This window comes from Peribacillus sp. NPDC060253, from assembly GCF_042727425.1.
Classification (GTDB): Bacteria; Bacillota; Bacilli; order Bacillales; family DSM-1321; genus Peribacillus.
Genome location: NZ_JBHXAS010000016.1, coordinates 1 through 57,671, shown reverse-complemented (window position 1 = coordinate 57,671; position 57,671 = coordinate 1). Strand labels below are relative to the sequence as shown.

At 41.1% G+C, this 57,671-nt stretch carries 49 protein-coding genes and 1 pseudogene (1 of these 50 running past the window's edge); 34 read left to right on the top strand and 16 right to left on the bottom strand.

Annotated features, from left to right (window positions below; genetic code table 11):
- The 10 genes from ACFWE9_RS06655 to ACFWE9_RS06610 form a co-directional block, all read left to right on the top strand.
- Positions 1 to 2,037 carry the 3' portion of a heavy metal translocating P-type ATPase gene (locus tag ACFWE9_RS06655; RefSeq protein WP_230161238.1) on the top strand. The gene continues 87 nt to the left of window position 1, outside the view, so the window shows 2,037 of its 2,124 coding nt (coding positions 88-2,124); its start codon lies off the left edge, out of view; its stop codon occupies positions 2,035 to 2,037.
- A gap of 192 nt (positions 2,038 to 2,229) precedes the next feature.
- Entirely contained in the window at positions 2,230 to 2,793 is a 564-nt protein-coding gene (locus ACFWE9_RS06650; protein ID WP_230161236.1) for an RNA polymerase sigma factor, read from the top strand.
- Positions 2,786 to 3,514 (top strand): anti-sigma factor, encoded by a 729-nt coding sequence (locus ACFWE9_RS06645; RefSeq protein ID WP_230161234.1) that lies wholly within the window; start codon positions 2,786 to 2,788, stop codon positions 3,512 to 3,514. Before ACFWE9_RS06650 ends, ACFWE9_RS06645 begins: the two co-directional genes overlap by 8 nt.
- A gap of 271 nt (positions 3,515 to 3,785) precedes the next feature.
- Entirely contained in the window at positions 3,786 to 5,048 is a 1,263-nt protein-coding gene (gene hflX, locus ACFWE9_RS06640) for a GTPase HflX (RefSeq protein WP_230161232.1), read from the top strand.
- A 702-nt stretch (positions 5,049 to 5,750) separates the two neighbouring features.
- Positions 5,751 to 7,109, top strand: a complete 1,359-nt coding sequence (locus ACFWE9_RS06635) for an NAD(P)-dependent oxidoreductase (protein WP_377356140.1) — start codon at positions 5,751 to 5,753, stop codon at positions 7,107 to 7,109.
- A gap of 26 nt (positions 7,110 to 7,135) precedes the next feature.
- Positions 7,136 to 8,422, top strand: a complete 1,287-nt coding sequence (gene preA / locus ACFWE9_RS06630) for an NAD-dependent dihydropyrimidine dehydrogenase subunit PreA (RefSeq protein WP_230161230.1) — start codon at positions 7,136 to 7,138, stop codon at positions 8,420 to 8,422.
- 14 nt (positions 8,423 to 8,436) lie between these two features.
- Positions 8,437 to 9,855 (top strand): dihydropyrimidinase, encoded by a 1,419-nt coding sequence (gene hydA, locus ACFWE9_RS06625; RefSeq protein WP_230161228.1) that lies wholly within the window; start codon positions 8,437 to 8,439, stop codon positions 9,853 to 9,855.
- A gap of 44 nt (positions 9,856 to 9,899) precedes the next feature.
- On the top strand, positions 9,900 to 11,384 hold the full coding sequence (locus ACFWE9_RS06620; RefSeq protein WP_377356128.1) for an NCS1 family transporter: 1,485 nt from the start codon (positions 9,900 to 9,902) through the stop codon (positions 11,382 to 11,384).
- A 17-nt stretch (positions 11,385 to 11,401) separates the two neighbouring features.
- Positions 11,402 to 11,617, top strand: a complete 216-nt coding sequence (locus ACFWE9_RS06615) for a hypothetical protein (protein ID WP_230161224.1) — start codon at positions 11,402 to 11,404, stop codon at positions 11,615 to 11,617.
- A 261-nt stretch (positions 11,618 to 11,878) separates the two neighbouring features.
- Positions 11,879 to 13,513, top strand: a complete 1,635-nt coding sequence (locus tag ACFWE9_RS06610) for a PucR family transcriptional regulator (protein ID WP_230161221.1) — start codon at positions 11,879 to 11,881, stop codon at positions 13,511 to 13,513.
- A gap of 139 nt (positions 13,514 to 13,652) precedes the next feature.
- Here the strand turns inward: ACFWE9_RS06610 and yhfH (ACFWE9_RS06605) are convergent, their stop codons facing one another.
- From yhfH (ACFWE9_RS06605) to yhfH (ACFWE9_RS06590), 4 genes are read right to left on the bottom strand one after another with little or no spacing between them, the layout of a single operon-like run.
- Positions 13,653 to 13,793, bottom strand: coding sequence for a protein YhfH (gene yhfH, locus ACFWE9_RS06605; RefSeq protein WP_230161219.1), 141 nt, complete (start codon positions 13,791 to 13,793; stop codon positions 13,653 to 13,655).
- A gap of 28 nt (positions 13,794 to 13,821) precedes the next feature.
- A complete protein-coding gene (gene yhfH / locus ACFWE9_RS06600; protein ID WP_377356125.1) occupies positions 13,822 to 13,959 on the bottom strand; it encodes a protein YhfH in 138 nt (45 codons plus the stop codon).
- A 28-nt stretch (positions 13,960 to 13,987) separates the two neighbouring features.
- Positions 13,988 to 14,125, bottom strand: coding sequence for a protein YhfH (yhfH, locus tag ACFWE9_RS06595; RefSeq protein WP_230161216.1), 138 nt, complete (start codon positions 14,123 to 14,125; stop codon positions 13,988 to 13,990).
- Positions 14,126 to 14,153: 28 nt separating this feature from the next.
- The gene (yhfH, locus tag ACFWE9_RS06590) at positions 14,154 to 14,291 is read right to left on the bottom strand and encodes a protein YhfH (RefSeq protein ID WP_098372156.1); all 138 of its coding nucleotides are present in this window, start codon (positions 14,289 to 14,291) and stop codon (positions 14,154 to 14,156) included.
- Between the two features lie 660 nt (positions 14,292 to 14,951).
- Between yhfH (ACFWE9_RS06590) and ACFWE9_RS06585 the strand changes: the two genes are divergently transcribed.
- From ACFWE9_RS06585 to ACFWE9_RS06545, 9 genes are all read left to right on the top strand, one after another.
- Complete coding sequence (locus ACFWE9_RS06585; RefSeq protein ID WP_377356122.1) at positions 14,952 to 15,842, top strand: diacylglycerol/lipid kinase family protein; 891 nt, start codon at positions 14,952 to 14,954, stop codon at positions 15,840 to 15,842.
- A 366-nt stretch (positions 15,843 to 16,208) separates the two neighbouring features.
- The gene (locus ACFWE9_RS06580) at positions 16,209 to 18,242 is read left to right on the top strand and encodes a Na+/H+ antiporter (protein WP_377356120.1); all 2,034 of its coding nucleotides are present in this window, start codon (positions 16,209 to 16,211) and stop codon (positions 18,240 to 18,242) included.
- 339 nt (positions 18,243 to 18,581) lie between these two features.
- Entirely contained in the window at positions 18,582 to 19,967 is a 1,386-nt protein-coding gene (locus ACFWE9_RS06575) for a protoporphyrinogen oxidase (RefSeq protein ID WP_377356118.1), read from the top strand.
- Between the two features lie 176 nt (positions 19,968 to 20,143).
- The gene (locus ACFWE9_RS06570; protein ID WP_230161208.1) at positions 20,144 to 20,686 is read left to right on the top strand and encodes a helix-turn-helix domain-containing protein; all 543 of its coding nucleotides are present in this window, start codon (positions 20,144 to 20,146) and stop codon (positions 20,684 to 20,686) included.
- A gap of 72 nt (positions 20,687 to 20,758) precedes the next feature.
- Positions 20,759 to 21,868 carry an ABC transporter ATP-binding protein gene (locus ACFWE9_RS06565; protein ID WP_377356116.1) on the top strand — a complete coding sequence of 370 codons (1,110 nt, stop codon included), beginning with the start codon at positions 20,759 to 20,761 and terminating at the stop codon, positions 21,866 to 21,868.
- A complete protein-coding gene (locus ACFWE9_RS06560) occupies positions 21,858 to 22,661 on the top strand; it encodes an ABC transporter permease (RefSeq protein WP_230161205.1) in 804 nt (267 codons plus the stop codon). The genes ACFWE9_RS06565 and ACFWE9_RS06560 overlap by 11 nt, the downstream gene beginning before the upstream one ends.
- 1 nt (position 22,662) lies before the next feature.
- Complete coding sequence (locus ACFWE9_RS06555; protein WP_377356113.1) at positions 22,663 to 23,466, top strand: ABC transporter permease; 804 nt, start codon at positions 22,663 to 22,665, stop codon at positions 23,464 to 23,466.
- On the top strand, positions 23,463 to 24,536 hold the full coding sequence (locus tag ACFWE9_RS06550) for an ABC transporter substrate-binding protein (protein WP_230161201.1): 1,074 nt from the start codon (positions 23,463 to 23,465) through the stop codon (positions 24,534 to 24,536). Before ACFWE9_RS06555 ends, ACFWE9_RS06550 begins: the two co-directional genes overlap by 4 nt.
- A 303-nt stretch (positions 24,537 to 24,839) precedes the next feature.
- Positions 24,840 to 25,730 carry a foldase protein PrsA gene (locus tag ACFWE9_RS06545; protein ID WP_377356111.1) on the top strand — a complete coding sequence of 297 codons (891 nt, stop codon included), beginning with the start codon at positions 24,840 to 24,842 and terminating at the stop codon, positions 25,728 to 25,730.
- A 1,039-nt stretch (positions 25,731 to 26,769) separates the two neighbouring features.
- Here the strand turns inward: ACFWE9_RS06545 and ACFWE9_RS06540 are convergent.
- A complete protein-coding gene (locus tag ACFWE9_RS06540; RefSeq protein WP_377356109.1) occupies positions 26,770 to 27,294 on the bottom strand; it encodes a YtxH domain-containing protein in 525 nt (174 codons plus the stop codon).
- A 168-nt stretch (positions 27,295 to 27,462) separates the two neighbouring features.
- Here ACFWE9_RS06540 and ACFWE9_RS06535 point away from each other — a divergent pair, with 168 nt between their 5' ends.
- Both ACFWE9_RS06535 and ACFWE9_RS06530 read left to right on the top strand, forming a co-directional pair.
- Positions 27,463 to 27,927 (top strand): MarR family winged helix-turn-helix transcriptional regulator, encoded by a 465-nt coding sequence (locus ACFWE9_RS06535; RefSeq protein ID WP_230161194.1) that lies wholly within the window; start codon positions 27,463 to 27,465, stop codon positions 27,925 to 27,927.
- On the top strand, positions 27,928 to 31,044 hold the full coding sequence (locus tag ACFWE9_RS06530; RefSeq protein WP_377356107.1) for an MMPL family transporter: 3,117 nt from the start codon (positions 27,928 to 27,930) through the stop codon (positions 31,042 to 31,044). It begins immediately after the preceding gene.
- A 117-nt stretch (positions 31,045 to 31,161) separates the two neighbouring features.
- Here the strand turns inward: ACFWE9_RS06530 and ACFWE9_RS06525 are convergent, their stop codons facing one another.
- The 4 genes from ACFWE9_RS06525 to nagA all read right to left on the bottom strand — a co-directional run bounded on the left by ACFWE9_RS06525 (position 31,162) and on the right by nagA (position 34,597).
- Positions 31,162 to 31,884, bottom strand: coding sequence for an SIS domain-containing protein (locus tag ACFWE9_RS06525; RefSeq protein WP_230161190.1), 723 nt, complete (start codon positions 31,882 to 31,884; stop codon positions 31,162 to 31,164).
- Between the two features lie 62 nt (positions 31,885 to 31,946).
- Positions 31,947 to 32,669, bottom strand: a complete 723-nt coding sequence (locus ACFWE9_RS06520) for a GntR family transcriptional regulator (RefSeq protein ID WP_230161188.1) — start codon at positions 32,667 to 32,669, stop codon at positions 31,947 to 31,949.
- 15 nt (positions 32,670 to 32,684) lie between these two features.
- Positions 32,685 to 33,419, bottom strand: a complete 735-nt coding sequence (gene nagB, locus ACFWE9_RS06515; RefSeq protein WP_230161186.1) for a glucosamine-6-phosphate deaminase — start codon at positions 33,417 to 33,419, stop codon at positions 32,685 to 32,687.
- On the bottom strand, positions 33,419 to 34,597 hold the full coding sequence (gene nagA / locus ACFWE9_RS06510) for an N-acetylglucosamine-6-phosphate deacetylase (protein ID WP_230161184.1): 1,179 nt from the start codon (positions 34,595 to 34,597) through the stop codon (positions 33,419 to 33,421). Before nagA ends, nagB begins: the two co-directional genes overlap by 1 nt.
- Before the next feature lie 312 nt (positions 34,598 to 34,909).
- On the opposite strand from nagA, the gene nagE reads away from it, so the two are divergent.
- Entirely contained in the window at positions 34,910 to 36,820 is a 1,911-nt protein-coding gene (nagE, locus tag ACFWE9_RS06505; RefSeq protein WP_230161182.1) for an N-acetylglucosamine-specific PTS transporter subunit IIBC, read from the top strand.
- A gap of 57 nt (positions 36,821 to 36,877) precedes the next feature.
- Here the strand turns inward: nagE and ACFWE9_RS06500 are convergent.
- Positions 36,878 to 37,342 (bottom strand): annotated as a pseudogene (locus ACFWE9_RS06500) (ABC transporter ATP-binding protein); the annotation flags it as partial.
- On the opposite strand from ACFWE9_RS06500, the gene ACFWE9_RS06495 reads away from it, so the two are divergent.
- A complete protein-coding gene (locus tag ACFWE9_RS06495) occupies positions 37,329 to 37,604 on the top strand; it encodes an alpha/beta hydrolase-fold protein (RefSeq protein ID WP_356715050.1) in 276 nt (91 codons plus the stop codon). The pseudogene ACFWE9_RS06500 and the gene ACFWE9_RS06495 sit on opposite strands and share 14 nt — an antisense overlap.
- Positions 37,605 to 37,630: 26 nt before the next feature.
- Positions 37,631 to 37,870, top strand: a complete 240-nt coding sequence (locus ACFWE9_RS06490; protein WP_230161180.1) for an alpha/beta hydrolase — start codon at positions 37,631 to 37,633, stop codon at positions 37,868 to 37,870.
- A gap of 133 nt (positions 37,871 to 38,003) precedes the next feature.
- Here the strand turns inward: ACFWE9_RS06490 and ACFWE9_RS06485 are convergent, their stop codons facing one another.
- Positions 38,004 to 39,728, bottom strand: coding sequence for an AAA family ATPase (locus ACFWE9_RS06485; RefSeq protein ID WP_230161179.1), 1,725 nt, complete (start codon positions 39,726 to 39,728; stop codon positions 38,004 to 38,006).
- A 257-nt stretch (positions 39,729 to 39,985) separates the two neighbouring features.
- Here ACFWE9_RS06485 and def point away from each other — a divergent pair, with 257 nt between their 5' ends.
- The gene (def, locus tag ACFWE9_RS06480; RefSeq protein ID WP_230161177.1) at positions 39,986 to 40,564 is read left to right on the top strand and encodes a peptide deformylase; all 579 of its coding nucleotides are present in this window, start codon (positions 39,986 to 39,988) and stop codon (positions 40,562 to 40,564) included.
- Between the two features lie 35 nt (positions 40,565 to 40,599).
- On the opposite strand, the gene ACFWE9_RS06475 is transcribed toward def, so the two are convergent.
- Together ACFWE9_RS06475 and ACFWE9_RS06470 are read right to left on the bottom strand one after the other, a co-directional pair.
- Positions 40,600 to 41,295 carry an SGNH/GDSL hydrolase family protein gene (locus ACFWE9_RS06475; protein ID WP_230161174.1) on the bottom strand — a complete coding sequence of 232 codons (696 nt, stop codon included), beginning with the start codon at positions 41,293 to 41,295 and terminating at the stop codon, positions 40,600 to 40,602.
- A 135-nt stretch (positions 41,296 to 41,430) separates the two neighbouring features.
- Positions 41,431 to 42,945, bottom strand: coding sequence for an MDR family MFS transporter (locus tag ACFWE9_RS06470; protein ID WP_230161172.1), 1,515 nt, complete (start codon positions 42,943 to 42,945; stop codon positions 41,431 to 41,433).
- A 129-nt stretch (positions 42,946 to 43,074) separates the two neighbouring features.
- Between ACFWE9_RS06470 and ACFWE9_RS06465 the strand changes: the two genes are divergently transcribed.
- The 4 genes from ACFWE9_RS06465 (at position 43,075) to ACFWE9_RS06450 (ending at position 47,701) form a co-directional block, all read left to right on the top strand.
- On the top strand, positions 43,075 to 43,557 hold the full coding sequence (locus ACFWE9_RS06465) for a MarR family winged helix-turn-helix transcriptional regulator (protein WP_230161170.1): 483 nt from the start codon (positions 43,075 to 43,077) through the stop codon (positions 43,555 to 43,557).
- A gap of 174 nt (positions 43,558 to 43,731) precedes the next feature.
- On the top strand, positions 43,732 to 44,577 hold the full coding sequence (efeO, locus tag ACFWE9_RS06460; RefSeq protein ID WP_230161168.1) for an iron uptake system protein EfeO: 846 nt from the start codon (positions 43,732 to 43,734) through the stop codon (positions 44,575 to 44,577).
- Positions 44,578 to 45,864 (top strand): iron uptake transporter deferrochelatase/peroxidase subunit, encoded by a 1,287-nt coding sequence (gene efeB / locus ACFWE9_RS06455; protein ID WP_230161166.1) that lies wholly within the window; start codon positions 44,578 to 44,580, stop codon positions 45,862 to 45,864.
- A gap of 85 nt (positions 45,865 to 45,949) precedes the next feature.
- Positions 45,950 to 47,701 carry an FTR1 family iron permease gene (locus ACFWE9_RS06450; protein ID WP_230161165.1) on the top strand — a complete coding sequence of 584 codons (1,752 nt, stop codon included), beginning with the start codon at positions 45,950 to 45,952 and terminating at the stop codon, positions 47,699 to 47,701.
- A gap of 40 nt (positions 47,702 to 47,741) precedes the next feature.
- Here the strand turns inward: ACFWE9_RS06450 and ACFWE9_RS06445 are convergent, their stop codons facing one another.
- Entirely contained in the window at positions 47,742 to 48,167 is a 426-nt protein-coding gene (locus tag ACFWE9_RS06445) for a DUF4395 domain-containing protein (protein ID WP_377356100.1), read from the bottom strand.
- Positions 48,168 to 48,741: 574 nt separating this feature from the next.
- Between ACFWE9_RS06445 and ACFWE9_RS06440 the strand changes: the two genes are divergently transcribed.
- The 5 genes from ACFWE9_RS06440 (at position 48,742) to ACFWE9_RS06420 (ending at position 56,008) form a co-directional block, all read left to right on the top strand.
- Positions 48,742 to 49,113: a MerR family transcriptional regulator gene (locus ACFWE9_RS06440; protein WP_230161160.1), complete on the top strand. Its 372-nt coding sequence runs from the start codon at positions 48,742 to 48,744 to the stop codon at positions 49,111 to 49,113.
- 189 nt (positions 49,114 to 49,302) lie between these two features.
- Positions 49,303 to 50,601: a hemolysin family protein gene (locus tag ACFWE9_RS06435; RefSeq protein ID WP_230161278.1), complete on the top strand. Its 1,299-nt coding sequence runs from the start codon at positions 49,303 to 49,305 to the stop codon at positions 50,599 to 50,601.
- Between the two features lie 322 nt (positions 50,602 to 50,923).
- Positions 50,924 to 53,725 carry a response regulator gene (locus ACFWE9_RS06430; RefSeq protein WP_230161158.1) on the top strand — a complete coding sequence of 934 codons (2,802 nt, stop codon included), beginning with the start codon at positions 50,924 to 50,926 and terminating at the stop codon, positions 53,723 to 53,725.
- A gap of 32 nt (positions 53,726 to 53,757) precedes the next feature.
- A complete protein-coding gene (locus ACFWE9_RS06425; protein ID WP_230161155.1) occupies positions 53,758 to 54,591 on the top strand; it encodes a CheR family methyltransferase in 834 nt (277 codons plus the stop codon).
- Positions 54,592 to 54,865: 274 nt separating this feature from the next.
- Entirely contained in the window at positions 54,866 to 56,008 is a 1,143-nt protein-coding gene (locus ACFWE9_RS06420; protein ID WP_230161153.1) for a PP2C family protein-serine/threonine phosphatase, read from the top strand.
- A 66-nt stretch (positions 56,009 to 56,074) separates the two neighbouring features.
- Here ACFWE9_RS06420 and ACFWE9_RS06415 read toward each other — a convergent pair whose 3' ends face one another.
- Both ACFWE9_RS06415 and ACFWE9_RS06410 read right to left on the bottom strand, forming a co-directional pair.
- Complete coding sequence (locus ACFWE9_RS06415) at positions 56,075 to 56,245, bottom strand: CsbD family protein (protein WP_230161152.1); 171 nt, start codon at positions 56,243 to 56,245, stop codon at positions 56,075 to 56,077.
- Between the two features lie 79 nt (positions 56,246 to 56,324).
- On the bottom strand, positions 56,325 to 57,083 hold the full coding sequence (locus ACFWE9_RS06410) for an alpha/beta hydrolase (RefSeq protein ID WP_230161150.1): 759 nt from the start codon (positions 57,081 to 57,083) through the stop codon (positions 56,325 to 56,327).
- Positions 57,084 to 57,671: the final 588 nt, after the last annotated feature.

The window sequence follows — 57,671 nt, the reverse complement described above, 5'->3', positions numbered from 1 at the left end:
CTAGACGGTGTGAAGGATGCCAAAATCAACTTTGGGGCTTCGAAGATTTCGGTACAGGGAAGTGCGACAATTGAGGAGATTGAAAAGGCAGGGGCGTTTGATAACCTGAGAATCCGGGATGAACAGGAACAGGTGACACAAAAGGAACCATTTTGGAAGCAAAAAGAAAATATTAAAGTGGTTTTCTCGACTATCCTTCTGTTAATCAGTTGGTTATTGGATAAACAATATGGTGATGAAAGCATCATGCCGATATTCGGTTATGCTGCTGCCATCATAGTTGGAGGATATTCGTTATTCCTCAATGGATTGAAAAATCTTGTCACTCTTCGCTTTGATATGCACACACTGATGACGGTTGCCATCATTGGAGCAGCCGTGCTCGGTGAATGGGGCGAGGGGGCAACTGTCGTCATTTTATTCGCAATCAGTGAAGCACTGGAAAAATACTCGATGGATAAAGCTCGGAATTCTATAGAATCATTAATGAATATCGCGCCAAAAGAAGCCTTGATCCGCAGAGGGCATCACGAAATCATGATTGGTGTCGATGAGATTGAAGTGGGCGACATCATGATTGTTAAACCGGGTCAGAAGCTTGCTATGGATGGAAGAATCCTAAAAGGGGCTTCGACACTTAATCAAGCAGCCATTACCGGCGAATCCGAGCCGATTTTTAAAGCGGTTGATGGTGAAGTATTTGCCGGAACATTAAATGGTGAAGGGTTGCTGGAGGTAGAAGTCACGAAGCGAGTCGAGGATACGACGATAGCAAAAATCATTCACCTTGTTGAAGAAGCACAGGCTGAAAAAGCGCCTTCCCAAGCCTTCGTGGATAAATTTGCAAAATTCTATACGCCCGCGATCATGCTTATTGCCTTGGCCATTGCTATAATACCTCCGCTTGTAATGAACGGGGATTGGAGTGAATGGATTTACCGTGGATTGGCTGTACTCGTTGTCGGCTGCCCTTGTGCTTTGGTCATTTCTACGCCAATCGCCATTGTGACAGCCATCGGGAATGCCGCGAAAAATGGGGTTTTGATTAAAGGCGGGGTCCATCTGGAGGAAGCAGGAGCAATAAATGCGATTGCGTTTGATAAGACGGGTACCTTAACAAAGGGCGTACCTGAAGTGACTGATTTCACAGTGTTGGCTGATGGGTTAAATGAACAGGACGTGCTGGGAATTGCTGCGGCTTTAGAAAGCAGATCACAACATCCCCTTGCCACAGCCATTCTCAAAAGGGCTGAAAAGCATGACGTGGACTATCCTTCTATATTGGTAGATGATTTTACTGCCATCACTGGGAAAGGCATAAAAGGGAAAATCAATCACGAAATCTATTACATTGGTAAACCACATCTCTTTGAAGAAGTGGCGGGTTTAGAGTTTTCTGATGACATCCTCAAACAAATCAGCGGCTTTCAAAAAGAAGGAAAAACGGTGATGGTGCTTGGTGATCAAATAAAGCCCCTGGCAATTATCGCGGTGGCTGATGAAATAAGGGAAAGCAGTAAGGAAGCAATTCGGAAACTGCATGCATTGGGCATTGAAAAAACGATCATGCTGACCGGGGATAATATCGGCACGGCAAATGCGATTGGAGCAGCCGCTGGTGTTCATGAGATTGAGGCGGAGTTATTGCCCCAAGATAAACTGACCATCATCAAACAATGGAAGCAAAAATACAATCGAGTGGCCATGGTAGGCGATGGTGTCAATGATGCCCCGGCCTTGGCAGCTTCCACGGTAGGAATTGCGATGGGAGGGGCGGGTACTGATACGGCCCTTGAAACAGCCGATATTGCCCTAATGGGTGATGACTTATCTAAGTTGCCTTATACAATCCGCTTAAGTCGCAAAACATTAACGATCATTAAGCAAAACATCACGTTTTCCTTGGTGATTAAGATCCTGGCCTTATTATTGATCGCGCCGGGCTGGTTAACACTGTGGATGGCGATTTTTGCCGACATGGGTGCGACTTTATTAGTTACATTGAACAGTCTTCGATTACTGAGAATAAAAGAATAAAAGTATAGTAGCTCCCCCGTGCTTTTATGTGCTGGGGAGCTTGTTTACGCAACTTTCCAATTGTTTCATGTGAAACTTTGAAAAAATGCATCCATTTTTCTTTTGAAAACGTAAATAGATTAGAACACAGAAAATGTTAAGGGTGATTCAGACATTGCTATAATAAGTAATCATGGTAGGAAGGGGACTTAAATGAACGATATAGATGTAGAGCTTTATGAAAAAGTTCATCTGGGGGATAAGCAGGCCCTTGAAAAAATATATGATCGTTATGAAAAGCTCTTATATTCCTTGTCTTATAAAATTACTGGACAGAAGGAATTGGCTGAGGAAGCAGTACAGGAAGTATTCATAAAAATTTGGACGAAAAAGGGGACGTATGATTCATCCAAAGGAAAGTTTTCTAGCTGGATCATGACGATGACAAGGAATGCAAGTATTGATCAGCTAAGAAAAAGAAGAGATATACCCTCCGATTTTGAATATGAACAGATTCCGAGTGAGAGCCCAAGTGTCGAAAATCTCATTGAGTGGAAGGAAGAAGGAACTATGCTGAGGCAGGCCGTATCGGAATTAAGCGAGGAGCAACAAAAAATGATTCACCTATTTTATTTTAAGGGCCTGTCACAACAGAGCATCGCCTCAGAGTTTGAAATTCCTTTGGGTACCGTAAAAGGGAGAGTGCGATTGGCGCTCAAGCATTTAAGAAAGATTATCCCGCAAAAGTTACGTAAAGGGGGAGAGAGTGATGAATAATAATCCATGTGAATGGCTTCTTGATTACTTCAACGGACAATTGGATGAAGTCCCTAGGAGGAAGTTTGAAAACCACTTATCAGACTGCCGTGAATGCCGTGCTGAATTAGATGAATTAGCCATGCTAACGGAAGATTTGCCATATACGGTTACACCAGTGGAACCGCCAAGTGAGATGAAAAAGCGGGTTCTTGGTAATGTGTTTCAATCGGAGAAGGAAGCCGAGCAGCCAAAGCAGCAGATTAAGGAAAAAAGAAGGGAAAATAAATGGATAAAGCCATTATTGGCGGCCGTCTTATTCGCATCTTTGATCGGAAATGCCTATACCTTGCTATCCCAAGATAAAACGGATAATAGCAAAGAGGAAAAACGAGAAACCATTGATAGGCTCCAAACTAGTGTAGCCCTGAAACCGGGTGAAGGAGTTCCGATGAATGGCAGGGCAACGCTGGTGGAGAAAAATGATGAAACGGAAATGATCATTCAAGCCGAAAACCTTGAACCCGTGGAAGGCTCACAGGTGTATCAAGTTTGGCTTCTAGAGGAGGGAAAGCCATACAGGGCTGGAACATTCGTACCGAACAGCGATGGTCTGGGCGCCGTGTCATATCGACTGGATGAAACGGAGGAGCATAAGTGGGATACCGTTGCAATTACGCTTGAGCCCACGGAAAAAAGCAAAGCTCCAAAAGGGGATATAATATTAAGCAGTGAATTATAGCGAAAAGGCAGGGAGAAAACTCTCTGCTTTTTTTTCTAAGAAAAATCATAAGAAAGGTCCAAGGCGATTTATGAGAATCCGAACCTTCAGTTTAATGAGTCCTGTCATTTTTTGTTGAATTATCTTTTTAATTAAAGGAATTCTAATAAGAACATTTCGCTCGGACAAGCAATCGTTATGCATGTGGTGGGTAGTATGCTACAATGTGGCTGACTTTTAGAGCAGCATGCGGTTATAAGGAGTAAGGCATGTAAAGAAGGGATTTGAAAGGATGGAATTACAACAAAGGGCAATCTTGGTTGGAGTTAATCTCAATGGCCAAAAGGATTTTGAGTATTCGATGGAGGAATTGGCAAATTTAACGGAGGCATGTGAGGTAGAGGTTGTAGGGACCATCACACAAAATTTGCAACGGGTGACCTCATCACATTTTATCGGTACTGGAAAGGTTGAGGAAGTAAAAAGTCTCGTTGACTACAAAGAAGCAAACGTTGTCATTTTTAATGATCAGCTTTCCCCTTCGCAACTACGGAATCTGGAGAGGGACATGGATTGCAAGGTGATCGATCGGACAATCTTGATTCTGGACATCTTTGCGCATCGGGCGAAAACGAAGGAAGCGCAGCTTCAGGTGGAAGTGGCAAAGCTTCAGTATATGCTCCCACGTCTCGTCGGTTTAAGGGAATCATTAGGCCGTCAGAGTGGCGGAGTCGGTACAAACAAAGGAGCCGGTGAAAAGCAGCTAGAGCTTGACCGCAGGAGAATCGAAGAAAATATAAGAGTATTGAATAAAGAACTGGAGGACCTTGTTGCACACAGGCAAACGCAGAGGAAGCAGCGGAAGAAGAATGCCATCCCTGTCGTATCCTTAGTCGGTTATACGAATGCAGGGAAATCTTCAATCATGAATGCTTTAATTGAGATGTTTCATCCAACAGCCGAGAAGCGGGTTTTGGAAAAGGATATGCTGTTTGCTACTCTTGAGACATCCGTACGAAACATTCCGCTCCCGGATAAGAAGGAATTCTTATTGACGGATACGGTGGGATTTGTCTCTAAATTGCCGCATCATCTTGTGAAAGCATTTCGATCTACACTGGAAGAAGTGGTAGAAGCGGACCTATTGATCCATGTTGTCGATTTTTCCAATCCCAATCATGAGCAGCAAATAGAGATAACTGAACAGACCTTAGATGATATAGGGATTAAAGGGATTCCAACGATTTTCGCTTATAATAAAGCGGATCTTACTAGTTTGGAAATTCCGCGGGTGAATCGTGAGTCTGTATATATGTCAGCAAAAAACAAAGTGGGCATCGAGGAATTGATCGATCAAATTCGCGTACATATTTTTGTGGACTATATTCGCTGTGAAATGCTGATTCCATTTGATCAAGGACAGTTGGTTTCTTACTTCAATGAAAATGGCCATATAACGGAAACGGAATATGAGGAAAATGGATACCGAATAAGGCTTGAGTGCAAGAAAACAGATTATGAGAAATATCATTCATACGTTATTCACCCAGAATGAAATGCCTGTTGATAAGTTGGTGACGAATTGTTGATAAGTGGGAAAATAAGTTTGTGAATGTGGATAACTTTTAAGTGAATGCTTCTGTCCTGCACAATCACAGAGATTCAAGTCATGTTTTTTGTGTATAAACTGTGGATAAAGATAAAAAGCCCAGAAAAACTCGAATAAAGTTTCTGGGCTTTTACTTATGTGGACAAAGTGTTGATAAGTTGGTTTTCAGGGCAAATCAGGAATGAACATCCTTTAAGTTTGATGAATAGTAAGAGTGGTTGTAGAAAAATGACGATGCTTATCATTTATTGTTAGGAAATATAACATGAATATTACATATTGCATATGTAGCAACTGGTAATACTTTACACTTTGTATAATGTATCTTACTTTTTATCAGTATAAAATAAAGAATACTCATTTATCAGGTTAAATGCCGGAATTTGAGTTTTTAAGAGTAATAGGGGGGCATTAATGACTGGAGGAAGCAAGGACCGAGGCATGGCCAGTGAGAGAATGATAGAAAACAAAAAAGGAATGAGAGGATTTTTAAATCTATCGCCATGATTGTCTGATGAATAAATGTTGAAAAACCATGTAGGCACTGTTTGAATCCTTTGAATATAAGGATGGGAAATGTATTTATGCACAATTCCTCCTTTTTTATTTTTTACAAATGAATGTTTGGAAGGAGAATAGTAGATGAGTATGTCGAGCCCGATAAAAGGTAGCCTTGAAATGAACTTTCATGAAGCGGAGAGGGGTTTGTCCCCAAGGGAAGCTTTGGAAGAGTCGAATCGATGTTTATACTGCTATGATGCCCCATGTATCCAAGCCTGTCCAACTGGGATAGATATTCCAAGTTTTATTAAGAAAATAGCTTCAGACAATATTAAAGGGTCGGCCAAGACGATCATGACGGCCAATCCTGTCGGTGCCAGCTGTGCGCGGGTATGTCCGACTGAAGAGTTATGTGAGGGGGCATGTGTCCTAAATCATTCTACAAAGCCAATCATGATTGGCAATCTCCAGCGTTATTCCACAGATTGGGCCATCCAAAATAAACAAGCTCTATTCAAGGCCGGGAAAAAGAATGGCAAAAAGGTTGCCATTGTAGGAAGCGGTCCAGCGGGCTTATCTGCAGCAAGGGAATTAGCCTTGCTTGGTTACAGTGTAACCATTTTCGAAGCTGAAAAAAATCCAGGCGGTTTAAATACTTACGGAATTGTATCCTTTCGTTTGCCTCAGAGCATTTCTTATTGGGAAGTCGAACAAGTAAAGAGTCTTGATGTTGAAATTAAAACCAATACACGTGTCGGGGTTGATGTTTCTGCAAATCAGCTAACTGCCGACTATGATGCTGTCATTTTAGCAATCGGCATGTCCGATGTTCCCAAGCTTGGAATTGAAGGAGAAGACTTAGCTGAGGTTTATGATGCAATCGAATTCGTCAAGGCAACGAAAACAAAGGCCCTTACTGATAAATTCATCGGGAAGAAGATGGCGGTAATTGGGGCTGGGAATACAGCGATTGATGCCGCGACTTGTTCTGTACGTCTTGGTGCCGAACAAGTGGGGATTATCTATCGTCGTACCCAAAAGGAAATGACAGCTTATGATTTTGAATATGAGTTCGCCAAGCAAGAAGGTGTCGGGTTTCATTGGCTGACTAATCCCTCGAGGATCTTATCGAATGATAGCGGTCAGGTAACGGGCATCGAGTGTGTGAAAATGGTGCTTAGCGAGGCTGGGGAAGATGGGAGGCGCCGTCCAGTCCCGATTTCTGGATCAGAGTTCGTCATACCAGTAGATGGAGTCATCCGTGCCATAGGTCAATCCAGATATGTAGGATTGATTGAGCAGTTTGGCATACAACATGATGATGGCGTCGTTATATTGGAAGGGGATTCCTATAAAACATCGAATGAAAAGGTTTTTGCCTGCGGGGATGTGATTTTTGGAAAAGGCCAAGGTGAGGCAATGGTTGTTTCAGCTGCCCAGCAAGGAAAGAAGACAGCCTATGAAATCGACCTGACTTTAAGGGGCGAAGCGGTGGATATTGCTTAATAATAATGAAAATTAGGAGGCTAATCATGGCTGATTTATCAATTGATCTTGCAGGTATTAAATCTCCCAATCCTTTTTGGCTTGCTTCAGCACCACCTACGAATTCGGGGTATCAAGTACAACGGGCGTTTGAAGCTGGCTGGGGAGGCGCTGTTTGGAAGACATTGGGCGATCCCATCCTGAATGTCTCATCACGTTTTGCGGCTGTTGGTTTTAATGGGCAGAGAGTCGCCGGGTTCAACAATATAGAATTAATTACGGATCGGCCGCTTGAAGTGAATTTGAAAGAAATATATGAAACGAAAAAAAGGTTCCCCGATCATGCAATCATTGCATCCGTAATGGTAGAGCCACGACAGGAAAAGTGGCATGAGATCATCAAGCGGATAGAGGACGTGGGGGTTGATGGTTACGAATTGAACTTTGGCTGCCCGCACGGAATGGCTGAGCGTGGGATGGGGGCCGCTTCGGGACAGGTTCCAGAACTAGTGGAAAAGCAAACATATTGGGCAAAGGAAGCTGCAACAAAACCTGTCATTGTCAAGCTTACCCCCAATATAACAGACATTACGGTTACGGCGGAAGCGGCGGTACGCGGTGGTGCGGATGCAATTAGTATGATCAATACGATTAACAGCTTGGCGGGAGTGGATATCCATTCATGGAACACGATTCCCCATGTAGGCGGCAAGGGGGCTCACGGAGGGTACTGTGGTCCTGCGGTGAAGCCCATCGCTTTAAACATGGTGGCAGAGTGTGCAAGGAACCCAGCGATTAATGTTCCCATTTCCGGAATTGGAGGAATATCAAATTGGCAGGATACAGTGGAGTTTTTGCTGATGGGCTCAACGGGAGTGCAAATTTGTACGGCTGCCATGCATCACGGCTTTAGGATAGTGGAAGATTTGGTTGATGGCCTGTCCAATTACCTGGATGAAAAAGGGATATCCTCTGTGATGGATATTGTCGGTAAGTCTGTACCGCGCTATTCCGATTGGGGGAATTTAGATCTTAATTATAAGGTCGTGGCGCGCATTAATAATGAGGTGTGCATCAATTGCAACAAATGTCATATTGCATGTGAAGATACTTCGCATCAATGTATAGATATGTTAAAGGGCACATCAGGCAGCTCCTTCTTGAGAGTACGTGAAGAAGATTGCGTAGGCTGTAATCTTTGCTCGATCGTATGCCCGGTCGATGGGGCGATCGATATGATCGAATTAACGAATGAATTACCACCTATGACGTGGAATGAACGCCAAGAATTCCTTGGAGGCATAGGTAATGAAAGTGTTGATTTCGTAAAATGATGGAGGGGTCTAATATGAAGAAAATCATTAAAAACGGAACGATCGCAACTGCTGCAGATACGTATCAAGCCGATATATTAATAGAAAATGAGAAGATTGCAATGATTGGCAAGGACCTGCCGGCAGAGGGGGCTGAAGTCATCGATGCAAAAGGTGCTTATATTTTTCCGGGTGGCATTGACCCACATACACATCTCGATATGCCGTTTGGCGGGACAACGACAAAGGATGATTATGAAACGGGTACGATTGCTGCTGCATATGGAGGCACGACAACGGTCATCGACTTTTGTTTGACCGAAAAAGGGGTGCCGTTAAAGAAAGCGATTGAAACATGGCATGAAAAGGCCAATGAAAAAGCCGCCATAGATTATGGTTTTCATTTAATGATCAGTGAGATTAATGATGATGTATTGGCTGAGTTGCCAAGTATCATCGATAATGAAGGGATTTCTTCCTTTAAGGTGTTCATGGCTTACAAGAATGTTTTTCAAGCCGATGATGCCACGCTATATCGCACTTTGCTGCAAGCGAAGGAACTTGGCGCGCTTGTCATGGTTCACGCTGAAAATGGTGATGTCATCGATTATCTTACAAAGCAGGCGCTTGCTGAAGGTAACACCGATCCAATATACCATGCATTAACAAGGCCGCCGGAGCTTGAAGGAGAAGCAACTGGACGGGCAGCTAAACTGACGGAAATGGCAAACGGTCAGCTGTATGTCGTACATGTCACATGTGAAGAGGCAGTAGAAAAGATAATTGAGGCAAGGAATAAAGGCGTTGATATTTGGGGGGAGACTTGTCCGCAATATTTGGTCCTTGATCAGTCCTACCTGGAAAAGCCTCATTTCGAGGGATCTAAATATGTATGGTCCCCTCCATTAAGGGAGAAGAAGAATCAGGAAGTACTATGGAATGCTTTAAAAATGGGACAGCTGCAAACGATAGGATCGGATCAATGCTCTTTTGATTTTAAAGGGCAAAAGGACCTGGGACGTGAAGATTTCACGAAAATACCGAACGGCGGTCCCACGATTGAAGATCGCATGAGTATCCTTTTTTCTGAAGGTGTCTTGAAAGAGCGTATTACCTTGAATCAGTTCGTCGATCTAACTTCTACACGTGCAGCCAAACTTTTTGGATTATTCCCTAAGAAAGGGACGATTGCAGTTGGGTCGGATGCTGATATTGTCATTTTTGACCCGAAGGTGGAAAGGATCATTTCTGCAGATACTCATCATATGGCAGTGGATTATAATGCCTTTGAAGGGATGGAGATTACAGGAGAACCGGTTTCTGTCTTATCTAGAGGGCAATTCGTCATTAAAGATAAACAATTTGTAGGTGATGCTGGAAAAGGGCAATTCTTGAAAAGGGCAAAATACAATACAGCTCAAAAACTGATTGCTGGGAAAAAGCTACCAGTCTGAAACTTTGGTAAGGAATCATGCAAATGAATATAGGGGGATTTGATATGAGTGGGAAGAATGATTATTTAAAGTCTCCCGATTTGCTGCCTATACCTCATAGTGAGAAAAACATAAGTGCAGCCGGATTTGGTTTTATTTGGGTGGGCATGGCCGTAGTATTGGCCGCCTTCGCAATTGGTGGGAACGGTGTTCAAAGTTTATCCTTAGGCTGGGTTGTTCTAGCAACGGTCATTGCCTGTGTGGCTCTTGGCTTTTTGATGACGATGACAGGCGATATAGGAGTTGAGCATGGCATATCTTTCCCTGTCTATATGAGGGCGCCGTTCGGTACGATTGGCACCCATATCCCATCGGTTGTACGGGGGTTTGTAGCTTCATGCTGGTTTGGTCTTAACACCTACTTTGGAGCAACGGCAATGAATGCAATCTTTGCAACCCTCTTTGATTTTGATAATTGGTTTATCTGCTTCCTCATTTTTGCCGTTTTACAATTAGTGAACACGGCAATGGGAATCAAGTCGATAGAACGTTTTGCGGACTTGGCAGCACCCGTTATCATTTTGATTTCTGGCTGGATGTATTTTACCCTTTCCGATCAAGCTGTGGCCCAAGGAAGAGATGTATGGTCCTGGATTGAAAGTCCGGTCACAGGCGGGGCTGCCGCTACGGCTTTCATGGTCGTCATTATGGCAAATATGGGATTCTGGGGCACATTGACGGCAGATATGCCGACACTCTCCCGCTATATAAAGGCACCAAAAAATGAAAAAAATTGGTTCAAGCGCAATAAGGGCCAGATAATTGGGAATATTATCACCTATCCCATCACTCAGACGTTCATGGTCATTATCGGAGCGGTTTCTTATATGGCCGTTTCCAATTACGACCCCGTAGTTGCTATTCAGGGATCCGCAAGTGGAATTGCTCTCGGCGTCCTATTAATCATGATTGTATTTGCTCAATGGTCGACGAATACTACGGCCAATGTCATACCCGCAGCTACCATTTTCTCCAATATCATGGGTCCTAAAATACCGTTTTGGGCGGGGGTCGTTGTAGCGGGGGTCATAGGGATAGTCGTTCAGCCATGGAGCTTGTTCGGTATTATAATAAAGGTTTTATTAATAATAGGTGGAATCCTGGCATCCATTGTCGGCATCCTGGTAGCAGATTATTACTTCCTCCGCAAACGACGAGTCAATGTACTAGCACTCTATGAAAGTGAAGGTCAGTATAAATATTTGAATGGAGTTAATTGGGCAGGAATCATTTCTTGGGCGATTGGAGGAATCGGTGCAACGATTTTTTCAAATTATTCGTTTATTGTTGGTTTTGTTCTGGGCAGTGCAAGTTATTATACATTAGCTAAGTTTTGGTGGTTCAAGAAATATGAGCAAGCTGAAATCATGGATCCCAGTGATGAGAAATATTTGGGTATTACAGTCGGAAGGGATTGGGAAATCAAAAAAGATTTAGAACGCGAAGAAGAGATGGTTATCACGGCTGAAACAGGCCGGGAGAACGTGTGAAAAAAGGGGGAATGGAAATGTCCGAATATCAAGATTATCGCTTAGAAAGGGAACAAATCGATTTTTTACTTGAAAGAGGATATCGAATCACCCGGGTTTCAGAAAATTTAAGCGGGGCTTTTCTCGATTTTGAACTGATTGAAGGGACGAAGCAGGAATGGAAACAGTTGAACATCAAAACCCCGGAAGGAAGAAAATACTTCTCTACGCTGCTTTTCAAGAAGTTGAATTAAAATGAAAAAGGTTTGAAGTGGGCCTATTCCTCAATGAATGGGTCTTTTTTGTACGTGTTTAGACGTTTGCTTTAATAGGGAAATGATACGGATAAAACGTGAATGAACAGATGGATTTGGTTTGCCTGGCAGCAATGTGGATGGAAAAACGCCGAATTTTATGTAGAATTTTGACGTTAGATTTTCTGACAAGTGTCTGGAGGTTTAAGGATTGTCCGTTTATAATAGATTTTAAAGCAGTTTATAAAAGGATGTGGATGGATGAATACGTCGATTACAATCGAGGAAATTCTAACGCGCAAGCATTTCAATCTGACGGATATAATCGCAGGTAGCAGTGGGATAAAGCGTCGAGTGAAGTGGGTCCACTGCATGGAAGTCACCCAAATCAGCCATTTGTTAAATGGAAATGAACTTATTCTGTCCACCGGTTTAGGTTGGAAAGATTGTGATGAAACGCTTCTCTCCTATTTAAAACAGTTAATTGAATGCAATGCGGCTGGGCTCTGTATTGAGATTGGCTCCAACACGATGGCAGTGCCGCAGTGTGCCATTGATCTTGCGAATGAACAACAATTCCCTATCATCCTTTTTCATGAAGAAGTCCCTTTCGTGGAAATCACTCAGGATATTCATTCCCTAATCATTAATAAACAATATCAAATGATCTCCAACTTAGAAAACTACTCCCAGCAGTTAAATAAATATCTCCTCGAAATTGACCATTATGAACCAATTCTAAAATTTCTCCATAGCTACTTAAATGTACAGGTTATTCTTATTTTTAATGAAAATGACATAGCCAGCATTCCAAAAATAAATAAAAAGGTAACCTATCAAATGGTAGCGGACGTATATGAAGAAAAGCGGAATGTGGATAAAACCGTTCTTAGACAGCCGATTCAAGTGCTTGGTGAGAATTATGCGGAACTGCTCATTTGCAGCAACGACAGAGCGTTGACGGACTTTGATTCACTTATTTTGGATCGGACGGCTACCGCTTTGGCACAACATCTATTAAGGGATTTATATATAGAAGAAAAGAAAATGTCGGAAGAGAGTAAATGGCTGACAAATTGGATTGAAGGTGAGTATAGTGATGAAGCAATCCGAGAGAGGCTTTCTTATGTTGATCCGAAAATGCAGTTAGATGGCGGAATCGTCTGCATTTGCAAGCAGCATCCAAGGTTTAATAAAAGTTCTGCAAAATTGGATGGAACTTATTTCAAGATAATGTTTAGGACAGTCTTTGAACAATACGGCTTTCAGATATTTTCTATGGAAGTACACCAGCATCTTGTTTTTATTTTAGGCGATAATCGTTCATCTGAAGATTGGAAATCGAGGGTGACAGGCGCAGTTGATCGTATTATGAAAATGGATGTAAGCGGTCGTAATCGCATGAGTCAGCTTTCTATTGGTTTTGGAAAGCATGTTCAAAGGTTAAGTGAGATTTATAAAAGTTATGAAACGGCACGAGAGACTCTATTGCTTCAGGATACCTTACCAAAGGAGAGCAGAAGCTTTTTTTATCAGGACTTACATATGCACCGCATGATTTCCCTCATAAATAAACATGGTAATCTGGAGGAAACGGTGCACGAATATTTAGGTCCTGTCATTGAATATGACAGGCAAAACAATGGGGAATTAATGCCTACCTTAAAGACCTATCTAGCTTGTAACGGATCTAAACAGGAAACTTCAAAACAACTATTCATTGTTCGGCAAACACTTTATCATAGGCTCGAAAAGTTAGAGAAACTGTTAGGTTCCGATTTTATGCGTTCGGATAAGCGTCTGGGCCTCGAATTCATGATTTTTGCATTGGACTTCTTACAGTATAGCAGCAGGAAGGTCAGTGGAAAGTATGTGGATAAATATATTGGTAAGTAAAAAATAAGTGTGAATCAAGGGTGTCCCAAGGACATCCTTTTTTGAATGGAAGAAGAGGGAATTTAATAAACTGGTGAATACAGGGATAATGCTGACATCAAAATGGCCTTTATAGCTTTTTTGATGTCAGCATCTTTTTTTAATATTCATCTTTTTTCGAAAGGCAGTGATCACATTCCAAAAGGTAAGATTCAGCTTGTTCAGTGATATGAGTGCCGCACTCCGTACATTGTTTAGGTGGCAGGTTCCTGAAGAATTCCAACGGGTTTTTCGTTTGCATAGTGTTTCCTCCTTAAGATTAGGTGTAATTAGTCTTGGCGTTTGGAAAGGCAGTGATCACATTCCAAAAGGTAAGATTCAGCTTGTTCAGTGATAGGAGTGCTACACTCCGTACATTGTTTAGGTGGCAGGTTCCTGAAAAATCCCAATGGGTTTTTCGTTTGCATAATGTTTCCTCCTTAAGATTAGGTGTAATTAGTCTTGGCGTTTGGAAAGGCAGTGATCACATTCCAAAAGGTAGGATTCAGCTTGTTCAGTGATAGGAGTGCCGCACTCCGTACATTGTTTAGGTGGCAGGTTCCTGAAGAATTCCAACGGGTTTTTCGTTTGCATGGTAAGTTCCTCCTTAAGATTTGGTTAATTAGTCTTCGCGTTTGGAAAGGCAGCGGTCACATTCCATTAAGTAAGATTCAGCGTGTTCAATAATATGGTCACCGCACTCGGGGCAATGTTTAGCAGGGATATTGTTGAAAAATTCAATGGATTTTTTCATTTGCATAGTCATTTCCTCCTTTTAAATCGTTAATTAATTCTTGTTTTCTATTTATTCATCACGTTTAGAAAGGCAGCGATCGCATTCCAGCAGATAGGAATCTGAGTGGTCCACATGTGTTTCACCACATTCTGGGCAATGTTTAAATGAATTGATTATTAATGAATCAGATTGATTTATTTGCATGTCTCGCTCCTCCTCTTTATAGTACAGATAAAATTGTTTGTCTGTTGTTATAATACAGTATATACCCGAATTTGGAAATTGTATAGGTATTTTACAGAAAATTTAAAATTTATTTCATGACAAGTCTGAAAACCCTATAGCGATGGGGATTGTCAACTTTTTTTTCTTCTCAATTATTAGATAATTAAAGAAAAATACATGTTGTAAAGGAAAAAAACAAAGAGTGAATGAGATGGATAGGCAATTTTTAATCGATTAAAAAAGAAATTAATGTAACAGATATGGAACAGGTGTTTTTGAAGTTCATGATTACCTGTTTCACATTCCATGTTGCTCAAAAGTCTGAGAAAATCGGCAATCGGCAGCTATTATATGAGAGCTCTTGGCCGATACGAACGACCAAAAAAAGTGTCCGTATGGTTTTAGTACTTCAGGAAAGAGGTAACTTGCTAGTAGAAGTACATTAATGGGAGGTAGAGTATGTCCAAAGTGATGATTATCATTAATCCATCTTCAGGTAAGGAAAAGGCAGCGAAGATTTTGCCGAATGCAAAAAAAGCGCTTGGTGGTATGTTTGATCAAGTGATCGTTCGTGAAACTGAAGGAGAGGGAGATGCTACGAAATTTGCTAATGAAGCTTGTACAGAAAGGTTCGATGCTGTCATTTCCATGGGTGGGGATGGAACGGTGAATGAGGTTGTGAATGGGTTGGGAGAACAGGAACATCGGCCAATTTTCGGAATCGTTCCACTAGGGACCGTTAATGACTTTGCTAGATCTTTGGGTATACCCCTGAATCCTATTGAAGCTATAGAGATAATAAAGGATAGGCAGATTAAGGAATCCGACATAGGGAAGATCAATGATCATTACTTCATGAATGTGTTGGCAGTCGGTGGCATTGCCGAGGCTACCTATAATGTTTCCGTTGAACAAAAGACCCGTCTTGGCTCAATGGCATATATCATCGAAGGAGCAAAAGCAATTATTAAAAAGAATCCGTTTCCTTTAACGGTTGAACATGATCAGGGAAGGTGGCTGGGTGAGGCTCATTTACTGATTGCCACAATGACGAACTCTGTCGGCGGTTTCGAGCAGCTTGCACCAGAGGCAAAAGTGAATGATGGAAAGCTGCATACATTCATTATTAAAGATTTATCCCTTCCACTTGTCGTCAAGATCATTCCGAGTTTAATGAGGGGGGAGATTAAGGGACATGATGAAGTTGAATATATTCAAACTTCCAAGCTCCATTTATCCACATCAGAGGAACTTGCAGTCAATATCGATGGTGATGAAGGGTTCCTTCTTCCTCTACAGGCAAATGTACTGCACAAACACCTTCGTCTATTTGTCCCGGGGGCAAAATGAGTGTTGCAGAAAGATAGCAAGCATAGTGTGTGCAATGAACATAAGCCAACTTGTTTGTGGTTAGTCTAAAAGACCATCCTCATTGAAACAAGTGGGAAAAGCTGATTAGGGCAATGTCGCCTCATCAGTTTTTTTTGTGGAGGTTAACATCATGGAAGAGGGCAGGATTCCACTCATGACTGGCGTGATCAAATCCCCCATCCTTATGACATTCCTTCACACGCTATCATAAAGTTATAAGCGTTTATAAAAGATATCATTATCAGGAGGATTCTAGGCAAGAATAGTTAATACATGAATGGTTGGGTATAAATATGTTACGCTTATAGTTATGTAAATAGATGAGAGAGGATGTTAGATGTTAGTATGGAGTTTTTTCTTGTTATATTAGCCCTTCTAATATTAATTGGAATGTCTAATGTAATTAACCATTTTATACCCTTTATACCTGTACCATTAATACAAATAGCACTGGGTGTTACATTGGCGCTTTTACCTTTTGGTATCCATGTAGAGATGGAGACAGAGCTGTTTTTGCTGTTGTTCATCGCACCCCTTTTATTCAATGATGGGAAAAATGTACCCCGCACAGCACTATGGAAGTTGAGGGCACCTATTCTCATGCTTGCATTAGGCCTGGTATTCATTACGGTTTGGTCAGGCGGGTACTTAATCAATTGGATGATTCCTTCGATTCCATTGCCGGCTGCATTCGCTTTAGCGGCCATTTTGTCACCTACGGATGTAGTGGCAGTTAGCGCTTTGGCGAGTCGAGTTAAGTTACCTAAGAGCATCATGCACCTTCTTGAAGGCGAAGGGCTAATGAATGATGCCTCAGGTCTAGTTGCCTTTAAGTTTGCGGTTGCAGCTACAGTCACTGGTGTTTTCTCCTTAGTGGATGCTACGTTCAGTTTCATATGGATTGCAATTGGCGGGTTTGTAGGTGGAGCAATAATAGCTTTCATCATTATCAGGCTTCGTGTATTTCTTCGCCGCTTAGGGATGGAAGACGTCACGATGCATATGCTGATCCAAATCCTAACTCCCTTTATTATTTTCCTCGCTGTGGAACATTTCCACCTTTCTGGGATTTTAGCGGTTGTGGCTGGGGGAATTGTCCATGCCATTGAACGAGATCGGGAAATATCACCAACAATAGAACTTCAGGTCGTCTCAAAGAGTACATGGTCCGTCATTTTATATGTATTGAATGGACTAGTCTTCGTTTTGCTTGGCTTGCAAATCCCAAGCGTTGCGAAAACGATCTTTCAAGATCCGGCCTTCAATAATGGACAAGTGATCCTTTATATCGTGATCATTACACTTTTCCTCTTCGCTTTACGATTCATTTGGCTTACGGCTGCCTGGTCGATTGGCTGGATCACGAAAAAAGTAGGCGCCCAAAAACCAGACTTCAAAGCAGCCGGAATCATAACCATTTCCGGGGTTCGCGGAGCTGTAACGTTAGCGGGTTCGTTCTCGATTCCGTATGTGTTGGCAGATGGAAGTCCTTTTCCTGAGCGTTCGTTAATCATCTTCATTGCCGCAGGAGTCATATTGCTGACCTTGATTGTTGCGAGTGTATTTCTGCCAATCATAGCACGGTCAGAAGAAGAGGAAGTAATCGATAAGCAGGCTGACAAAACAAAAGCTGCGACTATTCACACACATCAAGCGGCTATTCGGGTAGTTGAGTCCCAAATGACAGATGAAAACCGGGAAGCTGCCTTATCGATCATTTCGAGGTACTATACCAAGATCAATGAATTGTCCTATGTAGAACAAGAGAAAGACCCAGCTGCATTAAGGGAAGAAGAGAAGGTCCTTCGCTTTAAGGCCCTTGAAGCAGAGCAAAGATTCCTGGATAAACTTATTAAGGATGAAAGAGTGGACCGGGAGACGGCGTATATATGCAAGGAATACATCCAGCGTATGGAAGGTGCTGTAACAAATCGATTGAAGTTCCGTTTTTTCAGGTCCGTCACGCTTTTCAGAAGAAGCATGCTGAGGGTTTTTAAATTATTTTTCCCTAATAAAAGTGAAATAAGAAAAATCAATCTTGAGAGATTGGAAAAAGTCAGGGATCTTAAAATCCGGATGTATAAAGCTGCCATCCAAGAGATACAAGCAGGCATTATATCTGAAAATCATGCAACTTCATCGATGATCATTGAAGAGTATAAAGTGCTGATTATAAAATGCAAACGAGAAAATAGAGGCCGTATCCCTAGTAAAATGGCCGAATATGAAAGAGAGCTGTTCTATAAAGCGATCCAGGCGGAAAGGGACGAAGTACAGGATATGTTTGAAAAACGACAAATCCCCCGTGAGGTTGCCAACATACTTCGCCAGCAAATCAATTTGCGGGAAGCACTAACGATCAATGAAAACACCTATTGAACATAATGAAAGAGCGCTGCCGATATATTCGGCGGCGCTTATTAAGGTTAGTGGAGGAATTCTTAGGGGAGGCATCGAATAAATAAGGAGTGTGCTTGGGTGGAATGGGACCAGGAGATCGAGACCATCGCCTTAACGCTTAACCTTGGAATAATGAAATACGGAGTATCATATATGAGGGCATTTAGACTTTTCGATAGGGGGAAGGTCTTTTTCTTTGTCCAATTTGTTACATGTCGCTTTAGGAAACTGGCTGATTTAGAGGGAAGCTTTTAATAATACTGCTGCCTTATGGTACACTTTACTTATGAAAATTACGTTAATCGAGGTGTAGTCCTAATGAAAACGGTCGTAGTCGTTGGCGGAGGCATTACCGGCTTATCAACCATGTATTATTTACAAAAAGCGGCTAAAGCACAGAATCTTTCCGTGCGATTAATATTAATAGAAGGTAATGAGAAATTAGGCGGTAAAATCAGGACGGTTCATGACGGTCCATTTAAAATAGAAGCGGGTGCCGATTCGATCGTCGCCAGAAAACAAAATATAAAACCATTTCTTGAAGAATTGAATCTAGAGGATCAAGTGGTCTATAATGCGACGGGAAAATCATTTATCCATACGGATGGCATGCTGAAGAAAATCCCTGAAGACGCCTTGTTTGGAATTCCAATGAGCATTGAGTCTTTGGCGAACAGCGATCTGGTATCTGCACAAGGAAAGGTAGACGCCTTAAAGGATTTCTATACGAAAAACGAGACGTTTACGAAGAATGACTCAATCGGCTTATTTCTTGAAAGTTTCTTAGGTAAGGAATTGGTGCAAAAACAGATTTCGCCTGTCCTTTCGGGTGTTTATTCAGGGAAATTAAATGAATTGACGATTGCTAAAACACTGCCGGAAATGCTGGATTATAAAAATGAATATGGCAGTATCATACGCGGTCTATCGGAAAATAAGCAGAAATACCAAAGCAAGGGAAATAAGAAGTTCCTTTCGTTTAAAAATGGCTTATCAGCATTGATTGATCGTATTGTGGAAAGCCTTGATATGGTGGAGATTTTAAAGGGTGTCCAGGCGGAAAAAATCACAAAGAATGATAAGGGGTATATCCTTTCATTGGCAAACGGTGAAAAGCTGGAAACGGACTATATCGTATTAAGTACGCCGCATACCAGCGCCCAGAAACTATTGGGTGATCGTGAGTTGGATGAGGACTTTGACGGCTTGATCGATAGTTCCATGATTAGCGTTTACATTGGGTTCGATATACCGGACAGCATGCTTCCTAATGACGGGACAGGTTTCATTGCAGGTGATAATAGTGATTTGATCTGCAATGCCTGTACTTGGACGAGCCGGAAATGGGAGCATACTTCTGAAAACAGTCAGCTTTTAGTAAGGCTTTTTTATAAAAGCTCAAGCCCGGAATATGAACGGTTACGGTCCCTTACAAAACAGGAATTAATGAATGTCGCTTTAGGCGACATTAAAAATAGTTTGAGCATTACTGGAACTCCGATGACGAGTGAAGTGACGAGATGGCATGAAAATATGCCGAACTACCATATAAAGCATCCCCAAATCGTTCAATCCCTGGAGGCTAAAATCTCCGAGAACTATCCGAATGTTTTACTTGCGGGCTGTTCATACAATGGTGTCGGAATACCGGACTGTATTGCAGATGGAGAAAAGAAAGCGCAAGAGATTTGTGCGAAGTTGTAAAAGGGGGACTGCCAGTTGGCAGCCCTCTTTTTTTGTGTTGGATATCCTGGGAATTCGTTTGAAGTTTCCTATATTTCCTGTATAATAATATTCGATAAATTAAACTAAAAGTTTACTTATACAAAACTTTTTTTACTGCATGTTTACTATAAGTAAACAAAATTGAGGGTAATACGATGCAAATAGGAAAGAAAATAAAGAATCTTCGCTTGAAAAAAGGATTGACCCAGGAAGAGTTGGGAGAAAGAACGGATTTAAGCAAAGGATATATTTCACAAATGGAAAGAGACTTAAGCTCCCCATCAATTGAAACGCTTTTCAATATTCTAGAGGTACTCGGCTGCAAGCCGAAGCAGTTTTTCGATGAAGAGGATCAGGTCCAAAAAGTGGTCTACGAAGAAGAAGAACAAACCTTTTTCATCGATGAGGAACGAGGCTATCAAATTCAATGGCTTGTACCTGAATCGAATGAGAAGGAAATGGAACCAATTCGCCTGACTCTTCAGGAAAAAGGGGAGTTCAAACAATTCGAACCATCCTTGTCGGAAACATTCGGTTATGTATTAAAAGGTAGGGTCATTGTAAAACTTGGTATACATACTTATTTCGTCAATGCAGGGGAATCCATTTATTTTCATGCTTCCGATGAACATCAAATCATCAATGATTTTGAAGGTCCATCCGAGTTATTGCTCGTTGTGACGGAATCATACCTATAGAAATTCAAAACAACGGCAACCGTTTGTTTATGGTAAAGATAGATGAAGTAAGGAAAGAGGGAAGTAGCTATTATGGCAAACGAGAATATAATACGCTTCGAACAAGTTACGAAGCACTTTGATGATGATACGGTCGTTCTCGATAACGTTAGTTTTGAAATCGAGAAAGGTAAGTTCTATACGCTCTTGGGTCCTTCCGGCTGTGGGAAGACAACGATCCTTCGTTTGATTGCCGGATTTACGGAAGCATCCAAAGGGGATATTTATTTTGAAGGAAAAAAGATCAATGATGTACCAGCCAATAAAAGGCAAGTTAATACGGTTTTTCAAGATTATGCCCTTTTTCCGCATTTAAATGTGTTTGAAAATGTAGCATTCGGTCTTCGGATCAAGAAAATGAAAAATCCGGAAGTGGAAAAAAAGGTGAAGGAAGCTCTAAGCTTTGTTAATTTGGATGGCTATGAAAAACGGGAGATCAGGGAAATGTCCGGGGGACAACGACAAAGGGTAGCGATTGCCAGGGCAATCGTTAATGAACCGGAGGTCATCCTTCTAGATGAACCACTATCTGCCCTTGATTTGAAATTGCGTACGGAAATGCAATATGAATTGCGGGAACTGCAACAAAGGCTGGGCATAACCTTTATCTTCGTCACTCATGACCAAGAGGAAGCATTAGCGATGTCTGATGAGATTTTTGTTCTTAACAAAGGGAAAATTCAGCAGAGCGGAACTCCAACGGATATATATGATGAACCGCTTAATCGGTTCGTTGCCGATTTCATTGGTGAGTCGAATATCGTTAAAGGAAAAATGATTGAGGATTACCTAGTGGAATTCGTCGGAAGGCAGTTCGAATGTGTTGACCAAGGCTTGAACAGCAATGAAGCTGTTGATATCGTCATCCGTCCGGAAGATTTACAGATTACTTCCACGAATCGCGGTAAGCTGCAAGTTCGGGTGGACTCTCAGCTATTTCGCGGTGTCCATTATGAAATAAGCTGCTATGACCATGATGGAAATGAATGGCTTGTCCAATCAACTAAAAGGGTGTCAGTCGGCGATGAAATAGGACTTTATTTCGATCCTGAATCGATTCATGTCATGCGATTGGGTGAAACGGAAGAAGAATTCGATAAGCGCCTTGAAGCGTATCATGATGGGGAAAGTCATGAAGAATAAATTATCCCGGAATATTTACTTCATACCCTATGTCTTATGGATTGCTCTATTCGTAATTGCACCCATTTTGCTAATCCTTTACTATTCGTTCTTCGATATTGAAGGAAATCCATCTTTGATTAACTATCAAAAGTTCTTTACACCTGTATATTTAAAAATGACTATAAGCTCATTTTGGTATGCTTTTCTGATTACGGGCATATCCCTTTTAGTGGCTTACCCTACTGCTTTTTTGTTAACGAAAACAAAGCATAAGCAGTTGTGGCTTTTACTGATTATCGTACCTTCCTGGATTAATTTACTCTTAAAAGCTTATGCCTTCATTGGCATTTTTGGCACATATGGTGTGGCGAACGGTTTTCTGGAAGCGATGGGAATCGGCAAGCAGCAAATTCTTTTCACGGATTTCAGCTTCATATTCGTTTCGGTTTATATATTCATCCCGTTTATGATCTTACCGATATTCAATGCGCTGGATGAAATGAATCCAACCCTTTTGGATGCGGCCAATGACTTGGGAGCGTCCCGATGGATGACATTCCGCCGCGTCATTTTTCCATTGACGATAGATGGTGTAAAAACGGGATGCCAGGTCGTCTTCATCCCGGCACTTTCATTGTTCATGCTTACGAGGTTGATTGCCGGTAACCGTGTCATTACCCTTGGTACGGCCATCGAACAGCATTTTCTCGTGACACAGGATTGGGGAATGGGTTCCACGATTGCTGTATTTTTGATCATTATAATGTTCCTGATTATGTTTGTAACGGGTAACCGAAAGCAGGGTGTGTAAATTGAGTAATAAATTATCACCACTATCAAAAGCGTTTCTCGTTTTGATATTTCTCATCCTCTATGCACCGATTTTCTTTTTAGTCTTTTACTCGTTTAACAGCGGCGGAACGATGTATGACTTTAAAGGGTTTACCATGGAGTGGTACAAGGAGTTGTTCCAAGATACAAGATTGTTGATCATTGTATTGAATACGCTTGTGATTGCTTTATTATCTGCATTGATCGCCACGATCATTGGGGTGATTGGAGCCATTGGAATTAGATCCTTTACGAGCAGTAAAGCCAAGAATACAGTATTGTCCTTGAATAACGTATTGATTGTCAGCCCAGATGTGATCATAGGTGCTTCTTTCCTGATTCTATTCACAATGGCTGGAATCAAGCTTGGTTTCTACTCAGTATTGTTGTCGCATATTGCCTTCAGCATTCCGATTGTTGTGCTGCTGGTCCTTCCAAAGCTTCAGGAAATGAGCCCTACCTTAATTGATGCGGCTCGAGATTTAGGGGCAAGCCGATGGGATGTATTGACGAAGGTCATCCTTCCTTATATCTTACCAGGTATCCTTGCAGGCTTTTTTATGGCATTGACTTATTCACTTGATGATTTTGCGGTGACGTTCTTTGTGACTGGTAATGGATTTTCCACTCTTTCCGTGGAAATCTATTCATTGGCCCGACGTGGGATTTCCTTGAATATTAATGCGTTATCAACACTGCTGTTCGTTGTGACATTCCTGCTGGTTGTCGTTTATTACTTTATCACTCAACGTGTCAGGCAGACGGGAATGGGGGGAAAACGATGAAGAAGCTTGTCCAAATGTTTTTAGTCATTTCCCTTGTATCCGCGTTGCTGTTATATGCGATTTCAAGATTGAATTCATCGCAGGGGTTTACGAGCAGCAATACGCTTACCATCTATAATTGGGGCGATTACATCGATACGGAATTAATCGACCGCTTTGAGGAAGAAACGGGCATAAAGGTCATATATGAGACGTTCGATTCCAATGAGGCGATGATGACTAAAATCGAACAGGGCGGTACGACTTATGATATTGCCATCCCATCTGAATATATGATCGATAAAATGCGACAAGAAGACTTACTGGTCCCCTTGGATCATTCCAAGCTTCCCAACCTGAAAAATATCGACGAGCGATTCATCGATCTGCCATTCGATCCGGAGAATAAATATTCCGTGCCATATTTCTGGGGGACGGTTGGGATTGTTTACAATTCCAAGATGCTCGGCGGCAAAGTGATAACAGCCTGGGCGGATTTATGGGATAAAGATTTAAAAAATGAAATCCTTTTGACGGATGGGGCCCGAGAAGTGATGGGGATGGGGCTGAACTCTTTGAATTATTCCTTGAATGATACGGATGATGAACATCTCCAAGAGGCGAAGTCCAAGCTTGATGCACTCACTCCGAACATTAAAGCGATCGTTGGAGATGAAAGCCGTATGCTATTGGAAGCCCAGGAGGCGGCGATTGGTCTTGTGTGGTCTGGAGTGGCTTCAGAAATCATGGCTGAAAATGAGGATCTTGAATACGTGGTTCCAAAAGAGGGGTCCAATTTATGGTTTGATAATATGGTCATCCCGAAAACGACCAAAAATGTCGAGGCGGCTCATCAGTTCATTAACTTCATGCTGGACCCGGAAGTGGCGGCACAGAATGCTGATTATGTAAGCTACTCGACACCCAATAAGGAAGCACTGAAATATATGCCGGAAGAAGTGGTGAAGGACGAACGTTTCTATCCATCACCAGAGCTGACCGAGAAGCTGGAAGTGTACGAAAACCTAGGGAAGAAAAACTTGGCCCGTTACAACGAACTCTTCCTTGAATTTAAGATGCATCGTAAATAACACAACAAAAAAAGCATGGTGTAGGAATTACCTCCTTACACCATGCTTTTTCGTTTCTGTGTTTTTGGCACTTTGTTACCTGTATATCAAAAGTCCAAATAACGGTATAATTTCGTTTTTTGTAATGATCAACAAAAATCTCAATGTAAATTGTAGCAGAATGAAATACTCTAAAATATCTGTAGGGATATAAGTATGTTAGTATAATGATTGAGTTAGTACATATTGAAGGTGGAACTAAAATCTTAAGGATTAATTAATATTTCAAAGCTATCATAATAGAAAAATTAAGGGAGAGCATTCATGAAACTATTAAGAAGCACGAAGGCATATATTTGGGCAGGGAGCATTTTAATCATTGCTGGTATCATGGTATTTGCTATGGTTTCGTCCAAGGATAAGACAATGGCGAGTATCGATGGCGAGAAAATCAATAAGGATGAACTATACGACGCGCTTGTTGCGGGGTATGGAACTGATACGTTAGAACTTTTAATTACGAATAAATTGGTTGAATTGGAAGCGGAAAAAGAAGGAATTAAAATAAAGGATGAAGAAATCCAGAAAGAAATCGATACGATGGTTGAATCCTATGGTGATGAAAAAACATTCAAAGAGCAATTGGAAGCAAGCGGCTCTTCCATGGATGCCTTGAAAAAAGACATCGTCGTTTATTTGCAAACGAAAAAGATGATCGAGCCGAGAATTACCGTGACAGATGATGAAATCAGTACGTATTTTGAAGAAAATAAAGATACATTTGATCAAGCGGAACAAGTGGAGGCTAGTCATATTTTAGTCAAAGACGAACAGACAGCTAAAAAAGTTGCGAAAGAAATTGCAGACGGCGGTGACTTCGCTAAATTGGCAGCTGAATATTCCACAGATACAAAAACGGCCGATAACGGTGGAAGCTTAGGGTATTTCGGAAAAGGTGAAATGGTGGACGAGTTTGAAGATGTTGCCTTTGATCTTGGTATAGATAAAGTCAGTGATCCAGTCAAATCCGATTACGGGTACCATATCATAAAAGTAACAGGTAAGAAGGAAGCAAAAAAAGCTAATTTAGAAGACAGTAAAGAAGTCATTAAAGAAACGCTTCTTTCTGAAAGATTACAAGAGGAATATCCCGTTTGGTTAGCAGAAGTAAAAAAAGACCATGAGATAACGAATAAATTAGAGGGTTCTAACTAAGATCATCAAGTGAAATGATATATGGAAAAAACAAAAGCTGGGACATATGCCTCAGCTTTTGTTTTTTTATGGTTTATACAATGGAAGTTGATTTCCGCTCCAGGCACTCGCTTTCCGCGGGCGGTCAGGGAGCCTCCTCGGCATGCGCCTGCGGGGTCTCCCCTAGACGCGCTTTTCCCGCAGGAGTCTTGCACCATCCGCTCCAATCAACTTTGTTATAACATTAAGATAGGAACTATACCTGGAGTTGAAGGTGTTACTACGTGTTCCGAACCCTTTTTGCCTAAAGTTTTTTTATGGTTTATACATTGGAAGTTGATTTCCGCTCCAGGCACTCGCTTTCCGCGGGCGGTCAGGAAGCCTCCTCGGCATGCGCCTGCGGGGTCTCCCCTAGACGCGCTTTTCCCCGCAGGAGTCTCGCACCATCCGCTCCAATCAACTTTGTTATAACATTTAGATAGAAACCATACCTATGGAGTTGAAGGTGTTACTACGTGTTCCGAACCCTTTTTGCCTAAAGTTTTTTTATGGTTTATACAATGGAAGTTGATTTCCGCTCCTGGCACTCGCTTTCCGCGGGCGGTCGGGAAGCCTCCTCGGCATGCGCCTGCGGGGTCTCCCCTAGACGCGCTTTTCCCGCAGGAGTCTCGCACCATCCGCTCCGATCAACTTTGTTATAACATTTAGATAGAAATCATACCTATGGAGTTGAAGGTGTTACTACGTGTTCCGACCCCTTTTTGCCTAAAGTTTTTTTATGGTTTATACAATGGAAGTTGATTTCCGCTCCTGGCACTCGCTTTCCGCGGGCGGTCAGGAAGCCTCCTCGGCATGCGCCTGCGGGGTCTCCCCTAGACGCGCTTTTCCCGCCGCTCCGATCAACTTTGTTATAACATTTAGATAGAAATCATACCTATGGAGTTGAAGGTGTTACTTTGGGTCAATGGGTTCGGGAACTTCATTTGATGAAGGGTGCATTTTCCGGACCCCTTTGTCTACAAACTAAAGCTGAGGCGTAATGCCTCAGCTTTTTTATATATTAAAAGTTGGATGAAATGGATTTTTCATTGGATAATCCTGATTGTGTAACGATTTCATCACTCTCTTTTTCACCTTTTCGATGATCGGAATTCATCGATTGTGCTGGCGTTTCTTTCAGTTGTTTACCGGCAACGACCACTTTTGAGCTGATGTCCTTTATTTCATTTGTTGCTTCCTTAGCTGTACCAAGAGCATTAGTGGAGATATCTTTTACTTCGGATACTTTTCCCACAACGTCTTCATTGACGGTTTCATATAAGGTTCCCACGTCATTGATTGCCTCTTTAATCGTCTCGGTTGCCCCTTTGACTCCAGACACCATCTGTTCCTTCATTTCTCCGGGGTTTTCCTTAACTTGTTCAATCATATTCATGGAGTTGTCTTTTAAAAGGACGGCTGACCGCTTTACTTTATTCCTTGTGTTGGAGTCAAGTAATGTCAAAGCACCGCCAACGAGTCCTCCGATGAGAATTCCTTTTAATAGTTTGCTATTCCTTTGAGTTTCGATAGTCGATTGAGTCATTAATATTTCCTCCTTAAGAATAGTAGATTGTTTGCTTAATATGTTTTTCCCTTATTTACCATAGGTTAAACTGGAAATAATAAACTGTAATGGGATTGACACAATAAATAAAACAGTAGTAAGCTACATATAGTTAAATGACTGAACTAATATTTAAGAGGTGTAACCATGACTAATGAAAAAGTTTCTGGATTGATTGATCGATATATGAAAGTTTCCTTCTATGTTAATAAAATGGGTGAACTTTTAATAAAAGATCAAATTTGTGATGTGCTGACGAACGAACAATACTACACTTTACGGTTTATCGAACAACAACGATTATGTACCTCGACGGAAATCAGTGATGCCTTTTATATAAATAAGAGTGCCGTCACTTCCAACATCAACAGGCTTGAAGGCAAAGGATTGATCGAACGGGAACAGGACCTGGATGACCGGAGGGTCTTTCACTTGAAGCTTTCCAAGGAGGGTGAAGGATTGTTACAGGAAACGGAAAATAAGATTCATAATTTGGTGGAGAGAATCATGACGAAATTTGAATATGAAGAGATTGTTAAATTCCTTGATACATATGAGAAGCTTTCACAAATTTTCATTCAAATGAAGAATGGGGAACAGGAGGAAATATAAATGAGGGGGATCATAAAGGGAAGATGGTTCGTCATTATCCTTTGGGTGGCCATTACAACGGGTTTATTGTTTGCGGCCCCGAATATGGCGGAGCTAGTCCGGGATAAGGGACAGTTGGATGTACCGGCAGAATATTCATCTGGAATGGCCAATGAACTTATGAAGGAGATACAGGATGAGGACGAGTCACAGGTAGCTCTCGTATTTCATGGTAATAAGAAATTATCTTCCTCGGAATTGAAGGAAATAGACCTTGCCATCCAAAAGCTTGAGAAGAATAAAACAGAGCTTGGCATAACTGAGGTCATGACCCACTTTAAAGATCCCTCACTTAAGGATCAGTTGGTCTCGGGAGATGAATCCACGGTCTTGGCATCCATCAAAATGGTAAAGGGTGACCGAGAAGCTAAGGAAGTGATCGATGCCCTTTATAAAGAATTGGAACAAGTGGATGTCGAGCATTATTACACAAGCAGCTGGATGATCGATGAAGATCTTAATACCAATTCCCAAGAAGGCTTGAAAAAAACGGAAGGCATTACGGTTGTCTTCATTTTGGCGGTATTGCTGATAGTTTTCCGTTCAGTGGTGACACCGATCATTCCGTTAATCACGGTCGGTTTCACTTATTTATGTTCACAATCCATCGTCTCATTCCTAGTGGATAGATGGGACTTTCCGATTTCGTCTTACACCCAAATATTCCTGGTTGGTATTTTATTTGGAATCGGTACCGATTATTGCATTCTACTGCTTAGTCGATTCAAAGAGGAACTATCGTCACAGGAATCTTTACTTGAAGCGCTCGTGGAGACATACCGAACTGCTGGTAAAACGGTCTTTTTTAGCGGGCTCACGGTAATGATTGGTTTTGCGGCAATTGGTTTTTCTACTTTTAAACTCTATCAATCTGCTGCAGCCGTTGCCATAGGGGTTTTCATCTTAATGATTGCCCTATATACGATCGTACCATTTTTCATGATGGTTCTTGGCAAAAAGCTATTTTGGCCGGCAAAAGGGAAGCTTGCGCATAGTGAAAGTAAATTATGGGGGAATCTTGGTAATTTCTCCTTGAACCGTCCATTGTTGGCACTAATAATCGTTGCCATCATCTGTGTTCCTTTTTTGTTTATGTATGATGGGGAAATTTCTTATAACTCCCTTGAGGAAGCGGGGGATGATGTTCCTTCCATCATGGCATTCAATATCATTTCCGATGAATTCGGCCCGGGACAATCGATGCCAACACAGATTGTCATAAAAAATGACGAACGTATGGATTCGGAAGAATACGTCGCACTTGCGGAAAAAATCAGCCAGGAAGTCATCAAGGTGGATGAAGTCGATGTAGTTCGATCCATGACCCGCCCGGCAGGTGAGCCCATCAAGGACTTATTTGTCTCCAAACAAGCCGAAACGTTGGAAAAGGGAATCGGGGAAGGAAATGAAGGAATTAAGCAAATCAGTGACGGTTTAAAAACCGCAGGCAGTGAGCTTTCCGATTCTGGACCACGCTTGAAGCAAGCAACGGACGGGATAGGGGGACTCATCTCCGGTACCGATGAATTAAAGAGCGGAGTAGGTCAGGTGGAGAGGGCGTTAACGAGCATAGAAGCAGGAATTCGTGACGGCTCTTCAGGGACAGGTGATATAAAATCCGGGCTGAATGAAGTCAAGGCCAACTTGGAGAAGCTCGCAGCTGGAAGCGGACAGCTCCTCGAAGGCTATCGACAATCGGCTAATGGACTAAATGAACTTACAGGTGGATACAAGGAGATACAAACTAACCTGACGACCGTATCGCAAAGCCTTGCTGGTTTGAATCCATCCTTTGAGCAAATGGAAAGCAATTATCCAGAATTGCAAGCAGATGCTTCCTATCAAACGATCAAGCAAACGGTACAAGGGGCGCAGAGTGGTTTGGAGCCCATGTCAGCAGGTCTTTCCGAGCTCAACAGAAATCTTGGGGTAGTATCCGGCGGTTTGGATACAGCGAACAAAAATATGGCTGACATCGTAAATGGTCAAACCTCTTTAGCAGGAGGGCTGAACCAATTGATTTCAGGTGTAGATACTTTACAAAAAGGTCTAAGCACGATGGCGAATGGTCAGGGTGAAGTCATTAATAATCTGTCAGAATTCAAAGGAGGACTTACGAGCTTAAATAATGGGCAGCAAGAACTCCTAAATGGTTTTTCAAGTCTTGGCGGGCAATTGACTGATTTGACGGATGGCTTGAATCAAAGTGCGGATGGACTGAATGAAGTCCATGATGGCCTCTCGGATGCACAGGGCTATTTATCAGGACTTGCAAAAACGGATAAGACAGTAACTGGTATGTACATTCCCAAAGAAGTAGTGGAAAGTGAAGAATTTGGAGAAGCATTGAACGCGTATTTATCCGAAGACGGTAAAGTCATGACAATGGATGTTGTCTTTAAGGCTAATCCATATTCTAATGAAGCAATCGAGCAAATCGATTCGATTGAGGAAACGGTAGAAAGAGTAACGAAAGATACAAAGCTTGAAAATGCGCAGGTGGCGATAGGTGGAATCACAAGTACACATCATGATTTGAGCATGATGTCTGAGGAGGATTTCTCACGTACTGTCGTATTGATGTTGTCGGGTATCGCAATCATTCTCTTTTTCATGCTGCGATCCCTGGTCATGCCGATTTACCTGATTGTGTCGCTTGTTTTGACATATTATACAGCGGCAGCCATTACAGAGTTGATTTTTGTAAATATTCTCGGTTATGCAGGCATCGGCTGGGCCGTTCCTTTCTTTGCTTTCGTCATCTTGATTGCGCTGGGCATCGACTATAGCATTTTCTTGATGGATCGCTTTAACGAGATGAAAGATAAACCTGTCAAGGAAGCGATGTTACTATCCATGAGAAAAATGGGAACGGTGATCATCTCGGCTGCGGTCATTCTGGGCGGTACCTTTGCTGCCATGATGCCAGCAGGAGTTCTTTCGCTCTTGGAGATTGCCACTTTAATATTGGTGGGGCTTGCTTTATATGCGTTTGTCATATTGCCGGTGTTCATTCCAGTGATGGTTGCAACGTTTGGAAACGCGAATTGGTGGCCATTTTTGAAAAACAAGGAATAAAAGGGAGTACCTCTAAAAGTAAAGAAGGCATCCGAGTGGATGCCTTCTTTACTTTTGCATAATGATTTCCTTATGGGGAATAAAAAACTTTATGTATTCCTTAATGGCAGAAATGATTCACAATTCGGGAATTCTTGTTTTATATTTCGCGATAAGCTGTTGATTATGCTCATCTGCCCCTTCGATATTACTGCTTAGGAATACGGGAGGGGTCACCCCTGTTTCAATAATCGCTTCAATGACTTGTGTGAAAATCATATTAAGGAGGACGGCTCCAGTTACGGTCGATCCAGATCCAAATGATATATTGTTTGATTTCAGCAATGTATCACCTTTAGAAATATGATTGTCTATGACCAAATCAACGACATCGTGGAGATAAAGCTTCTTTTTATGCCGTGAAGGACAACTGTTTGCATACTCCGGTGATGTTAGTCCTATGACAAAGGCGCCCTTTTCTTTTGCGATTATAGCGACATCGATGGGAACGGGATTCACACCAGACGATGAAATGACAATACAGACATCGCCAGGACGGATATCCTCATCAAGCATGAATTTCTCAGATAGGTCATTTTGCCTTTCAAGTTGCGATGACCTTGATGCTCCCTTAAAAAGCATCAAGTCTTCTACGAAAATAGGATGAATGGCCGCTAACCCACCTGACCGGTAGAATACCTCTTCCGTCAAAATATGAGAGTGCCCGCTCCCGAATAGATGGATGACTCCATCCGACAATATTGCTTTTGAGATGTGTTTCACAGCTTCCTTAATAGAATGCTTTTCCTGTTCAACCACAGTTGATAGTAAAGCTTGCACTTCTTCAAAATATGAGTTCATATATGACACCCTCCGATTACCTTTAGCAAGAAAAGATTATAGTGATGGCAAAAATATTCAAGTTATCTGGTTATGGTGATAGTAAACTTATACCTGTCCGCACGATAAGCTGATTTAACATATTCAAGGGGGGTTCCATCTATTAGGAACGTATTCCGTTGAATGAATAATATGGGCGAGTGCTTTGGAATCGCTAAATGGGTGACTTCCAATTCAGAAGCAATCGATGATTCCAAAGTTTGTGTAGCATAGTCCATTTTAAGTTTAACGTAATTCTCTATATATTGGTAAAGGGAAAGGTTAATGATTTCTTCCGTTAATCCTTTAATTAAATTCGCAGACATATACACAGTCTCGAGCGCCATTGGAACATCATCGGCCAACCGAATACGTTTTATTTCATAAACGGGAGCATAAAGGGAAATGTGCAATTCACTGGCAATTTTCTTATTAGCCGGAATGATTTCAAAGCTCAGTAGCTTACTGCTCGGATTTAGACCCCTGGCTTTCATATCCTCTGTAAAGCTGGTCAGTCCATTGAGCTGCTGCTCCAGCTTTTTATCGGCAACAAAGGTTCCCCTTCCTTTTTGACGGTATAAGTAGCCGTCATTAACCAAATTATTTATGGCTTGCCGGACGGTCATCCGGCTAATTTCGAATTGCTCTGCATATTCACGTTCAGATGGAAGGGCATGGTGCGCCTGGAACTCACCGTTTTCTATTTGTCTTTTTATTTGTTCTTCGATTTGAGCATAAATCGGAAGAGGTGAGCTTTTATCAATCATCGACTTTCGCTCCTTTTACGGTATGATCACTCCGGATAACGCTTTTTGGTCTGCGATTATTGTAACATTATTATGTTTTTTTAGGATAGATGCAGGGAAATCCTCTGTAATATCACCGTCCATCAATTTGTTCAAGGTTTCGGCTTTTTCTTCTCCGGATATCAACAGAAGTATCTCTTTACTTTTCATAATGGTGGATATGCCCATTGTAACAGCATGTGTCGGAACTTCGTCTATGGAGTCGAAATAACGTGCATTCGCTTGGCGTGTTGAGTCCTCAAGTGTCACGACATGTGTACCTGAGGCGAAAGAAGTTCCAGGCTCGTTAAACCCAATATGCCCATTTTGTCCAATACCAAGTATCTGAAGGTCGATTCCCCCTGCTGAATCAATCATTTCGTCATAACGTTTGCATTCTCCATTAGTGTCATCAGCTGTGCCATTTGGTAGGTGAGTGCGCTCTTTATTTATATTGATGTGAGTGAATAAGGAGTCATCCATATAATAATGGTAACTGTTTGGATCATTTGGTTTTAAGCCGATATACTCATCGAGATTAAAAGATGTTACATGTTCATAAGAAGTATGATTACGCACGTGGTCTTCAATCAACGTATCGTACATACCTTTAGGCGTACCGCCAGTTGCCAAGCCCAGCTTGATATCCGGATTTCCTTTGACTTTTCCGAGTACTATTTCTGCGGCTGTCCGACTCATTTCCGCGTAGTCCTGTACTTTAATGATATTCATTATGCATTCTCCTTTTTAAAAGCTAAATTTCCTCTGCAGAACGTCATTTCAACGTCCAATCGTTCATTTAAGATAACAAGGTCGGCGTCTTTACCAACTTGGATGCTGCCTTTTCTATCAAAAATACGAAGTTGTTTGGCTGGATTTTCAGCCGTCATTTTTATAATGTCAATCATGGAACAATCGGTATATTGCATGGTGTTCTTAATGGCATCGTTCATTTTCAGAATACTGCCGGCTAGTGTTCCATTTGAAAGCATAGCTGTCGTTTCGTTAACATACACAGGCTGGCCGCCTAAATCATAGGTTCCCTTTTCAAGCCATTTGGCTCGAAGCGAGTCCGTAATCAAAATCATGCGGTCACTGGTAATTTGGTTATAAGCTAACTTCACCATTTCAGGTCGGCAGTGAATGCCATCAGCAATAAGTTCAACAAACAATTCGTCTCTGAGATAAGCTGCGCCCAATACACCAGGCTCGCGGTGATGAAGTCCCCGCATCCCATTATAAAGATGTGTGACGTGTGTAGTTCCAGCCTGGATTGCTTCATCTATTTGGTCATAAGTTGCATCCGAATGTCCAATGGAGGCGACTACGCCAGTTCCCCTTAAGTGAGCGGCAAGGTCTAATCCGTTTGGTTGTTCAGGAGCAAGCGTTACAAGCTTGATTTGGTTTTGGGCCGTTTCCTGCCACCTCTTAAATAGCGTGACATCAGGATCAACGATATGATCTTCAGGCTGTGCTCCTTTACGGACCGGTGAAATGAAAGGACCTTCTAAATGGATCCCAACTATTTCAGCATGTTCTTGAGTCTGATTTTCGATATATTTACCTGCATTAAGAAGAGCTGATTCAATGGCTTCGGTAGATTGAGTCATTGTAGTGGCCAGAAAGCTGGTTGTTCCTTCTTTGGGAAGAGTTTCTGCCATAGTGGATAATGCTTCGTATGTGGCATCCATTGCATCAGCATTGGATGCCCCGTGAATATGAACATCGATGGCACCAGGAATGACCTGATGATCAGGCGATAGATTGATTACTTCAATACCATCTTCATGTTTATACTGGTTAACAGGGCCTACTTCGGCAATTTTTCCATCCACAACTTTAATGTACCCATTTTTGTATGTTTCCGTTTCGCTATAAACTATTAGATCGTTAATAATGAATGTTTTCATACATAATCTCCTTTATGAAGTAAACCTTAATGAATGAGTCATGAATTGGTCTCATATATTTTTGTCCTCATTTTAACGTTTTTATTAGTGGTTGTCTAGACCAGTTGCTGTTAATAAGGTTCATAAATGTCTTATTTCCGCTGTATTTAATGGATATAGTAAATTTTTCTACTGAATTGGTATAGACATCTATATGTTTTCTATGCTAGTATAATCCAAAGAAAAGTTATTATATTAATAAAATGAAAACGCTTTATACTTCTCATTCAACAGAATCAATAGAAGAAGTTAGGAACAAGGGAGATGAGTTCGATGTTGAATTTTTTACAAAAAATTGGTAAAGCTCTTATGCTACCAATTGCTGTTTTGCCAGCAGCGGCTATATTGCTTCGCTTAGGTCAGCCAGATTTACTTGATATAGCATTTATGGCGGCCGCGGGAAAAGCGATTTTTGATAATCTTGCCTTACTATTCGCTTTAGGTATTGCAATAGGATTATCTAAAGACGGTAGCGGTGCAGCGGCATTAGCTGGTCTTGTTGGTTACTTTGTTTTAACGAATGGAACACAAGCAATTAATAAAGATATCGATATGGCTGTTTTAGGCGGTATTATATCAGGTATAGTTGCAGCTCTTTTATATAATAGATACTCCGACATAAGACTCCCTGAATGGCTTGGATTCTTTTCAGGCAAAAGATTCGTCCCGATTATCACTTCGCTTGCGATGATTATACTTGCGGGAATATTCGGCTTTGTCTGGCCGCCGATTCAGGATGTAATCAATAGTGTTGGAGACTGGATTACAGGTGCAGGGGCATTGGGTGCCGGCGTATTCGGCGTATTGAATCGCTTATTGCTTCCAGTAGGATTGCATCATGTCCTGAATAGTATGGTTTGGTTCGTTTTTGGTGAATTTAATGGTGCGACAGGTGATATAAATCGTTTCTTCGCAGGAGACCCGACAGCTGGGCCCTTCATGACTGGCTTTTTCCCAATCATGATGTTCGGCCTTCCAGCTGCAGCATTAGCGATGATTGCAGCTGCTAAGAAGGAGAAACGTAAATTGGTAACGGGGATGCTTGTTGGGTTAGCTTTCACTTCTTTCTTAACAGGAATCACAGAACCGATTGAATTTCTATTCATGTTCATCGCCCCAGTATTATATGTAATACATGCCCTTTTAACCGGGGTGTCTATGGCACTCGCTGTTATGTTGGATATCCATCATGGTTTTGGATTCTCCGCAGGGGCCATTGATTATTTCTTGAACTTCGGCATTGCGCAAAAACCGCTATGGTTAATACCGATTGGATTGGTATACGGGGTCGTTTACTTCGTGATTTTCTATTTTGTCATCAAAATCATGGATTTAAAAACACCAGGCCGTGAAGACGATGAGGAAAATGTGGAAGAAGAAACGATTGTGAAAACCGGGGATAAATATACCGATATGGGATCGCTTTTCCTTCAAGATCTTGGCGGTAAAGAGAATATAAAGATAATTGATAACTGTGCAACACGCTTACGTTTAGAAGTGGCCGATTCAGGAAATGTGAATGAAGCAGCCTTAAAAAGGCATGGTGCGCGGGGAGTCATGAAATTAAATAAATCGAGTGTGCAAGTCATTGTTGGAACGAATGTAGAATTCGTTGCAAATGCAATGAAACAACTTGTCAAAAATGACGTCAATCCAATCCAAGTGAAAATGGATCCAACTGCACAAGTAGTTGAGGATGGGGTGGAAGAAAACCAAGCTATCGACGCCAATGATTTTGTCCTTCCAATTGAAGGAGCCGTTTTACCGATCGAACAAGTACCTGATCAAGTGTTTGCGATGAAAATGATGGGCGACGGCTTTGCTATCGAGCCAGTCAACGGGAAACTAGTATCACCAATCGATGGCGAGGTACTTAGTATCTTCCCGACAAACCATGCATTGGGTTTGAAAATGAATAATGGTCTGGAAATTCTGATCCATGTTGGATTAGATACAGTTAAATTAAATGGAGAAGGCTTTACACCTCATGTGCATGAAGGCCAAAAGATAACAAAAGGTACGCCTCTTCTGGATATTGATTTAGATTTCATAAAACGGAATGCTCCATCAACGGTCACTCCTATCATATTCACTAACTTACCTGAAGGAACGGCAGTGAAATTGCAGAAGACAGGGTTACAGAAACAAAATACAGCAGGTATCATCCAGTTGGAAAAACTATAAAACGTGTAAAAAAAGGGATGTCGACAATGTCGACATCCCTTTTACATGCTGCACCTTTTAATTGGATAAAACGGCTTCTTTATATTCTTCTTGTTGTGATAAATTGTCATAACCAAAACAAACGGGAGCCCAATTGGCAGGATCTATCATGACCCTTGCATGAATACGAAAGACTTCTTCTAAAACGGCAGGTGTAATGATTTCGCCCGGTGTACCGATTTTAATAATTTCTCCTTCCTTCATCGTTATGATTTCATGTGAAAACCGAGACGCATGGTTGATATCATGCAGTACCATCACAATGTTTTTTTTTTGTTCTCTGTTAAGTCTTTCAACAATTTGCAAGACCTCCAGTTGATGAGCCATATCAAGGTAGGTGGTAGGTTCATCTAGTAATAAAATCTCCGTTTGCTGTGCTAAAGCCATTGCTAGCCAAACCTTTTGTCGTTGGCCACCGGATAAATTTGCGATCTGCCGGTTTCGAAATGAAAGGGTTTCTGTGATATCCATGGCCCCATTCAATGGAAGTCCATGGCCTTCACATGAAGGAGCGGAAAACTTTCTGAAATTCATAGAAGAGGATTTAAATCCGGAAATTGATAAAAGATTTAAGGTCGATCAGAATAGCCAAACGCTCTTCGGGCATTCCCTAGGTGGCCTTTTCGCTATATATGTTCTTTTTGAAAATCCGTATGCTTTTCAAACTTATATAGCTGGAAGCCCATCTCTCATTGGAATAAAAAGTGGTTCCGTGAGAAGGAGGATAGGTTTATTTCTCGATTAAATCAAGGAGAAGGTGATATTTCCTTATTGCTAGGAGTGGGAGAGCTGGAGGGTCCCCATAAAAGCGGCATGAACGAAAATGCTTTAGAATTATCAAAACGATTATCCTTGAAGGATAGTGGAGTGAATGTTCAATTCAAGGAGTTTGAAGGGGAAGGGCATCTTTCAGTTTTGCCACCTTTGATTAACAGGGCCTTACGTTTTGCTTTGAAACGTGCAAAGGAACATCTCGTTTTGACTGAGGATGAGTTATTTCCATCTGGTTAATTTACCCGCATTCATTTCTGCTTTGCGGCTTGCTTCCATATATGATCAAAAAAAAAAGAGCCTGTTCGATTGGAAACAGGCTCTACATATTTCATTAGGTCTTAAGACCTAATGAAAAAGAGTATTACGCATTTTAGCATACACTGGTTATTTCTGAAGCATCAACGATACGCTGAACTTCTGATCCTTCGAGTGTCTCTTTTTTCAATAGCTCCTCAACGAGCACTTCATACTGTGGACGATTCGAGCCAATCAACATTTCCGTTTCAGAAATCGCCTTCGTGAATAATTCCTGCATCTTTTGCTCCTTCTCACCTTTATTAAAGGTGAGGGTAAATCCATCTTGAAGCATTCCGGTATCGACCATTTGTTCAAGCAGGTGTTTCGCCTGCTGTACATCTCCGCCTACACCGATGCTATGTTCTCCTAAATACATTCTTTCCGCCACGCCACCTGCTAAAATCATTTTGACTTGATCAAGCAATTCACTGGCTGTTGCCAGATGGAGTTCTTTTGGTATCGGCGCTACATATCCAAGGGCTTCCCCACGCGGAATGATGGTCGCCTTTCGAACGGAACCAGGCTTTGTCAAAGCTGCAATCAGGGCATGTCCACTTTCATGAATAGCCACGCGCCGCTTCGTATCCACATCATTCAAGGTACGTGATGTCGCTCCAAGTATCGTACGGTCAATGGCGTAATCAAGATCCTGTTTACGAATCATATCCTGTTCATTCCTAAGGGCATGTCGTGAGGCAGTATCGAACAGGGAGCTTAAGTCAGCACCAGAGAAACCGGATGTACTTTCCGCCAACTCATCCAGAGAAGCAAGGACATCTGTAGCTAGATGCTTTCCTTTCGTATGGATATCGATGATTTCCTTTCTTCCTTGTGTATCTGGAAGTGGAACTTGGAAAGAGAAATCGATCCTGCCCGGACGTAGAAATGCCTCATCGAGCATATCTTTCCGGTTGGTCGCTGCAATGAATAAAATGCCTTCATTTGGATGGCCTCCATCCAATTGCACAAGCAGTTCAGTTAACGTTTTTTCGCCTTCTTCCCCGCCATGAGCTTTCCTTTTACCAGCCAACGCGTCCACTTCATCGATGAAAATGACAGCTGGCGATTGCTTACGTGCATTTTGGAAAAGGCTGCGCACCCGGGCTGCGCCGACTCCAACAAACATTTCGTTGAAGGCTGAACCGCTCGTTGAGAAGAAGTTTGCACCAAGCTCTTTTGCGATTGCCTGTGCTAGCAGGGTTTTCCCCGTTCCAGGGGGGCCATATAATAAAATGCCTTGAGGCGGTTTAATTCCAATCTTTTCTGAACGCTCAGGTTCCTTTAATGTAGTAAGAGTCTGTAGGATTTCTTGTTTGATTTCGGTTTGCAAACCGCCTACATCATCCAATGTTATCTCTGGCAAGGGCTTTGGGGTGGAAAGGCTTTGTTTTTTACTGCCGATCCGCAAACCGCCCTTTGATTTTTTCTGTATAATGACAGCTGTTGTAACGAGAGCCGCCAATAATCCGCCTAAAATCCATAACGCAGATTTATTAGTTGATGAAAAAGAATATTGAACGTTATAAGTTTCGACAAGCTTATTGATCATTTGACTGTTGGGAGGAATATTAGAAACATATTCTCCATCTGGTGTGGTGATGTGAAGAGTGCCATTTCTTTTTTCTTCAATAGAGACAAGGGCTCCATTTTGGGCTTTAATCGTCTTTTCTACCGAAGAAAATGGGATGACCGTATCCTTTGACTGAGTTACAACATACCAACTGATTCCGCCAATTATCACAATGAAAGCCGTTAAGAACGGCAGCAACTTCGAAACTAATTTAGAGTTCGAGTTCAACTTTTCATCTCCTTTAAGGAATATATATTCAGTATAGAATTTTTAAACATGTAATCTATAGGTCTTTATGCTCTAAAATGAAGGTAAATAATGTTAAAGTCAAGAAAATATCATTTCTATTATGAAAAAGTTAAGAATGGTGTCCGGAATTTTGAAATATTTAATCCAACCTGCGTATTAGACTTTTTAAATACGAAATGCTAAAGTGAAAAGGTCTAAGTCATGAAAAATAAAATGGTAGAAGAGTGTGAATTTTTATGAGTAAATTTATAAAAGACTATATAATTACGATGAAGGATATTGTTAGAGAAGGAGATCCAATTCTGCGTCAGGTAACGGATGAAGTCAGCCTGCCGATTTCAGATGAAGATCGTGAAACGTTGGAATGCATGATGCAATATCTGAAAAACAGCCAGGACCCAAAACTCCAAAAGAAATACAACTTACGTGAAGGTGTCGGGTTGTCTGCAAATCAGATAGGCTTGAATAAACGCATGTTCGTCTTATATTTTCCAGATGAAAAAGGGAAGCTGTATGAATATGCCCTTGTGAATCCGAAAATTATTAGTCATTCCGCTACGATGATTTATTTACCGCAAAGTGAAGGCTGCCTCTCAGTCGACCGTGATATTAAAGGCTATGTACCGCGTTATGAACGGGTTAAAATTAAAGCGGTGGATAGTAATGGTAAGGAAATAGAGATGCGCCTGAAGGGCTTTGCTTCAATCGTGTTCCAACATGAGTTAGATCATTTAAATGGGATGATGTTTTATGACCGGATCAATACCGAGAACCCTTTCAAGCTTCCGGAAAATGTGGAAGCGAAAAGTCTGTAAAACGAAAAAAGGCAAAGCGCCATGCTTTGCCTTTTTTATTTGCTTTTTCTCTCAGCCATATACTTCTGCAAATAACTGAATATGGCCATGCTCATTTGCTTGTATCCTTCGGAAGTGAGGTGGATGCCATCATCGCTAATCAAGCGATCCAATTCGCCAGAGGATTTAATGTAGGAACGGACATCAATCAAAGGCACCTTTAGTTCTTCAGCGAGGCTTTTCAATTGGCGGTTATACATCCCATGCCAATGTTCGATACCCCCGACATGGGAAACGAAATGTCCGATCGAATGCCCGAACTTATCAGCGATGGATCTGTAATACCTGGCAGGATCCAGTGGTGGAAGTGTTAAAAGGAAAGGTGTAACATGCTTGTCCTGAACCTGTCTGACAAGTTGGGTGATATTTTCCAGATAGCGTTCGATTGGAACGATCGGCAGATGATCACCTTCTGGATTTTTGGCCACTTCGTCCCAATGGAAGTTACAGTCGTTTCCCCCGACCTCTATTAATACGATATCGGGATTTTCAGACATGACATCTTTCTCGACCCTGCTAACCAATAAGTCGGAGTTGTCATTGAACACCCCTTTATTCAAAACTTCCACAAATGGCAATGATTCCGTAAGCTTGGCTAAAGAGTTCGGATAATTTTCTTTGATAATGCGTAGCCGGCCTTTAACATAAGAAATGCCTCTGGTTAAACTGTCTCCAAAACATACGATCTTCAAATTTCTCACCTCAGTATGTGAATGTGTTACTTATCATTTTAGTGGGAGAATGATTTTTCGGCAATCTTTACCCCTATTTATATAGAAGCGATGAAAACCAACAAAAAAAGCGCTGGAGGTCCAGCGCTTTTTTGTTTATTGTACTGATTCCTCTTTTGGAGGTGTTTCTACTCTTGTTTTTCCCATAAAGAACACGGTGATCGCTGCAAGTCCGATCGGAATGAGGGCCAGGGTGAATATTAATGAAATCGAATCGGACATTGCATGAACAATTTTATCCAAGACAAAGTCCGGAATCTCGGCACGTGCATTCGACTCGAAGAGCTGACGTGGGTCCTCCATCAATCCGTTTGTATCTGGGCCTCCTTGCATCCCTTTAAATGCATCCGTCATTTTGCTTGTGAATACATTGTTCTGAATCGCTCCATATATCGTGACACCGAGTGTCATCCCAAAGGACCGGAGGAATGAGTTTGTTGAGTTGGCCGATCCCCGGAATCTCGGTTCCAAATTATGAATGGAGGCAATAGGTAAAAGGGAGAAGGAAAAGCCCATGCCAAAACCAGTCAGAATCATGTACAAGGTTAATAAAGTCCTGCTTGTATCAGGGGTAATGGTCCCTAATAGGAGCATCCCTGCAAAATAACAGATGACGGAAATCGTCATTAAGTTGCGAAAGCTTGTCTTTGTATTGAAGATCCCGCCAATTGCACTTCCGAATACAGAACCAAGCATCATGGGGGTGAGGATCAATCCGGCATTTGTGGCGGACCCCCCGTAAACTGCCTGTACGAAAATTGGGATATAGACGGTTAAAATAATGAATGTACCGCCATAAAGAATGGCCAAAATTTGAGAAGTGGCAAACAATCGCCTTTTAAACAGCCATAATGAAATGATTGGATCCTTTGCTCTTTTTTCGAAAAAGAAGAAAGAAACGAAGAAAACCACAAAGCTAGCAAACAGACCGATGATAGGATAAGAACCCCAACCATACTCTCCGCCCAGTTCGAGCGCAAACATTAAGCTAATAACCGCAATGACGAGAGTTGCTGCGCCACCCCAATCGATTTTCTGCTCTCGTGTGTTGGCTGACTCCATGTAATATCTCCAAATGAAAAATAAAGAAATGATTCCAATCGGAACATTGACGTAGAAAATCCAATTCCAGCTCGAATATTCGGTAATATAAGCACCTAATAGCGGGCCCAATACGCTAGAGGCCCCAAAAACAGCGCCGAAAAGGCCTGTTAATTTTCCGCGTTTCTCAGGCGGGAAAATATCAAAAATGATGGTAAAGGCAATTGGCATCAAAGCGCCTCCGCCTATCCCTTGGATTGCACGGAAGATACTTAACTGCACTATGCTTTGCGCCATGCCACATAAAGCGGAACCGATTAAAAAGACTATGAGACCAAAAATAAAAAACCTTTTTCGTCCATACATGTCGGAAAGCTTACCGAAAATAGGCATGCTTGCCATCGTGGCGACCATATAGGCAGACGTCACCCATACAAACTTATCAAACCCGCCTAATTCAGAAACAATCGTTCCCATTGCAGTCGCAACAATCGTATTATCCATTGCTGACATTAAGATACCCAATAATAAACCGGTAACAATGAATTTTTGGTTTTTTTGTTCGTTCATTTATTTTCCTCCTTCGTATCAACCACTTCATGATTTTCCTTTACATGGTTGAAAGGCTAACGTTAAGATAAATCCAAACATTTATCTTGAAAATCAAGATAAATTCAAGTGTAAAAGGGGTGGCATTTTATGTCAAGCGATAATGGGGTCAATTCAGTTCTGTTAGAGAGTTTAACACATAGCTTGCAACGGTATGGGATGAGATCTGTTTTATTTCAACAAAACATGGCGCAGAAAATAGGGGTGACCCATACAGACTTAAAGACTGCTGAAATATTGAATGAAACAGGACCGATAACCGCTGGTGAACTATCCAAAATTACAGGATTGAGTACGGGTTCTGTTACCGCATTGATCAATCGCCTTGAGATATCCGGGTATGTTAAAAGAGAACGAGATCAAAATGATGGAAGACGGGTTATGATTGCACCGATTTCCGAAAGACAGGATCAGATTAAATCACACTATCAATCGCTCTCCAGTGCCACCAAAAATTTATGTTCCGTTTATAGTGAGCAAGAGTTAAAATTTATCATTCAATTTGTTGAGGATATCACAAAAATCATGGACAAAGAAAATGACAAGTTAATGAGTGAGCGTGAAGGTAGCTGATATGAAGGCTACCTTGAAAGTAGGGGCGCTTTTTGTAGGGAAGGAAAAGGTCACATGGGTGAAGATTTTCGAAGGAAATGAAAAATGTTACATTTCCAATAAAATATATATTGATAATGATTTTCATTATCTGCTAATATGAATCTACAAAACAATTCAAAGGGAGAATACAATATGAAGAAAGCAAAAGCGTCATTAGCAGTCTTACTATCAACCAGCCTATTATTTGGCTGTTCGCAGGAAAAGGAAGATACTAAGCCGGCAGATGATAACGCCAAAGAAACGAGTGCAAGCAAGCTCGATGATGTATCTAGTGAGTACCGTGAATATGCGATTGGTGAAATAGAAGAGTTTGTAAAAGCAACGGAAGAATTTACGACGGCTGTTTCAACTGGTGATATTGAAAAGGCGAAGGAAGTATATGCTCCAGCCCGTATGCATTATGAAAGAGCGGAACCGATTGCCGAAGTATTTGGTGACCTTGATCCCAAAATTGATGCTCGCAAAGGGGACGTCAAAGATGAAGAGTGGGGCGGTTACCACCGAATCGAAATGGGATTATGGGAAGAAAACACAACCAAAGGGTACGAGAAATATGCCAAGCAATTAATGAGTGATGTCAATCTGCTTCGTGCCAAAGTTGAAACGGTTGAGGTAACACCGGATTTGTTAATCACAGGTGCGGTCGATTTATTGAATGAAGTTTCTACCAGTAAAGTTACGGGAGAAGAAGACCGATACTCTCATACGGATTTATATGATTTCGTGGCAAATGTTGAAGGTGCAGAAAAAATTTACGAACTGTTGACACCCGCACTTAAAGAAAAGGATGAGAAGCTTGCTTCGGAAATCCAACAACGTTTTGACGATGTATACGGCTTACTTGAAAAGCATAAAGATGGTGATGGCTATATCTCTTATACGGATTTAAAAGAGTCCGAAGTGAAAGAGTTAAGCCAAGCCATTGATGCATTAGCTGAACCACTTTCGCAAATAGGGATTGTAACGGAGGAATCATAATTGAAAGATAAAACGCCGAATGACGAAATCGAGCTTTTTACTAAAAAAGTAAGTCGTCGAAATATGTTAAAGACAGCAGGAGTCGGTGGAATCGGAGTCATGGTAGGAGCATCTGGATTAGGTGGGTTGTTAACTCTTTCAGATTCAAAGGCAAAGGGGCAAACTAAAGATGTCGTCCCCTTTTATGGTGCTCATCAAGCTGGCATCACCACTGAAACGCAGGATAACCTTTATTTTGCATCATTGGAAGTTACGACAGATAAAAGGTCCGACTTAATCCAATTATTTAAGGACTGGACAGAGGCTGCTGCTCAGATGACGGCGGGAAATTTGATTGGTGAAGCATCCCTTAATGCTAATATGCCTCCAAAAGATACGGGGGAAGCAAAGGAATTATCACCTTCCAATTTAACGATAACTTTTGGAGTGGGTCCGACACTGTTTTCGAAAGATGGCAAAGATCGATTTGGTTTGAAATCTAAAAGCCCTGCTGAATTAAAGGACTTGCCCAAATTCCCTTTAGATGCCTTAGAAGATTCATGGAACGGTGGGGATATTTGTATTCAGGCCTGTGCAGATGACCTTCAAGTCGCTTTTCATGCCGTCCGAAACTTAGTGAGAATCGGAAGAGGGAAAGTGATCATTCATTGGGCACAGACAGGTTTTCAACGAACTAAGCAAGCCGATTCACAAAAAACGACACCGCGTAACTTATTCGGGTTTAAGGATGGGACTGTCAATCCAGATACGAATAATAGCAGTGAAATGAATGAGCATGTATGGGTAAAGGCAGGGGACGGGCCTGACTGGCTTGTTGGCGGCAGTTATATGGTAGTGCGCCGAATTCAGATGTACATTGAGGTTTGGGATCGTACCGTATTGAGGGAGCAAGAAAATACGTTTGGGCGACATCGCGACAGCGGAGCTCCACTAGGGATGAAAAAAGAGTTTGATAGCGTGGATTTAGAAGCCAAAGATCCAAATGGAAATCGGATCATTCCAGAAGATTCGCATATGAGTCTATCCAAGGGTGACGGAAAAGCAAAGATACTGCGGCGTCCTTATTCATATGCAGACGGAATGGATCCTAAGACGGGAAGTTTCAATGCGGGCCTGCTATTCATTTGTTTTCAGCGCAGACCTAGTAAACAATTCATTCCTATACAGGAGCGACTAGCGAAAAATGATAAGCTTAATGAATATATCGTTCACCGGGGGAGCGCCATGTTCGCTTGTCTACCAGGTGCGCAAAAGGGCGGGTATATTGGAGATTCCCTTTTTAGATAAATGGAATATAAAACGAGGACGTGAAATCGCCAGCATGGATGCTTATCCGGGTTGGCGATTTTAGTTCATGATAGGAGGGATCAGTATGACTGTTTCTAAATGGAAGAGTGGGATATTGATTTTAATAGTCGGTCTTTTATTAATTTCATCTCCTGTAAGGATTGTTTCAGCGGGTGAAAACCATGATCAGCTTTTTGTTTATATCGGCGATAGTTTAATGAAGGTAAAAGCCGGGGATCTTGAAGAAGTATCGAAAAATATCGATCGATTCGAGAAAGATTGGAAAGCGATTAAAACGGACAGCGAAGATGCAAAGAAAGTCGATACGCAACTATCCGCCGTAAAAAGTGCTGTGAGAGATCAAGCCAACAAAGATGAAATCAAAAAGCGACTATCGGCATTATCTAGTGCTCTTGTTACATATGATACGAATGAAAACCCTGTTGACAAGACGGACTATAATGATCGGTTACAAGCGATAATCCCTTTAATAGATGAGTTGGACGCTTTGATAACGGAAGGTGACTTTGATCAAGCCAAAGTTCAATATACGAACTTGCTGAATCAATGGACCGACGCAGAGGTCGTTATAAGGGAGAAAAGTGTTGCTACATATGGTGAAATTGAGACAAATATGGCCTTTGTGCGAATAGCCATTACACAAGATCCGCCTGATTCGGATAAAGCCAAAAAGAGCCTGGCTGAATTGAAAGGTCTATTGGAGGATTTCCTTGCTGGTAAGGTTGCAGAAGGAAGTCAGAAGACCTATTCACTTGGAGATGTAACGCAGCTCTTACAAGGAAGTGTAACGAATATTGATAAGGATGACATCGATTCGGCGGTTGATCAGTTAAACAAAATTTTAACGATTTGGCCTAATGTCGAAGGAGAGGTCTCAACAAGGGACAGCAAGCTTTACAGCGATATGGAAACGAAAGTCCCTACCGCAATCAGCTTATTGCAATCGAAAAAAGTAAAGGCTGAGGAAGCGAAGGGAATCGTATCCGATTTAAATACAAGGTTACTCCCCTTGATTGATGATACGAGTTATACAACATGGGATGCCGCACTGATACTTTTACGTGAAGGGTTAGAAGCACTTTTGATTGTAGCTACATTATTGTCTTTCCTAAAGAAAATTGGACAAGCGGACAAACAAAAATGGATTTGGACAGGGGTTGGTGCAGGCTTGGTTGCCAGCTCCGTATTGGCGGTCATTATCAATATTGTTTTCTCTCAGATTACGGCTGCGTCAAGCCGGGAATATATTGAGGGAATCACTGGGGTAATAGCGGTATTGATGATGTTGACAATTGGTCTTTGGCTTCATAGTAAATCGAATGTCCATGCATGGAACAGGTATATCGGCAAGCAAATGAACCACGCCATTGCAACGGGAAGTATCCTTTCTTTCGCGCTTATTAGCTTTTTATCCATATTCCGTGAAGGGGCGGAGACCATTATTTTTTATGCTGGAATGGCGCCTTATATGGAATTAAAGCAGCTACTGAGCGGAATACTCTTGGCCTTCCTCATTTTATTGGTCATTGGTTTCATCATGCTGCGCTACAGTGTGAAATTACCGATGACCCTATTCTTTAAAGTGGCAACGATACTCATATATGCCTTAGCTTTCAAGATTCTTGGCGTCTCTATCCATTCGCTCCAGGTTTCGCAAGTGATACAGACAAATACAATCAGCTCCTTCCCGTTCGTAGAATGGATAGGTCTTTATCCAACAGTGGAAACGCTGGTGCCGCAAGCTGTTTTAATTCTTTTGATCGTGTTGGCAACTTATTGGGTTAAAAGGAGCAATTCTTTACATGCATCCGAATAAAAAGATGGGACTGTCGTATGTCAGTCCCATCTTTTTAGTTTTAGTGAAGAGATCGTTGATGGGAATATCGTTTCCACTGAAAAAGGATAAAGCAGCCGATGCAGAATCCAAGAATGGCTATGAGGGAAGCTAATCCGACCATCAAAGTGAAGATATAACCGACTAAGGTCCAACCAAGCAAGAAAGAAATTAATCCGAGACCTAAGCAAACGACGGCAATAACCTGGTTGAACTGTTGCTGTGAATGATCTTCAGGAATATAATCGGAGGGCTTTTTTTTCAGAAAGAGCTTTGCAAGACGCATAACTAGATTGAAATGAAAGAGAAGACCTGAAAGTCCTGCTGCTAAAGGAATCAGTAATATCCATATTTGCCCCGTTAATAAGGCAGTGGTTACGCTTAATAAAATGACCCATTGATTCGTTCGGACCAAGGGACGGGGGATTGAGCGGATCTCATTCGTCATACTAATACCAACCTTCCTGATGAGTTTTGTTACATTTTATCTTTATTATAATCACTTGTGAAGTGAGATGCTTTAAAAAGGTGAAAATGAAAAGTCTTACCTCTTGTTTATAATAATTTTAATTTAGTATTGATTATCACTTGAAAGGTGGTATAATAATATTTAACAAGCATTATTAAAGTTGGGAGGACAGTATAAATGGTAGCAAAAGTCTGTGAAACATGCGGGACACCAATAAAAAAACTAAAGCATTCTTCCCTATGCCAGTGCGGTCCTAAAATATTGAGCAATCATTTAACAATTAAAAAATAAAATCCATAGGTCAAATCATAGATTAAACCGATTATTCAATTAATCGGTTTTTTGTTTTCCCATGAAGGGGATAGATAAAGCAATATAATATCTGTTTATCCAATAATAAATATTTTTCATTTCAGTTAAAATAATGTACGATTAGAGGATAGAATAAAACGTCACGGTGGAAATGACATAATCAATTTGTCTAAACCATCACGCGACGGTTTGGAGGGGTTATATTGGGAACGAGACATTAAAAATTGGCGAGTTGGCGGAAATGGCTAATGTTACGAAACGAACCGTTGATTATTATACGAATTTAGGTTTGCTTAAAGCAGAACGTTCCGCCTCCAATTACCGTTATTATTCAGTCGGTGAACTTGAAAGGCTACGCTTGATCGAGGGATATAAAAGAAAAAACCTTTCATTAGAAGACATAAAAAAAATAATGAAACAAGACAAGGAAGCTGCATTAGCAATTGAAGAAACAGGGCTTCAACTGAAACACAAAATGGATGGCCTGAACGAGGAAATTCAAGAGGTCATCAGCCTGATTAAAAAGGACGAAAAAAATGAGCTTCTTCTAAAAAAACAGATTTCCCATGAAAGCATGGCCTTGATCCAATCATTATTAGTTTTGCTAGTATGATTCAAATTTATTCCCTATAGTTTAATGCATAAAGGTGCATATTAACGATATAGGCTAAATGGTTTTGTTATAAGGCAATCGCTTTTTGGAACAAAAATAACCATTTATACAGGAGGTGCTTGGGATTAAACCGTGTATGTCCAGTCCAAATGTAATAAGGGCAGGTCTTTCATGGTCAACCCGCACATATTGGAGATTTTTATAAAATTATTAGCAGTAGCTGTATTAATAGCATTAACCGCATTTTTCGTTGCCTCGGAATTTGCAATCGTAAAGGTCAGAAGTTCCCGCATCAACCAATTGATTGAAGAAGGGCATAGAAATGCACTTGCAGCCAAGAAAGTGACGACTCATATCGATGAGTACTTATCTGCCTGTCAATTAGGTATTACTGTAACGGCATTAGGCTTAGGGGTGTTAGGTGAACCGACCGTTGAGGCAATTTTAAAACCGTTGTTCACTAAATGGGGATTAGAGGAATCCGTAGGTCACATCATCTCATTCATAATCGCATTTGGTTCTGTAACATTCCTGCACGTTGTAGTAGGGGAACTGGCGCCAAAAACTGTTGCGATTCAAAAAGCGGAAGAAGTAACCTTACTTTTTTCCAAGCCATTAATCCTCTTTTACCGCATTTTGTATCCTTTTATATGGTTACTGAATGGTTCTGCCCGTGTCCTAACAGGCATATTCGGTTTAAAGCCGGCTTCTGAGTCCGAAATGGCCCACTCGGAAGAGGAACTGCGCATCATTTTATCAGAAAGCTATAAAAGCGGTGAGATCAATCAATCGGAATACAAATATGTAAATCAGATATTTGAATTTGATGAGCGTATAGCCAATGAAATAATGGTTCCGCGTACGGAAATGACTGTTATTGAAAAGGGCATGCCTTTATTGGAAGTTGTTGAACTGATTCAAGAGGAGCAATACACAAGATACCCGGTCATTGACGGTGATAAAGATAATGTCGTGGGCATGGTCAATATCAAGCGTCTTTATACCGCGACGATTACAGAAGAAAATGTATCAGCATTGACGGTTGATTCATTTGTTACTCCTGTCATTCGTGTTCTTGAAACGATCGCCATTCATGATCTGCTGCTGAAAATGCAGAAGGAACGGATTCATATGGCAGTTTTGACAGATGAATATGGTGGAACTGCAGGTTTGGTTACGGTGGAAGACATTCTTGAAGAAATTGTCGGGGAAATACGTGATGAATTTGACCAAGATGAACGTCCGCTTATTCAAAAAATTGATGAGGGACATTATGTATTCAACGCAAAAACATTAGTTGAAGATGTCAATGATACCCTTGCGATAGATTTGCCAGAGGAAGATATCGATACATTGGGCGGATGGTTCCTGACAGGAAGATTTGAGATTGCGGTCGGGGATAAAATTGAATACGCCGGATATGAATTTACCGTAAAGGAAATGGACGGCCACCATGTTTTATATGTTGAAGTAAAGAAAACTCAATAAACAGGACCGCAATAAAAAACCGAAAGTGAAATTTTCGGTTTTTTTTATGCGTTCATATTGAATGACCTTTGGTTTTTTATGACCATGGCAAAGGCAGACTTCCACTTAATTGGAAAATGAATTCATATTAAATAACCCTGTAGATAACCATTCTATGTTGGAAAATGTTAAAATGGAGTTTGAGCAATGAATCTATCTATATATCATGTTAAATGAAAGCATATAAGGAAATGAAGTATTACTGATTGATAGTATAAAGATTTATTTTGCACTGCCGTTTATTACTGGCTGTTTATAAATAAGTATTGAAGGTGGGGGGAAAATGGGTTTTAAGAAGAAGCAAATGTTAGGATTCGGTTTAATCTTGCTTTTCTTGGCTATATTACTTTCTTTCATGATGTTTACGCTTAACAATTTAAAAAGCAGCATGACTGAAATCGTTGAAAATCGCTATGAAAAAGTTCAAGCTTCGATGGAAATTCGTCAGCTGTTTTCAAGGTCGGACCGTGAAATTTTGTTCGCTGCAAATGATGCAAACAAAGAAGAAAGAGCAAAAAGCCTTGAAATCATCAATGAGAATCATAGTTTGATTGAATCAAAAATTGCTGGTTTATCAGGTTCATTAAATAAGGTAAAAGCAAAGCAATTATTGAAAGAGTTCGAAACTCAATATGCTTCTTACTCCATAACAGAGGCTGAAATCATTCAAAAGATACAAGCGGGAGACGCTTCGGATAGTCTTTCCAATTTGATGGATGATCAAAGGGAAAAACGGACGAAAGTCATCAGTACAATGGATGACTTTAAAGATTACCAAGAAGGTGTCATGAATGATACCTTAAGTAATTCGAAACAAACCTATGAAGATATGATTGGTTTTGTAATTTTTGCTGTTATTCTAAGCATTTTAGTTATTTCTGTTACGGTTGTTTGGATGATTCGTAGTACTTCAAAGGATCTGCTGTCCATTACGAAGGTCATCAATAATATCGATTTTAAAAATTTATCGGTAGTACCAAGAATACCGGTTCGAACGAATGATGAGATTGGTGATATCGCCCGGTCCTTTAATGATATGGCGGAATCGCTCGAAGTCTATAATCAAAAAGAGAAAGATTTCACTGAAAAGATCAGTGAGCAGAACTGGATTCAGACCCGTGTTGCGGATATGGCCACCATGTATCAGCGCATTGTCGATGTGGAAGTTCTGGCTGACCGGTTCATTACAAGACTTGCACCGATGATGGGAGCTTCAATCGCAGCTTTTTACGTCAAGCGAGGTCAGGGTGACGATATGCGTTTTGTGAAGCTTGCCAGCTTTGCAGGAGATGGCAAGGACTCAGGCAGACGTGAATTCAGATTGGGAGAGGGTTTGATTGGACAATGTGCCCTTGAAAAGAAATCGAAAGTCATTAACGATATCCCTGAAAACTTCCAGTTGGTTACAACAGGGCTAGGTGAAGTCAACCCGAAAAGCATTGTCATAGCGCCAGTCGTTTTTGAGGATGAAGTTGCAGCGATGGTCGAATTGGCAAGTTTGGAAGACTTTACGCAGATGCAAAAACATTTTCTATATCAGGTTCTCGATACTCTAGGCATCACGATTAATAATGTAGAGGGCCGGATGGAAATTGAGCGTTTATTGAAAGAATCACAGGCACAGACCGAAGAGTTACAGGCTCAATCAGAAGAATTGCAATCACAGTCAGAGGAAATGCAAGCCCAATCAGAGGAACTGCAAACACAGGCTGAAGAGTTACGAATGATCAATGAACAATTGGAAGAGAGAAACCGTGAAACTGAAGATAAATCGAAAGAGCTTCAAGTTACAAAACTAAACCTTGAAAAACAAGCGGAAGAATTAAAGTTAAGTTCAAAATATAAATCGGAGTTCATGGCAAATATGTCCCATGAATTGCGGACACCGCTCAATAGTATTTTGATCTTATCAGAAATGCTTTCTGATACAAATGAAAGTAAATTAAATGAAGAGCAACAGGAATTCGCCCGTGTTATTAACTCATCGGGCCAAGATTTATTAACGTTGATCAATGATATTTTGGATTTATCCAAAGTTGAAGTTGGAAAGCTCGAAGTGGTCTTTGACGAAATGAATATGAGTGAACTCCCTGAGTTATTGCATCGTAACTTCGACCATGTAGCGAAGAAAAAGAACATTGACTTTAAAATAGAAAAAGATAAAAATGTTCCGGATATTTTCTTTACGGATGAACAACGCTTCCAGCAAATTTTGAAAAACTTGTTATCCAATGCGTTTAAATTCACAGAAAAAGGTTCAGTTACTGTCAGAATCAAAAAAGCTGAGGAAGAAAATGTTGCTCAATGGATACAGACAAAAGGAGCAAGCAATTGGGTTGAAATCAAGGTGACGGATACCGGCATCGGAATTTCAAAAGAAAAGCAAAAAATTATCTTTGAGGCGTTCCAACAGGGTGACGGAGCTACAATGAGAAAATATGGAGGAACAGGTCTTGGGCTATCCATTTGCCGGGAGTTTGCTAAACTCTTGGGAGGCTGGGTCATTGTAGATAGTGAAGAGGGGCATGGCAGTACCTTTACTTTCTTTATTCCAAGCATGCCAGATGGCTTCAAAAATGTTGGTGAAGCAATAGCTGCTTCTCCAGAAGTGGCAGCAGCTAACCATGATGAGTCTGCTGCACCTTTTGACGATCAGAAAGAATCTGATGCAGGAATAAAAAATGAAGAAAGTCCGAATGAGGCAAAACCTTTCTGCAATAAAACAGTACTTGTCGTCGATGATGACCACCGAAATATATTTGCGCTGAAAAATGCCCTGAAGCACGAGGGAATGAAAATCCTTACAGCTGAAAACGGCTATGAATGTTTGGAACTCCTTGAAAAAGGAAATAATATAGATGCAATATTAATGGACATCATGATGCCAGGCATGGACGGTTACGAAACGATGACTAGAATTCGCGAGCAGAATAAGTTCGAGAGTCTTCCAATCATCGCGCTAACTGCCAAAGCGATGAAGGGCGATAGGGAAAAATGCCTGAAGGCCGGCGCGTCCGATTATGTCAGCAAGCCATTAAAATTAGATCAGTTACTATCGGTTCTGAGGGTATGGCTGACTGATTAATTGATTGATAGAACGGGTAAGGAAGGTTTTGCATGAAGGATACTTTAACTGTTGAAGAACGTGAAGATATAGAAATCGAATTATTGTTACAGGCGATTTATTCTGTTTCCGGCTTTGACTTTCGCAAATATATGCGTACTTCAATTAAAAGAAGAATCGAAAATCGAATGAGGCTGGACCATATTCGCAGAATTAGCGGAATGATTGAAATGGTTTTATATGAAAAAGGGTATGTTGAGAAGCTTTTGAAGGATTTTTCGATAAACGTCACTGAGATGTTTCGCGACCCGGAATTCTTTAAAGCTTTTCGTTTGAATATTGTTCCGCTTTTGAAAAACCTTCCCGAAATCAGAATTTGGCATGCGGGTTGTTCGACTGGTGAAGAAGCCTTCTCCATGGCCATCATCCTTAAGGAAGAAGGGCTTTATGATAAGGCAAGGATTTATGCGACCGATATGAATGAAGATGTCCTCCGTCACGCGGAAAAAGGAATACTACCTTTAAATAGAATGCAGTCTTATACGAAAAACTATATGCACGCTGGCGGTAACCAGGAATTTTCGGAGTATTACACAACCGATTATCAAAATGCTTATCTTGATTCGAGTCTTCTTAAAAACATTGTGTTTTTCCAGCATAATTTAGTTACTGATGGTTCGTTCAATGAGTTTCATATCATCATGTGCAGGAATGTGATGATTTACTTTACCGGTGAATTGCAGACCTATGTTAAACAATTGTTTTATGACAGTCTATGTAAAGATGGATTCCTTGCAGTTGGGAGCAAGGAAACACTTCATTCATCAACCTTTTTGGAAGAATATGAGGACTTTGACTCAAAAGAACGAATTTATCGGAAATTATAAAAGGAAAGAGTTCGCTTATATGCGGACTCTTTCTTTTTTATTTAGAGAATTTTTCAGTTTTTTTATATTTTTATGTTTATGGTGCGAAAGGAAAGGGAATATACAAGAAGTTAGTCTGCAAGCATAACTGCCATCGTGGTCTATTATTATTATTAGAGCCTACATTTCGTTATAATAAAATAGAAATAAACACGTTATGGGAGCTTTATTAATGTACTGATCCTATATAAAGATAATGTTGCCGCTCGATATAAGCCAAAAGGGGAATGAAAGAATGACGATTTTAATCGTAGATGATAACCAGGTAAACCTTTTCGTTATAGAGAAAATTTTAAAACGGGCTGGCTATACGGATTTTCTATCATTAACTTCAGCTGTTGAGATGTTTGAATATTTACAGGTGGATAGTCCGCAACCAAAAGAGACTTCCGTTGACATCATTCTTCTTGATATCATGATGCCGGAGATCGATGGGATAGAGGCATGCAGAAGACTTCAAAGCATTCCTCACCTTAAAGATATACCCGTTATTTTTGTGACCGCTCTCGAAGATTCAAACAAAGTGGCCGAAGCACTTGATGTGGGCGGAATCGATTATATTATGAAGCCTATAAATAAAATAGATTTACTCGCGAGAATACGCGTAGGGTTAAGGCTTAAATATGAAAAAGATTGGCATAAAACGCAGGATGAAAAAATTCGCAACGAATTGGATCTGTCCATGCAGGTTCAAAGCAGCTTGTTAAGTGAGCCCATTGTAGGTGATCATTTAACCATAAGAGCATCCTACTTGCCCGCAAATAAATTAGCAGGGGATATGTACTATTGGCATCGTATTGATGAAAATCGTTATGGGATCATCCTGTTGGACATGATGGGGCATGGCATTTCCGCCTCCCTTGTGTGTATGTTCATTTCATCCGTTTTGAGGGATGCCATTAGAACGCATACGGATCCAGTTGCAGTCATAAATGAAATGAATCATTGGATGAGTATCCTTAACAAGGAAGACAACCAAGTGCATTATTATTTTACCGCGATATATATGATCATAGATACAGAGCAAAAAACGGTGGAATATGTTAATGCTGGACATCCCCCAGGCTTTGCTTTAATGGATGATGGAAAAGTGGCCTCGCTTTCAAAAGGGACATGTCCCGTTGGTTTCTTCACTGAGATGAAAATAGAGAAATCCACCATTCATTATGAAGAAAGGATTCAGCTTCTGTTATTCACGGATGGAGTCATGGAGGCTATAGATCGAGAAGGGACGGAAGGGCTGGACCAAATACAAGAAGCGGTCACGACGAGATGGTTTGATTGTAAAGAAACCGCCCCTATTGATTTTGTGATGCCTTCGGATATGCAGCAAGATCAACCCGATGATATGTGTGTTGTGGTTATTCAAGCTAATTGAAAAGGAAGAGGCGGCAGATTATCTGCCGCCTCTTCTCTATAGTGTGGGATCCTGTTAGAATGTTCGTTAATGTTTATTTTTTAATTTACTAATGTCATCTTGAAGATTGCCTTTTAATTTATCGACTTTACCTTCTGCTTGTAAGTGAGGATCATTTTTCGCGTTTCCGACTTGGTCTTTCGTTTCACCTTTTACCTTATTTACAGTACTTTTAACTTTGTCTGATAATCCGCTCATTATGTTACCTCCCTTTTCTTTATATACTATATATACCCGTGAAGTGTATACGTAAACCAATTAGTATAGAGGAAAGAGGTTACGAAGCAATTGATGCCTTTTTACTGTGCTTTTGAATGAACTGATAAGACTTTTCAATAATATGATCTTTATCATGATCCATTGATGCCACATGATATGAATTTTCAAGGGATACCATTTCCTTATCATCGGATGTAACAGTTTCATATATCTGATAGGAACATAAGTCTGGTACAACGTGATCTTCTGGAGAATGGAAGATAAGTATTGGACAAGTAATGTTCTTGAGTCGTTGACTTGTATGTTCCATTATATCAAGCAATTGTTTAATCGCTTTAGAGGGAACTTGGTCATAGGTGATTTCTTTAGTGGTATCGTCCTTTATGTCAGCTTTGCCTTCAGGAATGAAGCGTGGATCCAATTGGTTACGATATACTTCATATTCCGGAACTTGGAGAGCGGCGTTGATCGTGAGAATCCCATCACAAGCTACCTTTGTCGCTAAATCAAGGATAAGAGCGCCACCCATCGATTGTCCGATAGCAAAAACATGGGTGCAGGTTCGCTTTAATTTTGCATAGGCCATTTCAACATCATGTATCCATTCCTTATAAAGGGTCGTTTCCATTTCAAATTCATCCGTTCCGTGACCAGCCAAACGAGGAGCGAAGACAGTAAAGCCTTTGGCAGCAAAGTTTTCACCTAAATACCTTACGCTTTGTGGTGTTCCATTAAAACCGTGGCAAATGAGGATACCGATAGAATTGCCGGGTAAGAAAAAAGATTCCGCACCTGGTATTACCTTTGCTGCTGTCATATATCCATCTCCTTTAATTTTTAAAAGTCAGGTGTAAACGCACAATATTAACTATTCCGATTATATTACTTGGTTATATATTAGCATAATGGGAATTGGATAGTCAACTTGGATATATCTCTATCTTCATTAGAATAAGAAGCTGCTTATGTTGCATAAAACCCCTGATATCCTATCTATGGTGCTGGATAGGGTGGATCGCTGCAGTGGAATCTTCATTTTCCTTGATGAATGCTTTTTCCGAGGAGAAGGAACCGACAGACGCGATAGTAATAAGGGGAAAAAGATGATTTGATTGAGAGGAGGGACAAGGCGAATTTTTATATTTCTACTTTATACCACGGCAGATGGATACTACTTAATCAACAACAAGACAACCTAGTGTATTTTCAACTCTTTCTATTATAAAGGCACTGTCTGACTTTGAATGGTTGATCAAGAATAAGCTAATAAACTGGTCAGGAAATAAAATATATCATTACATAGAAAAAGCATTGACTTTAAAGTGAAATAGGATTAATATAAATAAGCACCAAGTACGACAAACAAAAAACTTCATCCACTTTTGGTAGATTAACTAAAAGAAAT

Coding starts and splice junctions, on each gene's coding strand:
- ACFWE9_RS06650 (WP_230161236.1), top strand. CDS start 2,230: ATGAACGATATAGATGTAGAGCTTTATGAAAAAGTTCATCTGGGGGAT.
- ACFWE9_RS06645 (WP_230161234.1), top strand. CDS start 2,786: ATGAATAATAATCCATGTGAATGGCTTCTTGATTACTTCAACGGACAA.
- hflX (WP_230161232.1), top strand. CDS start 3,786: ATGGAATTACAACAAAGGGCAATCTTGGTTGGAGTTAATCTCAATGGC.
- ACFWE9_RS06635 (WP_377356140.1), top strand. CDS start 5,751: ATGTCGAGCCCGATAAAAGGTAGCCTTGAAATGAACTTTCATGAAGCG.
- preA (WP_230161230.1), top strand. CDS start 7,136: ATGGCTGATTTATCAATTGATCTTGCAGGTATTAAATCTCCCAATCCT.
- hydA (WP_230161228.1), top strand. CDS start 8,437: ATGAAGAAAATCATTAAAAACGGAACGATCGCAACTGCTGCAGATACG.
- ACFWE9_RS06620 (WP_377356128.1), top strand. CDS start 9,900: ATGAGTGGGAAGAATGATTATTTAAAGTCTCCCGATTTGCTGCCTATA.
- ACFWE9_RS06615 (WP_230161224.1), top strand. CDS start 11,402: ATGTCCGAATATCAAGATTATCGCTTAGAAAGGGAACAAATCGATTTT.
- ACFWE9_RS06610 (WP_230161221.1), top strand. CDS start 11,879: ATGAATACGTCGATTACAATCGAGGAAATTCTAACGCGCAAGCATTTC.
- yhfH (WP_230161219.1), bottom strand. CDS start 13,793: ATGCAAACGAAAAACCCGTTGGAATTCTTCAGGAACCTGCCACCTAAA.
- yhfH (WP_377356125.1), bottom strand. CDS start 13,959: ATGCAAACGAAAAACCCATTGGGATTTTTCAGGAACCTGCCACCTAAA.
- yhfH (WP_230161216.1), bottom strand. CDS start 14,125: ATGCAAACGAAAAACCCGTTGGAATTCTTCAGGAACCTGCCACCTAAA.
- yhfH (WP_098372156.1), bottom strand. CDS start 14,291: ATGCAAATGAAAAAATCCATTGAATTTTTCAACAATATCCCTGCTAAA.
- ACFWE9_RS06585 (WP_377356122.1), top strand. CDS start 14,952: ATGTCCAAAGTGATGATTATCATTAATCCATCTTCAGGTAAGGAAAAG.
- ACFWE9_RS06580 (WP_377356120.1), top strand. CDS start 16,209: ATGGAGTTTTTTCTTGTTATATTAGCCCTTCTAATATTAATTGGAATG.
- ACFWE9_RS06575 (WP_377356118.1), top strand. CDS start 18,582: ATGAAAACGGTCGTAGTCGTTGGCGGAGGCATTACCGGCTTATCAACC.
- ACFWE9_RS06570 (WP_230161208.1), top strand. CDS start 20,144: ATGCAAATAGGAAAGAAAATAAAGAATCTTCGCTTGAAAAAAGGATTG.
- ACFWE9_RS06565 (WP_377356116.1), top strand. CDS start 20,759: ATGGCAAACGAGAATATAATACGCTTCGAACAAGTTACGAAGCACTTT.
- ACFWE9_RS06560 (WP_230161205.1), top strand. CDS start 21,858: ATGAAGAATAAATTATCCCGGAATATTTACTTCATACCCTATGTCTTA.
- ACFWE9_RS06550 (WP_230161201.1), top strand. CDS start 23,463: ATGAAGAAGCTTGTCCAAATGTTTTTAGTCATTTCCCTTGTATCCGCG.
- ACFWE9_RS06545 (WP_377356111.1), top strand. CDS start 24,840: ATGAAACTATTAAGAAGCACGAAGGCATATATTTGGGCAGGGAGCATT.
- ACFWE9_RS06540 (WP_377356109.1), bottom strand. CDS start 27,294: ATGACTCAATCGACTATCGAAACTCAAAGGAATAGCAAACTATTAAAA.
- ACFWE9_RS06535 (WP_230161194.1), top strand. CDS start 27,463: ATGACTAATGAAAAAGTTTCTGGATTGATTGATCGATATATGAAAGTT.
- ACFWE9_RS06530 (WP_377356107.1), top strand. CDS start 27,928: ATGAGGGGGATCATAAAGGGAAGATGGTTCGTCATTATCCTTTGGGTG.
- ACFWE9_RS06525 (WP_230161190.1), bottom strand. CDS start 31,884: ATGAACTCATATTTTGAAGAAGTGCAAGCTTTACTATCAACTGTGGTT.
- ACFWE9_RS06520 (WP_230161188.1), bottom strand. CDS start 32,669: ATGATTGATAAAAGCTCACCTCTTCCGATTTATGCTCAAATCGAAGAA.
- nagB (WP_230161186.1), bottom strand. CDS start 33,419: ATGAATATCATTAAAGTACAGGACTACGCGGAAATGAGTCGGACAGCC.
- nagA (WP_230161184.1), bottom strand. CDS start 34,597: ATGAAAACATTCATTATTAACGATCTAATAGTTTATAGCGAAACGGAA.
- nagE (WP_230161182.1), top strand. CDS start 34,910: ATGTTGAATTTTTTACAAAAAATTGGTAAAGCTCTTATGCTACCAATT.
- ACFWE9_RS06495 (WP_356715050.1), top strand. CDS start 37,329: ATGGCCCCATTCAATGGAAGTCCATGGCCTTCACATGAAGGAGCGGAA.
- def (WP_230161177.1), top strand. CDS start 39,986: ATGAGTAAATTTATAAAAGACTATATAATTACGATGAAGGATATTGTT.
- ACFWE9_RS06470 (WP_230161172.1), bottom strand. CDS start 42,945: ATGAACGAACAAAAAAACCAAAAATTCATTGTTACCGGTTTATTATTG.
- ACFWE9_RS06465 (WP_230161170.1), top strand. CDS start 43,075: ATGTCAAGCGATAATGGGGTCAATTCAGTTCTGTTAGAGAGTTTAACA.
- efeO (WP_230161168.1), top strand. CDS start 43,732: ATGAAGAAAGCAAAAGCGTCATTAGCAGTCTTACTATCAACCAGCCTA.
- ACFWE9_RS06450 (WP_230161165.1), top strand. CDS start 45,950: ATGACTGTTTCTAAATGGAAGAGTGGGATATTGATTTTAATAGTCGGT.
- ACFWE9_RS06445 (WP_377356100.1), bottom strand. CDS start 48,167: ATGACGAATGAGATCCGCTCAATCCCCCGTCCCTTGGTCCGAACGAAT.
- ACFWE9_RS06440 (WP_230161160.1), top strand. CDS start 48,742: ATGGCTAATGTTACGAAACGAACCGTTGATTATTATACGAATTTAGGT.
- ACFWE9_RS06430 (WP_230161158.1), top strand. CDS start 50,924: ATGGGTTTTAAGAAGAAGCAAATGTTAGGATTCGGTTTAATCTTGCTT.
- ACFWE9_RS06425 (WP_230161155.1), top strand. CDS start 53,758: ATGAAGGATACTTTAACTGTTGAAGAACGTGAAGATATAGAAATCGAA.
- ACFWE9_RS06420 (WP_230161153.1), top strand. CDS start 54,866: ATGACGATTTTAATCGTAGATGATAACCAGGTAAACCTTTTCGTTATA.
- ACFWE9_RS06415 (WP_230161152.1), bottom strand. CDS start 56,245: ATGAGCGGATTATCAGACAAAGTTAAAAGTACTGTAAATAAGGTAAAA.
- ACFWE9_RS06410 (WP_230161150.1), bottom strand. CDS start 57,083: ATGACAGCAGCAAAGGTAATACCAGGTGCGGAATCTTTTTTCTTACCC.